Origin of the sequence: Bacillus sp. FSL K6-1003 (genome assembly GCF_037964945.1) — a bacterium.
Classification (GTDB): domain Bacteria; phylum Bacillota; class Bacilli; order Bacillales; family Bacillaceae; genus Bacillus; species Bacillus mojavensis.
The window spans coordinates 1,436,918-1,494,588 of sequence record NZ_CP150176.1; the positions used below are offsets into that span (position 1 = coordinate 1,436,918).

The following is a 57,671-nucleotide window of genomic DNA, read 5'->3' on the forward strand; positions in this document are numbered from 1 at the left end:
GGAACAAATTATTTGTTTGAATATGCGCCGGACGTGCTGGAATCCTTTCCAAATAAACATGTAAACCGTGATTATTTTGTAAAATTCAACTGCCCTGAATTCACATCTTTATGCCCGAAAACAGGACAGCCTGACTTTGCAACAATTTACATCAGCTATATTCCTGATGAAAAAATGGTGGAGAGTAAATCTCTAAAACTGTACTTGTTCAGCTTCAGAAACCATGGAGACTTCCACGAAGATTGCATGAACATCATCATGAACGACTTGATCGAATTAATGGACCCGCGCTACATTGAAGTATGGGGCAAATTCACGCCAAGAGGCGGAATTTCCATTGATCCGTACACAAACTACGGAAAACCTGGCACAAAGTATGAAAAAATGGCCGAGTACCGCATGATGAATCATGACTTGTATCCGGAGACGATTGATAATCGTTAATTTTTCCGTTGTGTGATGCGCAGTGTTCAACGAAGTGAGGTCACAGTAAAATACGAACATTTAGCGTCAGTTTTAGGCGGAAATGTGACCAAGTCACAATTTGGCGGCCCTCTTGTGACCATACCGTGACCGAAAATATATAAATGTGTGACCACGATCCTCGCTTTTTGGCGGGGATTTTTTATTTGATTCGATTTAGTTTTCAACATAATTATATGAGGTGATTTTTAATTATTGTGTAGGTCAGAATCGATATTTACCGAACAATTTGATTCGATAGCGCCTCGGTAGCGTCTTCGTGCGTTAGTTCGTCGTGTTGTTAGTGAATAATTTCGTTCACTGTTTTATGTTCGTTTTTTAGATATAAAAAGAAATTTTTATTTAGTTATATCAATGAAATTTTCGTAAAAAAGACGCCGATTTATTCAGCGTCCTCTTCTTCTGCTTCATCTATTTCGAATAGCTCCTCGATTTCTACTTCCAGCGCCTTCGCAATCGAGTATACGTACCAGTTTTCGTGGCGACTGTTCTTATTGAATCACGATATTGAATCTTGTGTTACGCCGGATGCTTCGGATAGTCTTACTCTCACGTGTAATGTAAAATGAATTATCGAAAGGGTGATTCTATAAAAAAATACATTTTTATCCTCATAATAATAATTATTATAGCAGTTGGAGGTTATAATGAAGAATATTAATGATAAAAATGAACAGGCAGAAGAGGTAAAGATTGCTCAAGAACGCATGGATATCAAAGCGAAATAGATCCAATGGGTGGAATAGAGGTATTTGGCTGTTACAACGATGATACAGCGAATAAATTTGACGGTATTTATGATAAGGCAAAGGACAAGATTATCGGGCACACTATAGATGCTGTGAGAAAGAATGTAGAGATAAAGACTGCGATTATTAATAAGACGCCACGCTGACGTCTTTATTTTTGTATTATATCTTCAATAAACTTCTTAATCCTCCGTGTTCTAGAATTTATTAATACAAAAAAAGACGAGTGAATCCGGGGGGAATGCCACTCGTCACCTTCTAATGAAAGACGGGATGCTGGATGGCAGCTCGTCTGTTTTATTATAAAATATCGAACGTATGTTTGTAAAGGCGTCTTTTTTAAAGAAATGGTTAATCAGAACAGATTCATTGTAAACGTTAGCTGCGTTATGTTAAGATGCATGAACTGATAAGGAGTGATACAAAGTGAAAACATTGCGTTTAAACGATGTCACGTTAGAAATGTCTGCATTTCAAGAAGAGAGCGAGCCCAAGCGGAAAATTGCCTTTACCTTACACGTTACCAGTGAGGCTTATCATGATATCGCTGTGCTGTTATATGAAAAGACATTTAACGTCGAAGTTCCGGAAAGAGATCTTGCCTTCCGCGGTGAAATCACAAATTATTCAACGTCATTGACCAACCTGTACGAAGCGGGAGCCGTGAGTGAATTTTATATTGAAATAACGGAAACAGACGCGAACGCCGATTTATAATTGGTGTTTTTTTGATGAAAAAAGCTGCCGGCCGGCAGCTTTTGAGAAAGCTAATTTGATATGTAAGGTGTTTAATTGTTTGTCTAGCAGTTTTTGCAAATGCGTGTGGATGAAGGAGGATTTAATAGGAGTCTCTGATGATCTTGTAATTTTTATGATTTACAACGGTCAGTGAATCTAGCTCAAGATCCCGATAGTTATCCATAATGGTAACATCTACGATTACAGAATTCTCATTAACTTTTTCAACAACACCGGTTAACCCGTTTTTAAATTCAATGACGTTTCCGACCTTAGCGATTTTCACAAGCTTCCTCTCCTTTAAACATAATAATTCCTTTTGAAAGTATTAAACAGTATTTTCATTGAGAAGTAAAGCGATAAGGAGTTTTATCGTCCTAAGGAATTGTCCTGGCGCAGGAAAAATGATATATTGATTTTCGTTCAAAGATTGAAAAGGGGGAGTTTTGATTGCGTCCCGAAGATATAACAGAACAGATTGAGCAGCTGCGTACCGGTGAAATTAAAGAACTGAGAGTCCAAAAAGAACACTTTCTTGATTTTAGAGCCGTTTTATCGAAACAGGACGATTTTAAGCATTTCCGAGGCATTGCCCAGCAAGGCGGAGATGTGGTGTTTCAATATTTAGAACAGCCAAGAAGCTAAAAGGTTTCTCATTAGTGAGAAGCCTTTTTATCATATATGACAGAACAGTAGTTATTTATTACAAACGTTGTAACATACGTAAATTAAATGTAAAACGGAAAAAGTGGAAAAAAATTCTTTGAATTTACAATATTTATAGAAAATGAGGCTGTTTTTTTGCCATTAATCAGTGCGTCACCCGGTATATTCCATCCTGATACCTGTTTGGGAGAGTTGGAAAATCTTTTTCCGTGAAATTGATTTGATCTCTTGTTAAGGTTATGAAGTGTTTTTTGAGCACTTTAAGGAGGAAACTGTATGACGACAAAATTTACTGCTCTAGCTGTTTTTCTTCTTTGTTTCATGCCTGCTTCGAAAATTGAACATACACAAGCTTCACTACTGAACACAAAGAAGACAAACCATGAAGAAGCTAAGCTGCTTACCCATATAAATCATGACACAGACATATCTTTCTCTTCACTGTCTGCTGATGAGGACAAGAAAAAAATAAAGCCGATCAAGCTTTCAGCGAACACTGAAAAGAAAGAAGAACAATCAGAGAAAACGAATGAGAAGAAAGAAACTTATTCTCAGTCTGAAAAAGAATTGCTTTCCCGACTCGTTCACGCAGAAGCGAAGGGCGAATCCTATGAAGGCAAGGTCGCTGTTGCAAGCGTCGTGCTGAATAGGACGGATAAGAAGGGCTTTCCCGATACAATCAGAGGGGTTATTTATCAGAAAAATGCCTTTGAGCCTGTCGCAAACGGAAGCATTAATCAAGAGCCTGACAAAGAATCAATTGAGGCTGTTGAAGAAGCGATGTCATCTAAGGACAGAGAAACAGAAGCCCTTTTCTTTTATAACCCGAAAACGGCGTCAGATGACTGGATTCGCTCAAGGAAAATCATTGAAAAAATCGGCAGGCATGTCTTTGCCATATAAGCATAGAAGAGACATTCGTCTCAGCTGTGCTTTTTTTATAGAAAGATAAAAATAAAATAATTTTTGAACTTGTCTCATATGATGTTGATAGTACAAGAGACAAGGAGAGACATCATGAATCGATTTGTAAAAGGGATTATTCTTTTATCCATTGCCGCCTTTTTCGCCGAATGCCTTGAATTTGTCGTGAATATGATTTTGGCGCGCGAGCTTGGCGAGCACGGGATGGGGCTTTACATGAGTATTTTGCCTACCATCTTTTTAATTATTGTCATCGCAAGCCTGGAGCTGCCTATATCAATTTCTAAATTTATTGCTGAATCAAATCCAAAGCTCCATGAAAGCATGCTGAGGCACGCCTTTCGAATGACAGCCGTTTTCACAGCCTTTTCCACTGCCGCCGCCAGTATTGCGCTTCCTTTTATTCCGGTGTTTGATACATATCACCCGTTTATCAAAGGAATCGTCATCGGCTTGATTCCTATTGTCGCCTTTACGTCAATTGCCAGAGGCTACTTCATGGGTGTGCAAAAAATGGGGAAGATCGCAATCGCTAATGTACTCAAAAAAATCATTCAGCTGTTGTGCTTGTTCATCTTTTTTCAATGGTACTCGTTTGAGCTGGACATGGCTGTGCTGATTTCGCTGTTTGTCCTTGTCGTGAGCGATGTGATCGTGCTTGTGTACTTGTATTCGCAGTTTATTCTGGCGAGACGTGCGGTATCGGGCCAGCAGCATATCCATTTACGCGGGAAAGATGTTAGAAAAAGACTGCTGGCCGTATCGATTCCGACAACCGGGCTGCGCATTTTTCACGCTGTGGTCAATGCCATTGAGCCCTTTTTAGTAAAAGGAGCGCTTTTGGCCGCGGGCGTTGCCGGGACAACTGCAATCGATCAATACGGCATGCTTGCCGGAGTGGCTGTGACGATAGGGGCGTTTCCTGCTTTTATCGCCCACTCGTTAATGGTCGTCATGATTCCGAGTATTTCTGAAGCTTATTCTCTCTCTCAATATGACATCGTATTAAAAAGGCTGAAGCAGTCGATCTTTATCACGTTTGGATACGGTATACCAGCTGTCTGGATCATGTTCCAGTTTGCGGAGCCCTTGACCCATCTGTTTTTTCACTCTCCAGAAGCACAATATTATTTGCAGCTTTTGTGGCCGTACTTTCTCTTTCATTTATTTGTGATGCCCCTTCAGGCATGTTTAATCGGGATGGGCTTTGTCAAAGAAGCTTTTTATCATAACGTGTGGAGCCATCTCGTTGCGTTGAGTATGATGTATGTGCTGGGTTCAATGGAAAACCTTCAAATGCTCGGTATTATCCTTGGGATGAATACAGGTATGATTTTGCTGACGAGCCTACATTATACAACGATCTGCAAAGCGCTGCGTGTATCTGTTTTTCTGACGGGAGGAAACCGAACGCCGCGGATTGAAGGATGATAAATCTCTAGCGGGGCAAGCTATTTGAAAAGCATGAAAGGAAGATTCCATGTTGGCGAAACGCTTGACCCTCACTACTTGCCTAATCTTATTTGCTATGATTTCATGGCTGCCTCTTTCGGCACAGGCTGCCAATAAACAGCCTGCTGTTCCTGCGGTTTTTCTCATGAAAACGATAGAAGGGGAGGATATCTCCATCCCCAATAAAGGGCAGAAAACGATCCTTCATTTTTGGACTTCATGGTGTCCGCCCTGCAAAAAGGAACTTCCTCAGTTCCAATCATTTTATGAGGCTCATCGATCTGACAGTGTGAAGCTGGTAACGGTCAATTTAGTGAATTCAGAACAAAATCAGCAAGTCGTTGAAGACTTTATCAAAGCAAACCACCTGACCTTTCCGATTGTTCTCGACACAAAAGGGGATTTGATGAAGGAATATCATATTATAACGATTCCTACCTCGTTTTTGCTGAATGAAAAGGGTGAAATTGAGGAAACAAAAGTGGGGCCGATGACGGCAGAACAATTGAAAGAATGGACGAAAGAATAAGCTGAGAGCGTAGCCTTTCAGCTTTTTTGTCATATAATGAAAGGTGAACCGTTGTTAATGATAATTATTATCAAAAAGAAATTAAAATAATTATAATTGAAATTCTCTTTCTGCATGCTATAATTAAGAAAGACATCATGAAATGACCAAACGATGAAGCTGCCTTTTGGGCGGCGATTTTTGTTTTTATAAGAGAAATGAAGATGATTTACGTTCTCAATTAGGGAGGAGAATTCGATATGGATGAACAAGTGATGCTCCAACATGATCAGCATCAGCCTTTAAAGAAAGAACAGCCAGAAAAAAGCTGGACTCAGCATGCGGAACTTATCGCAGCCCTGGTGTCAGGTGCTCTTATTTTAGCAGGCTGGCTCCTTTCCGCACATCAGTTGTTATCGGTAACGCTATATTTGCTGGCCTTTGTCATCGGCGGATTTGCTAAAGCGAAAGAAGGAATCGAAGAAACGCTTGAATCCAAAACGCTGAATGTCGAGCTTTTAATGATTTTTGCAGCCGTGGGTTCCGCATTGATTGGGTACTGGGCAGAGGGTGCCGTTTTAATCTTTATTTTTTCCTTAAGTGGAGCTTTAGAAACATACACGATGAATAAAAGCAGCAGGGATTTAACCTCTTTAATGAAGCTTGAACCTGAAGAAGCAACGCTGATTGTAAACGGCGAAACCAAAAGGGTACCGGTTGCAGATTTAAAGGCCGGTGATAAGATTGTTATCAAACCTGGGGAACGTGTGGCAGCTGACGGGGTTATTGAATCTGGTTCTACAAGCCTTGACGAATCAGCGTTAACGGGCGAATCGATGCCTGTAGAAAAAAACGCCGGCGATGCTGTATATACGGGAACTGTTAACCGCAACGGCTCCCTGACCGTCCGTGTTACAAAAGCAAACGAAGATTCTTTATTCCGAAAGATTATCAAATTGGTGGAATCTGCGCAAAACAGTGTATCACCTGCGCAAGCCTTTATCGAACGGTTTGAAAATGCATATGTAAAAGGCGTTCTGATCGTGGTGGGACTGCTGTTATTTGTCCCACATTTTGCACTTGGCTGGAGCTGGAGTGAAACCTTTTATCGCGCGATGGTATTTATGGTGGTTGCGTCACCTTGCGCACTTGTTGCGTCCATCATGCCGGCAGCGCTGTCCTTAATATCAAATGGCGCCCGCAACGGCATGCTGGTGAAAGGAAGTGTATTTCTTGAACAGCTGGGATCTGTGCAAATGATCGCTTTTGACAAGACCGGGACTGTAACAAAAGGCCAGCCTGCGGTTGAGACGGTCAAAATTGCGGAAGGATACGAAGAAACGGAAGTGCTTGAAGCTGTCTATGCGATTGAGAAGCAGTCCAGCCACCCGCTCGCGCAAGCCATTGCCGGCTACGCTGAAAGCCGCGGCATCAACAAGTCCGGCTACATATCAATTGAAGAAACATCAGGCTTTGGTGTAATGGCTGTAGTGGCGGGTGCCAAATGGAAAGTCGGAAAAGCAGGCTTTATTGGGGAAGAATTGGCAGCTCAATTTTTGAACCAATCTGCATCAGATATCATTCAAAATGGCCAACACACCATTGTGTTTGTGAAAAAGGACGACCACATTGCCGGCTGTATCGCTCTGAAAGACCAAATCAGACCTGAAGCAAAAGAAGTCATGGATGAACTAAGCCGTCTGGGGATTAAAACGGCCATGCTGACGGGAGATCACGAAGACACGGCTCAAGCGATAGCGAAGGAAGCGGGAATGACAACTGTTGCAGCAGAATGTCTGCCTGACCAAAAAGTAAATGAAGTGAAACGATTAAAAGAAGAGTTCGGGACGATTGCAATGGTCGGAGACGGAATCAACGACGCGCCGGCACTAAAAGCGGCGGATGTCGGTATTGCAATGGGCGGCGGAACAGATGTGGCGCTTGAAACTGCTGATATGGTGCTCATGCAAAACGATTTGAAAAAACTCGTAAAAATGTGCCGTTTATCACGGAAAATGAATAGGATTGTAAAGCAGAATATCGTATTTTCTCTCGCAGTCATTTGCCTCCTTATTTGTGCAAACTTTTTACAGTTGATGGAATTGCCGTTTGGCGTTATCGGCCACGAAGGAAGTACAATCTTGGTGATTTTAAACGGCTTAAGGCTTTTAAAATAAAAAACAGCGGTCCAAATGGACAGCTGTTTTTTTATGGATCAAGTTTTACTTTCCTTTGCTTTTTTTCTTGATCTGGCCTTTTCATCACGATGATGAGAGCAAGGATGCAGCAAAGGAAGCCGGCTGCACAGCCTATGATAGAGCTGTAATAATAAAAATCCACCAGCTTCATACCGATAAAAGGAGCGGAAATTCCCACAACTGTTAACAGCACAACTGCCTTACGTCTGAAAAATTTCATCAGCAAACGGAACAACTCCCTGCGTTTCACTCTCCTCTCAGTATACAAGATGACCGGCAGGAAATAAAATGATGGATAAAGGAAAGTCGCCGTGAAAGGCAAACACCCGTAAAACCTGTTACAATATATAAAGAACAACGCATGGCAAAAGGCAGGGAGGAACAAGAAATGAACAGAATACAACGCATATCTTCATGGCTGAAGGAAGCGGGGCATACTGCCGCATTTATTCATACGAAAGAAAATGTATTTTACTTAACCGGTTTTTATACAGAGCCGCATGAACGTGTAATGGGTTTGTTTATCTTTCAAGAGGAGGAGCCATTTTTCGTTTGTCCGGGAATGGAGGCAGATCAGGCCCGAAATGCCGGATGGAATCACGAAATTATTGGCTATGCCGATCACGAAAATCCATGGGAGCTCATTGAAAAAGCTCTCAAAAAACGAAATGTCAGCATACATACGCTTGCCGTGGAAAAGGATTCAATCTCTCTTTCGCGTGCCGAACAACTGAAGCATTCAGCTGGAGGGGCACAATTTGTATCAGCAGAAGAAACCCTTAACCAGTTTCGTCTGATTAAAGACGAGCATGAAATTAAATTGCTGAAAGAGGCGGCAAAGCTTGCCGATTTTGGTGTTGAAGTCGGGACAGCTGCTTTGCGTGAAGGCATTAGTGAGGTGGAAGTTCTCGCTCAGATTGAGTATGAGTTGAAGAAAAAAGGAATTCAGGGCATGTCTTTCTCGACAATGGTGCTATTCGGCAAAAAATCAGGTCAGCCTCACGGAAATCCGGGTACAGCCACATTAAAGAAAGGCGATTTTGTCTTGTTTGACCTGGGTGTTATTATGGATGGCTACTGCTCTGATATCACGCGAACCTTTGCCTACAAAACAATCAATCCGAAGCAGGAAGAAATTTATGAGACGGTGCTTCAAGCGGAAAAAGCCGCGATAGAAGCTAGCAACCCAGGCGTGAGAATCGGAGATCTCGATTTAACTGCCCGCGGAATCATTGAAAAAGCCGGATATGGAGAATATTTCCCTCACCGGCTGGGCCATGGTCTCGGCATTTCAGTGCATGAGTACCCGTCGATGAGCAAAGCCAATGACACGCTGCTGCAAGAAGGAATGGTTTACACAATCGAACCGGGCATTTATGTGCCGGATGTCGGCGGCGTACGTATTGAAGATGACGTTCACGTAACAAAAGAGGGGGCAGTTACGCTGACTCAATATCCGAAGGAATTAACGATATTGCCGTAACAAGGCAGAGATAAAAAAGGACTTTGTTCTCGACATCGTCCTTTTTTATCTGCTTTAAATAAAAAAATCATCAAACGTCCGAAATGGTTTCACTTCATGTTTTTGATTGAGCGGTCTTACAGCCAGGCAGCTTCCGCCCAGAACGGCCAGACATAATCCAATTAAAATGAAGAAACCCATGTAAATCTTCTCCTTTCAGCAAAAACCATCTAATCTGTCGGTACGTTCTTATCGTATTGTATGAAACGCATTCCAGATCAAGGGAAATCAGAAAGAAGGGAATTTATGGCTAATATTAAAGACATTGCAGAAAAAGCCGGTGTCTCCGTTACGACGGTTTCCAGAGTCATAAACAATCATCCTTATGTCAGTGAAGAGAAAAGAAAAAGAGTTCTTGAAGCAATGGAAGTTTTGGAGTACACAAGAAATGTCCACGCTGTGCATCTGTCGAAGGGGTTTTCAAACATGATCGGTGTCGTGATGCCGACGATCAGCCTTCCTTATTTTGCGGAGATGATGGCGGGAATCGCAGACGCTGCCGCAGAGTCGGGCATTCACCTCTCTTTGTTCCAGACAAATTATGACGTGAAGAAAGAAATCTTTGCACTGTCCCAATTAAAACAGCGCCAGGTTGACGGTTTGATTTTCTGTTCGAAGGCACTGTCTGATGACAAGCTTAAGGAGTGGGAAGGCCCGATATTGCTTTGTCAGAATTCAAACAAGGAGGGATTTTCCACAATCAGCATTCCCCATCAAGCCGCATTCCGGGACGGCCTCAACTACTTAATCGCCAAAGGGCATAAAAAAATAGCGATTTGCTTAGCGAGAAAAAAAGGCATGAACAGTCATATTCGCATCAAAGCATATAAAGATGCATTGGAAGAGATCGGAGAAACATTCAAGGAAGAATGGGTGATTGAGAAAGCGATTACAATGAACGACGGAAAAGCGCTTTTTCATAAATGGAACAGCTGGAGGGAAAGGCCGACGGCTATTTTTGTCGCCAATGACCAGGTATCGGCAGGGCTTATATTGGAAGCGAGAGCTCAGCAAGTGTCTGTTCCGGATGAACTTGCGATCTTAAGCTTTGATAACCATGAAATCAGCCAATTGCTTGGGATATCGACCATTGATATTCAAGCGAAGGAAATGGGCAAGCAGGCGTTTGCCATGCTGGAAAAAAGGATTCAGGGCCAGCCGATTGAAAGCAGGGTTCTTGATTACCGTCTCATTGAAAGATTAACTGTTTAGTGAAAGCATGAAAAAAGGTTTGACGCGCATTCCGTTCGTTATGTACGATATGAGGTATTGAATGACAAAGGAGCTGAGGATCGTGAATGGGTCCTTTACAGTGAAAAAGGTACTGAATAATAACGTATTAATTGCTTCTCATCATAAATACAGTGAAGTAGTTTTGATCGGAAAAGGAATTGGTTTCGGAAAAAAACAAGATGATGTGATTGAAGATAAAGGGTACGATAAAATGTTCATTTTAAAGGATGAAAAGGAACAGAAGCAGTTTAAAAAGCTCCTCGACTATGTTGATGAAAAGCTCGTTGATATTTCAAACGACGTCATATATCACATCAGCAATCGGACAAACCGCTCACTAAATGAACATATTCATATTGCACTGACTGACCATATTGCATTTGCAATCAAGAGGCAGCAGCAGGGCTTTGACATGAAAAATCCTTTCTTAATGGAGACGCAGTCACTTTATCCGGATGAATATCAGATAGCCCAAGAAGTCATTGACATTATCAATGAAAAAGCGGGAATCTGCCTTCCGGAAGGGGAGATCGGTTTTATCGCCCTGCACATTCATTCAGCTCTGACGAATCGCCCGCTGTCAGAAGTCAACAAGCACTCACAGCTGATGGCGCAGCTTGTAGAGGTGATTGAAGACTCGTTTCAAATGAAAGTAAATAAAGAAAGCGTCAACTATTTACGGCTTATCCGGCACATCAGATTTACGATAGAAAGAATTAAAAAAGAGGAACCGACTAAAGAACCAGAAAAATTAATGTTGTTATTGAAAAATGAATATCCGCTATGCTACAATACAGCTTGGAAATTGATTAAAATCTTGCAGCAAACATTGAAGAAACCAGTTCATGAGGCGGAAGCGGTTTATCTCACGCTTCATCTGTACCGATTAACCAATAAAATTTCATAAATTCAGTTTATCCTTTAAAAACGTGTTACTGATCCGATCAGGCATGAGTGATTGAGGGGAAAAAACGGGAAGTCCATTCTCGTTCTTTTGCGCACCCTATTTTGCTCATGCCTTTTTTGTTGTGTAAAAGGGCAAATGTAAACGGTTAAACTGGAAGACTTACGCCTGTGAATTCGTTGTCATGATTTTTAGCTGTAAGGTCAGACTAGTAAAAAGAGGAGGTCAATTCTTATGTTTAAAGCATTATTCGGCGTTCTTCAAAAAATTGGGCGTGCGCTTATGCTTCCAGTTGCGATCCTTCCGGCTGCGGGTATTTTGCTTGCGATCGGGAATGCAATGCAAAACAAGGACATGATCCAAGTCCTGCATTTCCTGAGCAATGACAATGTTCAGCTCGTAGCGGGTGTGATGGAAAGCGCTGGACAGATTGTTTTCGATAACCTTCCGCTTCTTTTCGCAGTAGGTGTAGCCATCGGGCTTGCCAACGGAGATGGAGTTGCCGGGATAGCAGCAATTATCGGTTATCTGGTGATGAACGTATCCATGAGTGCGGTTCTTCTTGCAAACGGAACCATTCCTTCCGATTCAATCGAAAGAGCCAAGTTCTTCACGGAAAACCACCCGGCATATGTAAACATGCTCGGCATACCTACCTTGGCGACAGGGGTATTCGGCGGTATTATCGTCGGTGTGCTGGCGGCATTGCTGTTTAACAAATTTTATACAATTGAATTGCCGCAATATCTTGGTTTCTTTGCGGGTAAACGTTTCGTACCGATTATTACGTCAATTTCCGCACTGATTCTGGGTCTTATTATGTTAGTGATCTGGCCTCCGATCCAGCATGGATTGAATGCCTTTTCAACTGGATTAGTGGAAGCGAATCCAACCCTTGCTGCATTTATTTTCGGGGTCATTGAACGTTCACTTATTCCATTTGGTCTGCATCACATTTTCTACTCGCCGTTCTGGTATGAATTCTTCAGCTACAAAAGTGCAGCCGGAGAGATCATCCGCGGGGATCAGCGCATCTTTATGGCGCAGATTAAAGACGGCGTACAGTTAACAGCAGGTACGTTCATGACAGGTAAATATCCATTTATGATGTTTGGTCTTCCTGCTGCGGCACTTGCGATTTATCATGAAGCAAAACCGCAAAACAAAAAACTTGTTGCAGGTATTATGGGTTCAGCAGCACTGACATCCTTCCTGACAGGGATCACAGAGCCACTGGAATTCTCATTCCTATTCGTTGCCCCTGTCCTGTTTGCAATCCACTGTGTGTTTGCAGGGCTCTCATTCATGGTCATGCAGCTGTTGAATGTGAAGATTGGTATGACATTCTCCGGCGGTTTAATTGACTACTTCCTTTTCGGTATTTTACCGAACCGGACGGCATGGTGGCTTGTCATCCCTGTTGGTTTAGGGATTGCCGTTATTTACTACTTCGGATTCCGATTTGCGATCCGCAAATTTAATCTGAAAACACCAGGCCGTGAGGATGCTTCAGCTGAAACAGCAACATCTGGGAAAACAGGAGAAGCAGGCGACCTTCCTTACGAGATTCTGCAGGCAATGGGTGACCAAGAAAACATCAAACATCTTGATGCTTGTATCACTCGTCTGCGCGTAACTGTAAACGATCAGAAAAAGGTTGATAAAGACCGTCTGAAACAGCTTGGCGCCTCCGGGGTTCTGGAAGTGGGCAACAACATTCAGGCGATTTTCGGACCGCGTTCTGACGGTTTAAAAACACAAATGCAGGACATCATCGCGGGACGCAAACCAAGACCTGAACCGAAAACATCCGCTGAGGAAGAAGTAGGGCAGCAGGTTGAGGAAGTCATTGCAGAACCGCTGCAAAATGAAATTGGCGAGGAAGTCTTTGTTTCTCCGATTGCTGGAGAAATTCACCCGATTACTGATGTTCCTGACCAAGTCTTCTCAGGAAAAATGATGGGTGACGGCTTTGCGATCCTTCCTTCTGAAGGCATCGTCGTTTCTCCGGTACGAGGAAAAATACTAAATGTTTTCCCGACAAAACATGCAATCGGCCTGCAATCCGACGGAGGAAAAGAAATTTTGATCCACTTCGGCATTGATACGGTCAGCCTCAAGGGCGAAGGGTTTACGTCTTTCGTATCAGAAGGGGACCGCGTTGAGCCTGGACAAAAGCTTCTTGAAGTTGATTTGGACGCAGTAAAACCGAATGTACCGTCTCTGATGACACCGATCGTATTTACGAACCTTGCTGAAGGAGAAACAGTCAGCATTAAGGCAAGCGGATCAGTTAACAGAGAGCAAGAAGACATTGTGAAGATTGAAAAATAAGGGTATATAGTACGCTGTGCTTGTCAGATGACAAGTACGGCTGTATGATATAATATTGTGAAGTAATAAAGCTTTAAGTTAAAAGGAGAATGATAAAAATGGCACAAAAAACATTCAAAGTAACTGCAGATTCTGGAATTCACGCTCGTCCTGCGACAGTTCTTGTACAAACTGCAAGCAAATACGACGCTGACGTTAATTTGGAATATAACGGCAAAACTGTAAACCTTAAATCAATCATGGGTGTTATGTCTCTTGGAATCGCTAAAGGCGCTGAAATCACAATTTCTGCAGCTGGCGCTGACGAAAACGATGCTCTTAACGCTTTAGAAGAAACAATGAAAAGCGAAGGACTCGGCGAGTAATGCAAGAATTAAAAGGGATTGGTGCTTCAGCCGGCATCGCGATTGCAAAAGCGTACCGGCTTGAAGAGCCAGATTTAACGGTTGAAAAGAAAAACATCTCTGATTCTGAAGCGGAAGTAAGCCGTTTTGAAGAAGCGATTGCACGTTCTAAAGAAGAGCTCGAAAAAATCAAAGAGCATGCTTTGAAAGAACTGGGTCAGGATAAAGCTGATATTTTTTCTGCTCACCTTTTAGTCCTCAGTGACCCTGAGCTTCTGAATCCTGTGAAAGAAAAAATCAGCTCTGATTCTGTGAACGCTGAATTCGCTTTAAAAGAAACGTCTTCTATGTTCGTTACCATGTTTGAATCAATGGACAACGAATATATGAAAGAGCGTGCGGCAGATATCCGCGACGTAACAAAACGCGTAACCGGCCACCTGCTTGGCGTTGAAATTCCAAACCCAAGCATGATTTCAGAAGAGGTTATTATTGTAGCTGAAGACTTAACACCGTCTGACACAGCTCAATTAAACCGTGAGTTCGTTAAAGGATTCACAACTGATATCGGCGGACGCACATCTCACTCTGCCATCATGGCGCGTTCTCTTGAGATTCCAGCAGTTGTTGGAACGAAAGCGGCTACAGGCACGATCCAAAACGGCGTGACTGTTATCGTTGACGGTATTAATGGCGATGTCATTATCGATCCTTCTGCGGAAACTGTAAAAGAGTATGAAGAAAAACATAACGCTTATTTAGCTCAAAAAGCAGAGTGGGCGAAGCTTGTCAATGAACCGACTGTATCAAAAGACGGTCATCATGTAGAGCTTGCAGCGAATATCGGTACTCCAGATGATGTAAAGGGTGTTCTTGAAAACGGCGGAGAAGCAGTTGGTCTTTACCGTACAGAATTCCTTTACATGGGAAGAGATCAGCTGCCTACAGAAGATGAACAGTTTGATGCTTATAAAACGGTTCTTGAGCGTATGGAAGGAAAATCAGTTGTCGTGCGGACACTTGATATCGGCGGAGACAAAGAGCTTCCTTACCTGCAGCTTCCTAAAGAAATGAACCCGTTCTTGGGATACAGAGCAATTCGTCTTTGCCTTGAAGAGCAAGAAATCTTCAGAACACAGCTTCGCGCGCTGCTTCGTGCAAGTACATACGGAAACTTGAAAATCATGTTCCCTATGATTGCGACAGTTAACGAATTCAAAGAAGCGAAAGCGATCCTTCTTGAAGAGAAAGAAAAGCTTGTCAAAGCGGGACAACCTGTATCTGACGATATTGAAGTCGGTATGATGGTTGAGATTCCGTCGACTGCAGTCATCGCTGATCAGTTTGCTAAAGAAGTTGACTTCTTCAGTATCGGAACAAATGATTTGATCCAATACACAATGGCAGCTGACCGTATGAATGAACGTGTAGCTTACCTGTATCAGCCATACAACCCTGCAATCCTTCGCTTAATTACACTCGTAATTGAAGCGGCACATAAAGAAGGAAAATGGGTCGGCATGTGCGGAGAAATGGCAGGAGACGAAATTGCGATTCCGATTCTTCTTGGCTTAGGCTTAGATGAGTTCTCAATGAGCGCAACTTCTATTCTTCCGGCAAGAACTCAAATCAGCAAATTGTCTAAACAAGAAGCTGAGTCATTCAAAGAGAAAATCTTATCTATGAGCACGACAGAAGAAGTTGTCGCGTTCGTAAAAGAAACATTCAAGTAATGCGCAAAAACCAGACGGCCTCCGGCCTGTCTGGTTTTTTTTCATAATCAGGGTTGCAGCGGGGCACAATAACATGGCTAGGAGGGATAGAATGTCAAACGAATTTAACGCAGGAGATACAGTCTACGTGATCTACAGAAATCCGCACGCCGCCAATGTTGCTCATATAAAGGAAGCTGAAATTGTGCATCATCCATACCATGAGGGTGAGCTTTCCCTGTTTATATTTGAAACCTACCATCCGTTTGCCGAGGATGATGCTGTTTTTGCAAGCTATGAAGAAGCAAAAACACTTTACAAAGAATTGTTTGATATCGATCCGTACGAGTAACAAGGAAAACATTACAACTCATATCCTTTCCGTTTTATGAGAAAAGTAACGGTAGAAAAGGAAAAGGAAAAGGATGTGGCACCATGCAGAACCCATTTGTTCCGCAGCTCGTTTATATTGAACCGAGAGCAATGGAATATCCATTGGCACAGGAATTACATGATAAATTTGAAAAAATGGGCATCGAAATCAGAGAAACGACGTCCCATAACCAAGTGCGCAATATTCCTGGTAAAAACCATCTTCAGCAATACCGTAATGCAAAATCAACGTTAGTAGTTGGTGTCCGAAAAACATTGAAGTTTGATTCTTCAAAACCGTCAGCTGAATATGCGATTCCGTTTGCGACAGGCTGTATGGGGCATTGCCATTACTGCTATTTACAAACCACAATGGGAACAAAACCCTATATCAGAACCTATGTAAACGTCGAAGAAATATTGGATCAGGCGGATCAGTATATGAAAGAACGTGCACCGGAGTTTACAAGGTTTGAGGCTTCATGTACCTCTGATATTGTGGGCATCGACCATTTGACACACACGCTCAAGCACGCCATTGAACATTTCGGACAGAGTGAGCTTGGCAAGCTCAGGTTTGTCACAAAGTTTCACCATGTTGACCACCTTTTGGATGCTAAACATAACGGAAAAACAAGATTCAGATTCAGCATAAATGCTGACTATGTGATTAAGAATTTTGAGCCGGGAACCTCTCCTCTCGATAAACGGATTGAAGCGGCTGTAAAAGTAGCGAAAGCAGGCTACCCGCTAGGCTTTATTGTTGCGCCGATATACATTCACGAAGGCTGGGAGGAAGGATACAGACATCTGTTTGAAAAGTTGGATGCTGCTTTGCCGCAGGACGTCAGGCATGATGTTACCTTTGAATTAATTCAGCATCGTTTTACAAAACCGGCCAAACGAGTGATAGAGAAGAATTATCCGAAGACGAAGCTAGAATTAGATGAAGAAAAACGTCGCTATAAATGGGGACGTTACGGAATCGGAAAATATATTTATCAGAAAGATGAAGAACATGTGCTTCGAGAAACACTCGAATCTTATATCGATACGTATTTTCCTAATGCGAAAATTGAATATTTCACGTAAACGGGCTGTCAGTTTTACAGCTCGTTTTTTCATAAAAGGGATTTTTCCACTCCATCAAAACCCCATAATTCAGCGATTCTTCATCGTCTAAATAATTGCTGACGATACAGAGCGGTGAACGGCCGCAATGCAGGAGAAATGACAGTACAGGATCTTTCTTTTTTCCTTCAATTACATCCTCTACATATTGTGAAGCGCTGATCTCGTGGGCGTACTTATGATAAAAAGGAATACGTCCGCCGCCGAGTAACCGTTCCATTCGCTTTTCAACGGCTAATTCATACATCGTATTCATCAGCCATTTTCCTATTCCAAGCTTCCGGTAATGCGGTGAAACCGAAATATCAACTACATATAATGTATTTGCCTGCGGATCATGACATGTAATATAGCCGTTATCTGTTGTCTTCGCCCATGTATGCTCGGGAGCATCGGGATCAAAATGCACGATAAGGGCAGTCATCGAACCGACGATTTCACCATTAACCAGCGCGCATAAAGCCCCTTCCGGAAAGGTGTTGATATGGCTGTCAAGCTGTTCTTCTGACCACAGCAATTCCTGCGGAAATGGAGGGGGAAAACACTCTTTCTGAAGAGAAAGCAATCCCTCAATGTCTGTTCTTGAATAATTTCTGATCGTCAGCCGTTCAAATTTAAAGCCATTATGGACATACATCTGTTTAAAAATGACAATCACTCCCCTCATGCTGTTTATTATATCGTAATCAAACTGCTGAAACACAATTTTCAATGAATATTCTGTGTTTTCAATATCATTTATTTTATGATTATTCATTTTTGGGGTGAAAAGACCGATATAGAAATTAGGAGGGGATTGGTTTGTTTAAAAAACTTCACATGAAAATTGCTGTTTTTGTTTCTATCATGTTAATCGTTACAGTTGTTCTTTTAATGCTTTCTTCTTACCTGACGTTAAAACCGATGATTACAGAGGATGGGAAAAACACGACACAAAACGTAACAAACTCGCTTGAACAAAATATTGAACTGCAATTAAAGAGTTATGACATTTCGCTGTTAAGATTGGCAAATGGAGAGTTAACCCGTGCGTTTGTGACAAACTCAAGTAAAGATGCTGCCAGGCTGTTTAATGATGACATCAAACAAATTAAAGAAAACGATGATTATGTAGCGATGGCCTATATTGGCACCGCAAAAAAAGAAATGTTTACATATCCGAAAGCCGAATTCGCAGAAGATTATGACCCGGCTTCTAGAACATGGTATAAGCGCGCGGCTGAAACACCGGATAAAGTCGTCTGGACTGAACCCTATAAAGATGTCGTGACGGGAGAAATGGTCGTCACAGCCTCAAAAGCAATTCTTGACGGGCAGAAGGTGATAGGGGTTGCCAGTTATGATCTGAAACTTTCTTCCATTCAAGCTATGGTAAATAAGCAAAAGGTGCCATACAATGGCTTTGCTTTTTTAGCTGATGCAAGCGGCAATCTTTTAGCACATCCGTCAAACCAAGGAAAAAATATCTCCAAGGACCAAACATTAAAAACCATTGCATCTGACAAAAACGGGATACAAGATGCAAAGGGAAAAATGATTGTGTATCAAACGGTTGGAGAAACGGGATGGAAAGTCGGAACACAATTTGACACAAATCAATTAATGTGGATTTCAGATAAAATGAATCGGGCGAACCTTTTCATCTCACTCATCGCGCTGGCGGTGACGATTATTCTCAGCTACTTCCTCGCCAAAACAATAACCGGGCCGATCCAGCAGCTGATTGCGAAAACAAAGGCTGTCTCTGCAGGCGATTTGACAGTCCACGCAGAGTCAAAGACTAAGGATGAAGTCGGCATGTTAACAAGAGACTTTAATCAGATGGTTGAAAACATGAAGGAAATGGTGGAACAAGTCAGATATTCCTCAGGAAAAGTGTCTGACACCTCTGAACACCTAACAGCTGTCTCCGCTGAAACCAATGAAACGAGCGGACAAATTGCGAAAGCGATCGAAGAAGTGGCAGCAGGGGCAACAGAACAGGCTTCAGAGGTTGAAACCATTAACGAAAAATCGGAAAACCTATCTGCTAAAATCAGACGAATTGCGGATCAGGCAGGCGGCATGAAAGCACGTTCAAAATCCTCAGAGGATGCAAGCTATAAAGGGCTTGACGCTCTCGGCCAGCTGCTGATGAAATCAAACGAAGCCAATACGGAAACAAAGAAAGTCGAAACGATGCTGCTGGATTTAGAAAATCAAACCAAGAATATTGAAGAAGTGGTTACTGCGATTTCAAATATCTCAGATCAAACCAATTTACTTGCCTTAAACGCCAGTATTGAGGCAGCCAGAGCCGGTGAAAGCGGACGCGGATTTGCAGTCGTGGCTGAAGAGGTGCGGAAGCTTGCCGAGCAATCAGCGCTTTCCACCAAGCATATCAGTGAGACAGTGAAGTTGATCCAGCTTGAAACAAAAGAGGCTTCCCATGCAATGGTTGAAGCAAGTAAAATGAATGATGAACAAAACAGCGCAATCCATGAGACTGGCGAAGTATTAAACACAATCACGTCGGAAATGCAGTCACTTGTACAAGGGATTGATCAAATTTACGAAGACATACAAAGAATGAGTGAAGAACAGCTTGCCATTTCTGAAGCGATTCAAAGCATCTCAGCTATATCACAGGAATCGGCTGCTGCAGCGGAGGAAGTCAACGCCTCAACCGATGAACAGCTGATCACGCTTGAGAAAGTCAAACACTCAACTGATACATTAAAACATGCTAGCCAAGAGCTTATGAACGCTATTGAGAAATTCACATTATAAATATTGGATACCCAGAACTTTTTCAAGTTTTGGGTTTTTTCATTTTCTAGACTCTACTATATGATTACTAGATATGGTAGTCTAGAAAATGATAAATTTTAACTAAATGAAAACAATACGTCTGGGAGGAATCGCCTTGAAAAAAACAGTCGGTTTTATCGGTCTTGGAGTAATGGGAAACAGTATGGCTTCACATATCCTTAATGATGGACATCCTGTATTGGTGTACACCCGCACAAAAGAAAAAGCGGACAGCATACTGGAAAAAGGTGCGGTATGGAAAGGCACCGTAAAAGATCTTTCAAAAGAAGCTGATGTCATTATTACAATGGTAGGCTATCCCAGTGATGTAGAAGAAGTGTATTTCGGCAGCAGCGGAATTATTGAAAATGCTAAAAAAGGCGCGTATCTCATTGATATGACGACTTCTAAACCGTCGTTAGCCAAAAAAATTGCGGAGGCAGCCAAAGAAAAATCATTATGTGCCTTAGACGCACCTGTTTCAGGAGGTGACATCGGCGCGCAAAACGGAACACTGGCGATTATGGTCGGAGGAGAAAAAGAAGCGTTTGAAGCTTGCCTGCCCATCTTCTCTTTAATGGGAGAGAATATTCAATATCAAGGGCCGGCAGGAAGCGGGCAGCACACAAAAATGTGTAATCAAATCGCGATTGCAGCAGGTATGATCGGTGTAGCCGAAGCGATGGCTTATGCCCAAAAATCAGGTCTTCAGCCGGAAAACGTCCTGAAGAGCATTACAACTGGAGCGGCAGGAAGCTGGTCATTGTCAAACCTCGCCCCGCGTATGCTGAAAGGTGATTTCGAACCAGGTTTTTACGTAAAGCATTTTATTAAAGATATGGGAATTGCTTTAGAGGAAGCGGAATTAATGGGGGAAGAAATGCCAGGCTTGTCGCTAGCGAAATCATTATATGACCAACTTGCCGCACAAGGAGAAGAAAACAGCGGAACTCAAAGTATATATAAGCTTTGGGTGAAATAAAAAGAGATTGCCTGTCAAAACAGGCAATCTCTTTTTATTATTTTCCGATGAATTGCTGTGTCCAGTAGCTGCCTGATTCAACATAACCCACACCGATGTGTGTAAAGTTAGGGTTAAGAATGTTTTTTCTGTGGCCCTCACTGTTCATCCAAGCTTTTACTACTTCTTCAGGTGTTTTTTGTCCTTTAGCAATGTTTTCACCAGCTGTTTTGTAGCTGATTCCGAAAGATTTCATCATATCAAACGGTGAGCCGTAAGTTGGGCTTTGGTGATCAAAATAGTTTTTGTCTTTCATATCCTGTGATTTTGCACGTGCAGATTTGCTTAATGTTTCATCAATTTGGAGCGGTTTTAAACCTTGTTTTTGTCTTTCTGCATTTGTCAGCTCAACAACTTTTTTCTCATATGCACTTACAGATGAAGGTGCAGCTGTTGTTGTATTATTGCTGGTTTTTTCAGCAGTAGCCGGTGCTTTAGCAGCAGTGCTTTGATCAGCGGCTTTTTCAGGAGCCTTTTGAGCTGGCTTTACAGCTTCCGGTTTTTGAACATCCTGAATCTTCATGTTGGATTGTTTCGCATGCTTTTGAAGAAGCTGCTCAAGCTCTTTTTCATTCGCCGCGTTTAGTGTTTTTATATTTGTTTTAATATGTAGCTTTTTCACTACATCCTTAAGTGTAAGGTTTTGCACTGTGTTCCCCGTTTTGACCGTTACCACAGGCTGGCAGGAGAGTTCTTTCGCTGATGCTTGCTGTACGCCTCCGAATGTGAATAATCCAACCGCAGCGGCAGCAGATAAAATAAATGCTTTTTTCATTAGTTCGTAACCTCCTAGAGTTGTTTGTTTTCTACAAAAAAATCATAACATAGCTTTTTTGTCATAAAGAATCCATCACTTTCCTTTGACAAATGATGATTGTCATTTTTGTAATCAAAACGCGCTGAACCGCTGATGACAAGCGAGTCATGCGTATGTAGTGACTTTATCTCACAGTTACATAGCTTCCTATTTTTTGAATCGTTAGTTATATTTTAATGTATTTCATTATTGACAACTTTTTTTATCCCTTTTCGCTGTAACAACTATTACAAAGGTGTTACAATTAAAAACAGTATATGTAAATATATTGAATGATTTGAGAGGGGTAACCAGAAGTGACTGAAATAGGACGTGAACCAAAGAAAAAGCGAAAAGGAAGCAGAGCAATCAGAATGAATCTGTATTTCCTAGCGGTCTTTGTTCTATTTACTGCATTAATCTTTAAGCTTGGCGTTGTTCAAATTGTCGAAGGCGAACAGCATGAAGAAAACGCTGAGAAAGCTAATGCGAAAACAGCGTATTATCCAGCGCCTCGGGGGAAGATGTATGACAGAAACGAGAAAGTGGCTGTTGATAACCAGAGCGTGCCGGAAATTGTGTATGTCTCAACATCAAGCACAAAAACAGAGGACAAAATCAAAACAGCTAAACGGCTTGCCGCTTTGATCGATATTGATACCGAATTTTTAAAGGATAGAGATTTACGTGATTACTGGCTCGCTTCTCATCCGAAAAAAGCCGCCCGCCTGTTAAAGGAATCTGAAAGCAATCTGAAGGGGACACAGGCTTACAAGCTTCAAGTGGAACGCGTCCCGGCTAAAGAATTGAAGGCCATTCAGCGGGATGACGAAGCTATGCAAACCGCGGCCATATACACAAGATTTTCAAGCGGGAATGCGTATGAACCTCAGATTGTAAAAGCGATGGACCCAAATAACAGCAATGGCAACGGCAAGAATGGATCATTGCTTGATGAAAAGAAAAACTCCTCGCAAAGACCGAAAAATGATTTAACATATGATGAAATTTCTATTGTGTCTGAGCATTTAGAAGAGCTGCCGGGGATAGATGTCGTAAACGATTGGACACGAAAATACCCTTATGACAAAACACTTTATTCCGTTTTTGGAGGTGTCACAACACCTGATCAAGGGCTGCTCAGCGACCGGAAAGACTTTTATGTTACGAGAGGTTATGCGAGCAATGACAGAGTCGGCAAAAGTTATTTGGAGTATCAATATGAGGACTATTTAAATTCTCATAAAGAAAAAGTGGAATACGTGGAAGACAATAAAGGAAATGTCGTCAGCCAGAAAACAATCGACAAAGGCAGCAGGGGCTATGATCTTCGGCTTTCTTTTGACATGGAGCTTCAGGCAAAGGTAGAAAAGATTGTTGAAGAAGAAGTGAGAAATAGCCGCGCGCGCGGAAACTATATGCTTGACCGGGCCTTTGTTGTGATGATGGATCCGAATAACGGCGATATTTTGTCGATGGCAGGAAAAAAGATAGATTTAGAAACAAATAAGATTCAAGATTATGCGATCGGTGCTTTTACAACCCAATATGAAATGGGATCAGCAGTAAAGGGTGCAACCGTTCTCGCCGGCTATCAAGATGGTATCCCGCATTATAAATATTTCGTTGATACACCTCTGTATTTTGCAGGAAATAATAGGCCTAAGAAATCCTATATGAACATGGGAACCATCAATGAATTAACGGCTTTGCAAAAAAGTTCAAACGTATATATGTTTAATGTTGCTATGCATATAGCTGGGGTAACGTATAAGCCGCATGGACCGCTTCCTGCTGATCAGAAGGATCTGCTCAAAATGAGAAATTACTACAGCCAGTTTGGCCTTGGAGTCAAGACTGGTGTTGACCTGCCGCAGGAATCTGCAGGAATGCAAACGACACCTGATGCCGTAGGGGGACTAATTTTAGACTTGGCCATCGGTCAATATGATACATATACACCGCTTCAGATGGCACAGTACATTTCGGCAATCGCAAATGGCGGATACCGCATACAGCCTAGAATCGTCACAAGTATCCATAAACCCAGCAGTAAAGAGGAGCTTGGAAAAACAATTGAGCAAAGAAAGCCTAACATCCTGAATAAAATCAATAATACGGAAAGTGATATTCAGCAAGTAAAAACTGGAATGAAATTAGTTACAACTTCGGGGACCGCTAAAAATACTTTTACAGAAGACGTGTCTGGAAAAACGGGAACAGCTGAAACATTTTACTATGGCACAAATCAAAATTGGTGGGGAAAAAGGACATACAATCTAACATTTGTCGGCTATTACCCATCGAAAAATCCAAAAGTTGCATTTAGTGTGGTTGTACCTTCAGTAGCAAACGATCACGATCCGATCAATAAGTTAATCGCCAAAAGAGCCATACACGCTTACGCAGAGCTCGAAAAGAAAAATAGCGAAAAATAAAAAACAGGGTGCACATCTGACAGATTGTGTGCCCTTTCTTTTCCTCAAAAATTAGAGATCACTATAAGAATAGAAGGAGAATACTCATTTTCTAGCGAATCATACTAGGTAAAAGTCAATCTGTAAATGTCGAACATGATGATCATGCAAAGGAGGGATTCTGTGGAACAGGATACGCAGTATGTTAAGCCATTTCAAACGAAAACCGATATTCATGCAGTCTTGGCTTCTAATGGACGCATCATTTATATATCAGCCAACTCCAAACTGTATCTGGGTTATCTCCAGGGAGAAATGATCGGATCATTCCTCAAGACATTTCTGCATGAGGAAGACCAATTTTTAGTTGAAAGCTATTTTTATAATGAACATCATCTGATGCCGTGTACCTTTCGTTTCATTAAAAAAGATCATACGATTGTATGGGTGGAGGCTGCAGTAGAAATTGTGACGACGAGAGCTGAGCGGACGGAACGGGAAATCATTTTGAAAATGAAGATTCTCGAAGAAGAGTCCGGGCATCAGCCTCTTACCTGCGAAAAACATGAAATTGAGCCTGCGAACCCGGAATCAACTACATATATAACGGATGATTATGAGCGGCTAGTTGAAAATCTTCCAAGCCCGCTATGCATCAGTGTCAGCGGCAAAATCGTCTATGTGAACAGCGCAATGCTTTCCATGCTGGGAGCAAAAAGCAAGGATGCTGTTATTGGCAAATGGTCCTATGAATTTATTGAGGAAGAGTATCATGATATCGTGAAAAACAGAATTATACGAATGCAAAAAGGAATGGAAGTCGGAATGATTGAACAGACGTGGAAAAGGCTTGATGGCACACCTGTTCATTTAGAAGTGAAAGCGTCCCCGACCGTCTACAAAAACCAGCAGGCTGAACTGCTTCTGCTAATCGATATCTCTTCAAGGAAAAAATTCCAAACCATCCTGCAAAAAAGCCGTGAACGATATCAGCTGCTGATTCAAAATTCAATCGATACTATTGCTGTGATTCATAATGGGAAATGGGTGTTTATGAATGAGTCGGGAATTTCGCTGTTTGAAGCGGCTACCTATGAGGATTTAATCGGCAAAAATATATACGATCAGCTTCACCCTTGCGATCATGAGGATGTGAAAGAGAGAATCCAAAACATTGCCGAGCAAAAAACAGAATCGGAAATCGTTAAGCAATCATGGTTTACCTTTCAGAACAGGGTCATCTACACGGAGATGGTCTGCATTCCGACGACCTTTTTCGGTGAAGCAGCTGTCCAAGTCATTCTGCGTGATATTTCTGAGAGAAAACAAACAGAGGAACTTATGCTTAAATCAGAAAAGTTATCTATCGCAGGACAGCTCGCAGCGGGTATCGCGCATGAGATCCGCAATCCGCTGACAGCGATCAAAGGATTTTTACAGCTGATGAAACCGACGATGGAAGGAAATGAACATTATTTTGACATTGTATTCTCTGAGCTCAGCCGAATTGAATTAATACTCAGTGAACTGCTGATGCTGGCGAAACCCCAGCAGAATGCGGTTAAAAAGCATTTGAACTTGAAAAAACTAATTGGTGAAGTCTCGGCGCTGCTGGAAACTCAGGCGAATTTGAACGGGATTTTCATCAGAACTCGTTATGAGAAAGACAGCATTTATATAAATGGGGACCAAAATCAGCTAAAGCAGGTATTCATTAATTTAATAAAAAATGCCGTAGAATCCATGCCTGACGGAGGCACTGTAGACATTATCGTAACAGAGGATGAGCATTCTGTTCATGTTACCGTCAAGGACGAAGGGGAGGGTATACCTGAAAAGGTGCTCAACCGTATTGGAGAACCATTTTTAACGACAAAAGAAAAGGGAACTGGACTTGGGCTGATGGTAACATTCAATATCATTGAGAATCATCAAGGCGTTATCCATGTAGACAGTCAGCCGGATAAAGGCACAGCGTTTAAGATCTCATTTCCAAAAAAATAAAACAACGGCTTAAACGCCGTTGTTTATATCGTCTGCATCGATTCCCTTTTCTTTAGTACAAATAATTCTAAACGATCTAATCCTTCTCTTAATGTGTCCAGCGAGTATGCAAAAGACAGCCTTACATATCCTTCACCAAACGCTGAGAACGAGCTGCCGGGCACAAGCGCCACACCAGCATCCTCCAAAAGAGCCATACTAAAGTCAAACGAAGACATTCCAAAGGATTTAATAGAAGGAAAAATATAAAATGCGCCAGACGGTTTTACGACATCAAGCCCCATAGACACGAGGCGGTCATACACATAATCGAGCCGTTTTTTGTACTGCTCTCTCATGATCAGGGCGTCGTCAAATCCGTTAGTCACAGCTTCAAGCGCTGCCTTTTGAGAAATAGAGGACGCACATGACACATTGTATTGATGAACCTTTAAAATGTGTTTTGCAATTTCTTTAGGAGCGAATAAAAATCCGATTCTCCATCCCGTCATGCTGTGGGATTTTGACAAGCCGTTAATAACAATCGTTTGATCCCGCAAATGTGTTGCGATCGAATGGTGCGGTCTGTCATATGTTAATTCGCTGTATATTTCGTCTGACAATACGAAGACATTTCTGCCTTTTAATAGAGCCGCAATGCTTTTCAGCTCTTCTTCAGATAACGTGACACCGGTAGGGTTTGACGGATAAGGAAGCACGACACACTTGGTATTCGGAGTCAGAGCTTCTTCAATCAGCCGGGCTGTGAGCTTAAAACCGTGGGACGTCGTGTCAACAATGACAGGTTTAGCACCGCACAAATTGATAATAGGTTCATAACCCGGGTATATCGGACCGGGCATAATGACTTCATCGCCGGGAGACAAAATGGTGCGGAATGCTGCATCAATGGCTTGGCTTGCTCCTGTTGTGATCATTATTTCACTTTCAGCTTCATAGTTGAAATCCGCTTTTTTCTTCATATAAAGCTGAACAGCTTGTCTCAATTCCAGGTAACCGGCATTTGGAGTGTATGATGTAACGTTGTCATCAATGGCTTTTTTTGCGGCAGCTTTTACGTGATGCGGCGTGAAAAAATCAGGCTGGCCGATCGTAAGTGAAATGACATTTTCGTGTTGAGATACAAGATTTGCGAATTTGCGTATTCCTGAAATTTCAATCTCTCTGGCTTTCGGATTCAGCAAATGTTCCATAATTCATCACCTTAATATATATAATGAGTTTATCCTATTTTACCACTAGCTGGCCATTTGTCACCTTTTTAACCGATACATTTCGATTGTATGCGCCTATTTTCTAAACATACCTTCCTTCTCAGAAAAAAAGAAGACAACCAGCGATTTGATTGTCTTTATTGTATCATGTTCTATTATTGTTTATATGTGCCAATTTCATCAATAACCATAGTCAAAATGAAGGTCTTCGTGCCAAATCATGTACGGGGGATGCTCTTGTTGAAGATCAGTAGATTCTTTCTTCATATGAAGATAAGTCTCTTCACTGATATCCTCTAAAACAGTCATTTCATCTTCTTTAAATATTACTAAAGTACCCATTATTTACACCCTTCTTTGGAAAAATCCTTGACTATTTTATCACTGTCAGTCGGAATGTCAATGGACATTAGGAAAAAAGTTTCTTTTTTTGAGATTGTCAGCATAACTATGGCCAGAATAGGATTTTGAAGAGCCTCACCATTCATTTTTTATAATTTGCGCCGATATATACAGTACAATACTGAATGCGAATAGCGAGGGATTGAATTGTCGTTACAACAATACGAAATTTTATTGGATTCTGGTACAAATGAATTAGAAATTGTGAAGTTTGGCGTTGGTGGCAATGCTTTCGGCATTAACGTCATGAAAGTGAGAGAGATTATTCAGCCTGTCGAGGTCACATCAGTGCCTCACTCCCACCAGCATGTAGAAGGAATGATTAAACTAAGAGGAGAAATTCTCCCAGTCATCAGCTTGTTTTCCTTTTTTGGGGTTGAGCCTGAGGGATCAAAAGACGAGAAGTATATCGTAACTGAATTTAACCAGCGAAAAATTGTTTTCCATGTCGGATCTGTTTCTCAAATTCACAGGGTTTCCTGGGAAGCGATTGAAAAGCCGACTTCCTTAAATCAAGGAATGGAGCGACACCTCACAGGGATTATCAAACTGGAAGACATGATGATCTTTTTGCCTGATTATGAAAAAATCATCTATGATATCGAATCAGACTCAGGTGTTGATACGTATAATATGCATACCGAGGGCTTCGATGAAAGAAGAGCTGATAAAAAACTTATCATTGTGGAGGATTCACCGCTTCTGATGCGCCTCTTAAAGGATGAATTAACAGAAGCCGGATACAACAATATTACAGCGTTTGAGAATGGAAAAGACGCATATGACTATATCATGAACCTTGCTGAAAGCGGCAATGATTTAACAGAACAGATCGATATGATCATCAGTGACATTGAAATGCCGAAAATGGACGGGCACAGGCTGACAAAGCTGCTTAAAGACAATCCGAAGAGTTCTGATGTGCCGATTATGATTTTCTCATCATTAATTACAGATGATTTGCGTCACCGGGGAGAAGTGGTCGGTGCCGATGAGCAAATCAGCAAGCCGGAAATCGGCGATCTGATTAAAAAAGTAGATACGTATGTGATCGATTAATAAAAAGACGGATGCCATAAGTGGGTACTGACCCCATAAGATGAGACAAATAAAAAACACCTTCAAGTTTGAAAACGGATTGTTGTTGTCCGAAATAAGACTGGAGGTGTTTTTTGTATGGGAACAAGCCGTATTCAAACGAAACTAAACAGCCAATCACCGATAAGCTATCGGCAATTGGCTGGATAAAAGGTGTTTTGATCCCTGTCTCAAAAACGGGGGTCAGTCCCCCAGTGGCAGCGGCTTTTTTTATTAAAAATAACTCTCGCCGAGTTTCTTAAAGACAGGCTTATGATATGCAGGCTGCTGGCGATTCGCCACAAGCGGTTTTTCTTTCATGCCGACGTATTGTTGCAATAGGTGTTTTGCTTTTGTTAAAGACATTTGAGCTTTAGGATTTCGGTACGACTGATTAAGTGTACCTAAATGCGGAAGATGTTCGAAGTCTTCTTTAGTTGGAGGCATGTGAAAATAGTAGTCTCCGATTGAGATAAGCACGTCCGATTGCTGCTGGCTGAACCTTGGATTTTTTGAAAAATGAAGCCCTATTTTCTTTCCTTTACCTTCTTTGACAAGCTTTTGCAAAGCCCGTTTTTTCAGCAGATATAGGTATTTAGGGTTGGGGGCGGTTTTTGCATGGCGGTTCACAGTGTAAACTGCTTTTGAAAGATTATCTACGGTTGGCTGCAGATCTTTCGAGTATGCATGGTCGTCCATTATTTCTCTCCTTTGCTCTAATCAAATTCTTTATGATTAGATTATACTTTTTTAAGGTTGAAATGCAAATATTGAATGCAAAAATGCGCTTTTTCTGAGGAAAAAAGCGCATTTTTAACTTATATTATACAGATTTTGCTTTCTTTTTCGGCTGAGCCTGAAATGTTTCCTGTACATTCACTTCCACAGCCTGCGCACTGTATTTTGGCAGTGCCACAAAATAGAAAATGAAAACAGCCAGGATGAAAACGCCCATGCCGTAATACAGATAATCAATGTTTGATACGAACTTAGGGAATAACAGCGCCACTAAGCCAAGTGTCAAAGACTGCGCAAACATCATAAAAGGATCTTGCCAGCCGCTTACACGTCCCATCAGCTTCGGATGGACAATCTTAGGCATCCATCCTCCGATGGCGATGTTTACCGGACCGATGCACATCCCCAGTACAAAAGTAGTCGCGTAGTACACCCATAAAACTTTGGTGTAGCCAAGGACAAAAATCAGCAAGCCTGCAATTAAAATCGGCACCGACATTAAAAAGTGAGGCTTCACTTTTCTAGAGATTAACGTGCCAATCACACTTCCTGCCAAAAGCCCAAACCCGATCGCGATCGTAAATACGGATGTATGCCACTCATAACGGTCGGGGGCCAGTCCATACTTCATTGTAAACATCGGCAATACAGCAAATCCTCCGTTCACAAAACCAAAAACAAAGAAACCGAAAATCAGAGAGGCCAGCAGCTTGTTTTTTAAAATGTAGACAATGCCTTCCTTAAAATCGTTTATCGAATCCTTTAAGGAAGCTTGTCTCCAGTTAAATGTACCGTTCGGCTGTCTGGCTTCTTTCGGAATCCGGCAGGTACGGATCAGCAGGCCGGAAATAATAAAGCTGATAAAATCAAGAATAATCGCTCCATGAATTCCGATTGTGTTATACATAAAAGCACCGATTCCAACCCCAAATACCATAAAGATACTAAAAAGCATCTGATTAAGCCCGGCCGCTTTCGCATAATGCTCCTTCGGCAGGATGGCTTGTACTAAACTGTTTTCTGCAGGAAAGAAAAACTTGGTTACAGCGCTTCTGATAAACAAAATACAGAAAACAAGAGGAATATTGCCGGTAAATAAAGTGAAAAAAAGAACGACAGTCAGGGCGGCTCTGATCCAATCACAGTTTTCCGCGACTTTTTTTCTGTCAAACCGGTCCGCCACAACTCCCACAAGTAAAAACACAAATACTGTAGGAAGGGAATACATCAGTTCAGCCAAGGTTGTGTACGAAGGCTGGCTGCTGAAACGGTCCAGCAAGAAAAAAGCAAATGCCATGTTGCCTACTGTCGTGCCCATTTGAGAAGCGAGTGCTGCGAAAAATAGACGAACAAAATTACGATTTTTAAATATATCCATAAAAACGCTCCTTACCCTAAAGGTCCCACTTTATCATATTATAAACCGCCTGTTTTTGAAACAAATAAGAAAACATTACCGGTTAATCATGACTCTTGTTCCGTTTGGCACAATGGAAGCGAGTTCTAGAACATCTTTGTTATGCAGGCGGATACAGCCTTTAGACACAGCCTTGCCAATCGAAGCGGGATTATTCGTGCCGTGTATTCCATAGTGCTGCCTTGAAAGGCTCAGCCAATAAGCGCCAAATGGGCCGCCGGGATTGCGTTGGCGGTTAATAATATAGAACTCGCCAGTCGGTGTTTGTGTCAGTATTTTACCGACGGCGATCGGATATGTTTTTATTACCCGGTTATTTTGGTACAAAGTAAGGGTTTTAGCCCCAATTGAGACTGCAATATGATAGGGGATCGTATTCGGGTCCGGGAGACCGGGGATGACAATGCGCTGTCCGGCGATAACTCCTGATTGCAGCGAAGGGTTGGCCTGAGTTAAAGCAGCGGTGCTGATTCTGAAATCGGCCGCGATGCTGGTGAGTGTATCGCCTTGTTTAATCTGGTACGTGAGCAGTTTCCTCATCCTCCCTTTTTTATTTATAAGTATTGATGAGAAACCCATTCTGCTACATTAATTTGTGCTTTTTAATGTAAAGACTGTGATCTCAGGTTTAGCCAGAAATCGCAAAGGCAGTCTCGTCATCCCAAGGCCCCGGTTCACATAAATATGAGTGTCATCTGTTTGATACATTCCTTCGGTATAGACTTTTCCGTACGGAGGCGTAATAAGCGGTCCGTAGAAGGGCAGCTGAATCTGCCCGCCGTGTGTGTGTCCGGATAGCTGCAGATTGACAGGATATGTTTTTGTATTCAAGGCGGCATCAGGCTCATGGACGAGCAGGATGGAAAAAAGCTTCTCGCTTAGTTTTGATAGGGTGCCTTCATAATCGGGTTTCCCGAGCATTAAATCATCGAGCGCAGCAATCTCAATTTCGCTGCCGTCTGTGAGCGTCAATTTTTGATAGGCGTTGCGGAACACCGTAAAACCTCCTGAAGTCATCAGGCTTTTATAAGCATCGGTTCCATAGCCGCCGTGATCATGATTGCCGTAAACACAAAACTTGCCAAAGGGTGCCTGCAGCTTTCTCAAGAAAGGAATCACTGCCTGATAATTGTGATACGTATCAGGGTTATCGATAATATCACCGGTAAAAACAATTAAATCAGGCTTAGATTCATTGATTGTCAGAATGACAGTTTTGAAGTCATCCAGCGTAAAATAATCGCTTAAATGTGTATCACTGAACTGCACAATTTTAAAACCGTCAAATCCATGGGGAATGAGAGAGTTTTTAATCGTGTGTTTAGTAGTCTCAATCATATGCGGTTCCAGATAGCGGGCATAGCCATATCCGCCGCCAGCCGTTAAAACCCCGGCCGCAAAAACGCCGAACGTTCCTTTTAAAAATTGTCTTCTGGACATCTTTTTCATTTCAAACCAACCTTTAATAGAGTTTTTCTATTATATCACCTGTACCTTTAAAAAATCTCATCTCAGCATGTGCTGACAGAAGATGGTGTATGATGATAGAATAATATTGAATGAATGATCATTCATAATAGGAGGGATCATACAATGGAAAAAAAGGTTGTTATTATTACCGGCGGGTCAAGCGGCATGGGAAAAGCAATGGCAAAGAGACAGGCCGAATTGGGCTGGAACGTCATGATAACAGGGCGGAACCAGGAAGCGCTTGAAGAAACAAAAAAAGAAATTGAAACCTTTGAGGGCCAAGTTGTCTGCTTTCAAATGGATGTCCGTTCTGATTCTTCTGCAGCACAAATGGTTGCGGAAGCGCTAAATGGGTTTGGGCGTCTTGATGCACTTATTAATAATGCGGCCGGCAATTTTATTTGTCCGGCGGAAAAGCTCACGCCCAATGGATGGAAAGCGGTAATTGAAATTGTATTAAATGGTACATTTTTTTGCAGTCAGGCCGCAGCCAGGCACTGGATTGAGCATCAGCAGAAGGGTGTTATTTTAAATATGGCCGCCACTTATGCGTGGGGAGCGGGTGCGGGGGTTGCTCATTCCGCTGCGGCAAAAGCTGGCGTATTATCGCTCACTAGAACTCTTGCCGTAGAGTGGGGCAGTCAATACGGAATCCGTTCCAATGCGATTGCACCCGGTCCAATTGAACGAACAGGCGGTGCAGAGAAGCTTTTTGAATCAGAAAAAGCGATGTCCCGAACGATAAACAGTGTGCCGCTCGGCCGGCTTGGCACACCCGAGGAAATTGCCGCTTTGGCAGCGTTTATGCTTTCTGATGAAGCTTCCTATATGAATGGAGAATGTGTCACTCTGGATGGGGGGCAATGGCTGAATCCCTATCCGTTTTAAAGCATATTAATCTTTGGATTCAATGTGGTATAATTAGACAAAGATAGAGAAGCAGGTGATAACATGTTGGATCCACTTGATATTTTAACGAACATTGATGATGTCCACCCATATTACCAGGCGATTTTCAGTGCCGAGGAGCAGAAAATCGTCGGGTATGAGGTGCTGGGACGTATATTGGCAGATTCAGAAATTCAAAGTCTCGGACCCTTTTTTTTAGATGCGGGGATACCCGAAGAATATAAATTAGAGGTTGATAACAGAATTATCCGCCAGGCTCTTGACCGCTTTTTAGAAGCGGATTCTGATCTGCTGATTTTTATGAATCAGGATGCCAATCTTTTAATGCTTGATCACGGCGAAAGCTTTCTTGAGCTTCTGAAAGAGTATGAAGCGAGAGGGATCGAACTTCATCGTTTCGTGCTTGAAATTACGGAGCACAATTTTGAAGGGGATATTGAGCAGCTTTACCATATGCTTGCCTACTATCGTACATACGGAATTAAAATTGCAGTTGATAATATCGGAAAAGAAAGCAGCAATCTGGACCGAATTGCGCTGCTTTCACCAGATTTGTTAAAAATTGATCTACAGGCGCTGAAAATATCGCAGCCATCTCCGTCTTATGAGCATGTGCTGTACAGCATTTCATTATTAGCAAGAAAAATCGGTGCGGCGCTGCTTTACGAAGATATTGAGGCGAATTTTCAGCTTCAATATGCATGGAGAAACGGAGGCCGCTATTTTCAGGGCTTTTATTTGGTGTCCCCGTCAGAATCGTTTTTAGAGAGAGATGTATTGAAGCGAAGACTTAAGACTGAATTTCACCAATTTATCACACATGAGAAAAAGAAACTAGAAACCGTCTATGAGCACTCTGAACAGTTTTACAAACGGGTGCATCAGGCTGTTACATCATTGCGAAAATATAACCAGTCTCCGGATGATGACGACTTTATTAAAAAGCTGGCGGAAGAGCTGACGGATTGCAGTTTTAGAATTTATATTTGTGATGAAGAAGGCGATCAGCTGACTGGAAATGTTTTTAAACAAGACGGAGAATGGATTTACCAGCCGGAGTATACGGAGAAGAACTGGAGCTGGCGTCCTTATTTTTTAGAGAATATTATGAGAATGAGAAACCTCAGAAAAGGATTTTTCAGTGATTTGTACAGCGATTTGGAAACAGGTGAAATGATTAGAACGTTTTCGTATCCGATGGATGATCATATGTATTTATTTATAGACCTGCCGTATTCTTATTTATATGAGCAGGATGGTTTGATTTAAACGGCTGAAGAGCCGTTTTTTTTTAGGAATTGAAAAAAAATCAAAAAAACGATTGACATTGATACTGAGAATCATTATCATTTAATTATAGAGAGAAGCTACTCTCTGTTCCCCAACCCCTCTATCAGATCAAGATCCGAAAAGCTTGGCGCTACCCCCGCCAAGTTTTTTATTTGTCAACGAATAAGACAAACCATAAAACAATAAACCTTATTAGTGGTAAACAACGCCTCTAGGAGGATAAAACTTGTTCAAAAGGAGCAACAGACTGCGCATTGACCTTTCAACCCCAGAACATCCTGACCCAAATGCTCTAGACGCGGTTCAAGAGCTGTTAGGCGGCAAATTTGGTTGTCCACTCACAATCATTACATGTTCCAATCCTGTAACTTTCGCTGCAAGAAAAAATTAAAACCGTTTTACGACGATCTCGTATCAAGCATTACGGCTGAAGGATTATGTCTTTAATGCTGACAGGTTCGGCATTTAAAGGTGATCCCGATGTTTTACACCGATGAGAGATGCAAAAAATAAACGCAATTTCCAGTATCTTATTGAAACGGCTCAAACGTATCCGTTTGATCGATGGGGAAGTCTGGACTGGTGAAAATGGGTTTAACAGCGGAAACCTGGTGCTGAATTTGCTCATGTGCGGCGGCGTTCACATCAAGCGCTTGAGGTTGCGACTGGCGGAAGTATCGGCAAAATGCATCCAATCCCGAATCCCGTTATTCAAAAGAAGATTTTGACAAAATTGCAAAAAGGCTGTTGGATTCTGCCGGAATATCAAAAAAACTATAATTGTGTGTATGACATTCCAAAAAAAGCCTCAAACTACGTAAAAATAGTTTTTTCACTTTTTTTCTTTTCTTAAATTCAGCAGGGAAAATGCCATCCTGTCCGACTTTATGGTATGATGCTCAATAGAACTTGTATTATAATAAATACTTGTTGATTTGAAGTTGTTTTTTGAAAGGAGTCTTTTTTTAGAATGTCACAATTAATGGGTATCATCACACGGCTGCAAAGTCTGCAAGAAACGGCGGAAGCGGCTAGCGAGCCAATGCAGCGCTACTTCGAAGTAAATGGTGAAAAAATATGCAGTGTTAAATATTTCGAAAAAAATCAAACGTTCGAACTGACGGTTTTCCAAAAAGGTGAAAAGCCGAACACATATCCGTTTGATAATATCGACATGGTTTCAATCGAAATCTTTGAACTTCTGCAGTAAGACTCTTGATATAGGGGAAACAAGCTTTCGCTTTGCAGCATGTAATCGAAATAAACGGTAAGGAGCATACTTGTTTCATGGTTGTAAATCCTTGAAAAGGAGTGTCGTCATGGCCGATTCTTTTCTGTTTTATAATCTTTCAGAAGCACAGATGACCTTTCAAGATGTGATGGAGCGGCTTAAAGCCTTTATCCGAAAGGACCCCCGTTCTTCATATGTGTTATCGATCGGAACCGATTCTCAGGTTTATCGTGATTACACAAAGTTTATTACTGCATTACATTTGCATCGTACAGGCAAGGGAGCTTGGGGCTGCTTGAAAAACCACGCAGTCGACAGACCCATACATAGCCTTCGTGAAAAGATTTCGTTAGAAACGGCGTACAGTCAAGAAACAGCCGCCTATATTCTGGATGGACACTTGATGGATATTACCGATCTGCTCCTGCCTTTTACAGGTGAAGGGGCGGATCTTACATTTGAGGTTCACTTGGATATTGGGAAAAAAGGGCTTACAAAAGAACTGATTCAAGAAATGACAGGGCGTATTACTTCAATGGGGATTGAGGCTAAAATCAAACCGGATTCATACACAGCCTTCAGCTATGCAAATCGTTTCACAAAATAATTCCGGCTCGCAAGCCGAGGGAAATGTCGAATTATGCGGTTGACGATTGTTTTCTGATTACTTATTCTAGCGGTAGAGCTGAAAGTAAGTTTTCTTGCTTTCAGAGGTATTCAGTATAAAACAGGGGGCCTGATTACGAATGAGTCTTATCGGTGAACGATTTACAGAAGAAGAACAAAAACTTCTGCTGAATATCCTGATCAATCATGAGTATGCTATCGAGCTTTTAAGCAGTGAGATCAACGATATAGAGACAGGAACCAAAAACGTTGACGGAACCACCTACAAAAAACTTGTAACGCTATACGACCGATTTCGATTTGAAAATTAATGGAACAATTTATAATTGATACTCCTCCAAAGAGTATCTTTTTTATTGAGGAAACTTTTCGACAAATACTGATAAAGTTTATATTATTGTAGTATAGGGAATGTATGTGTTGATGAAAATGAAAAGGGGTCGAAAACATGATAAGCTTGCAATCAGATCAGCTTCTTGAGGCAACAGTCGGACAATTTATGATTGAGGCGGACAAAGTAGCGCACGTTCAAGTTGGGAACAACCTGGAGCACGCTTTATTAGTGCTGACAAAAACAGGATACACGGCCATCCCGGTGCTGGATGCGTCTTATCGTTTACACGGCTTAATCGGGACAAATATGATCATGAACAGCATTTTTGGTCTTGAAAGAATTGAATTCGAAAAGCTTGACCAGATTACCGTAGAGGAAGTCATGCTGAGTGATATTCCGCGTCTTCATATAAATGATCCGATTATCAAAGGATTCAGCATGGTCATTGATAACGGGTTTGTTTGCGTTGAAAATGATGATCAGGTCTTTGAGGGGATCTTCACGAGAAGAGTGGTTTTGAAGGAATTGAATAAGCATATTCGCTCGTTGAACAAGTAGGCTGCTCGGCCTATTTTTTATTATATTTGCAGAGCAATAAAGAAAGCGCATACATAAATTGGGGTGAAAAGGACTTGAATCATAAACTAAGTTTTTATTAGAATGGGAGATAAGAAAAACTTATTGATAATAAAAAGGAGGATGACATGCAGCTTCAAGAGCTTCATATGCTCGTAGTTTTAGCTGAGGAGTTAAATATGAGAAAGGCGGCTGAACAGCTTTTTGTATCCCAGCCGGCTTTATCTCAGCGTTTACAAACCATTGAAAAGGCGTGGGGGACAAAGATATTTTTAAGATCTCAAAAAGGATTGACGGTAACGCCGGCCGGAGAGAAAATCATTCAGTTTGCGAATGACGTTACGTCAGAGCAGGACAGAATTAGAGAAAATATCGATGAGCTCGAAGGAGAAATTCACGGCACACTGAAGCTCGCTGTCGCCTCTATCATCGGCCAGCATTGGCTTCCTAAAGTTCTGAAAACGTATGTGGAAAAGTATCCGAATGCAAAGGTTTCGCTTATTACCGGATGGAGCAGCGAAATGCTGAAAAGCCTTTATGAGGATCAGGTTCATATTGGCATTATTAGAGGAAACCCCGAGTGGAAAGGCCGCAAAGACTATTTAATGACAGACCATCTGTATTTAGTCGATACTGAAATATCCTGTATAGAAGATATTGCTCATACAGAACGGCCGTTTATCCAATTTAAAAGCGACAGCACTTATTTTCAGGAGATTCAGCATTGGTGGCATCAAAAATTTAAAACGTCGCCAAAACAAACTATATTGGTTGATCAGATTGAAACGTGCAAACAGATGGCGCTGCACGGGATCGGATATGCGATTTTGCCGTCTGTTACCCTTCAGAACGAAGACAAAGTCAATAAAATGCCTCTGTTAGACGGTAAAGGAAACCCTATCGGGCGGGATACGTGGTTATTAGGCTATGAACCTGCTTTTGAACTGAAGCAAGTTCAAGCTTTTGTTTCAGTTGTAAAGGAGATGCTTGATCAAGAACACCCATTTTAAGAGAAAAGACAGCACAAGGCTGTCTTTTTTTATTTACATATTGACAATGAAAATCATTATCATTTAAAGTGGTACATATGATATTGAAAATCATTATCAATTATGAGGTGATAACATGGCAAAAGCCTTGATTACATATGCCAGCATGTCAGGAAATACCGAAGACATTGCAGGAATTATAAAAGATACGCTGCAGGAATATGGTTTAGACATTGATTGCATCGATATAGATGACGCAGAAGCATCGGCTCTGACTTCTTATGATTATGTGCTCATTGGCACCTATACATGGGGGGATGGCGATTTGCCTTACGAAGCAGAGGACTTTTTCGAAGAGGTTCAGCAGCTCGAGCTGAACGGCTTGAAAACAGCTTGCTTTGGCTCGGGTGATTATTCTTATCCAAAATTTTGCGAAGCTGTCAATCTGTTCAGTGACATGCTGCAAGAGGCGGGAGCTGCTGTCTATCAAGAAACACTTAAAATTGAGCTTGCCCCTGAAACGGATGATGACGTGGAAAGCTGCAGAGAATTTGCAAGAGGTTTTCTTGCATGGGCAGACTTTGTGAACAAGGGAAAAAGCCATGTTTCATAAAGGTGCGACAGCTGTTGCGGCATCGGCGTTTTCTGGCTATTTTGTGGCAGTAAAAAGAGAGGGCATTTTTCATTATTCTTTGGAACAAGGCTGGAAGAAGCTTTTTCGTTTAAAAGCGAAAATACACTGCATCAGTTACATCGGTCCCTATTTATTCGGTGTCGGTGAAAAGGGAACGATCATTCGTTCATCTGACGAGGGGAAAACATGGTCGATATCGAGCTTCCCGACAAATGCGACAGTGTGGGCGATTACCGGCAGGAATGATGGTTTTGTTTGCGCCCATGGCAAGCATTGCGTTTATGTATCAGAAGACTTCGGTATTTCGTGGCGGGTTGCCAAACCCTTTGCGGAATTTGAACATCCGCCTGTTATCCGTTCACTGTGTCTGCACGGCGGTAATCTGTATATTGGTACACAAATACACGAATGCTTCGGAGGGATTTGGGCTTACGATTTCACACAAGACGCTGTCCGAATGGTAAAAAAAGAAGACAACCGTATGACGGCATCCATGCTTGTGTTCAATGAAAAATGGCTGGTTGCTGCAATGGGCTCTGTAAAAGGGAAGCGCGGAGCCGTCATTGCACAGCATATTTTAACGGCTGAAGAAGTCACGATACATTCCAGCATGATGAAAAAGGAAGAATCGTTTCTTGATATTTCAGAGGATGATGGCATTATTTATGTCACAACGGCTCAAGATGAAAATGGCTATTCGAGGATTTATCAGGCTGATCTTGAGGCCCGAGAGCTAAGATGGTTTGATACCATTAAAGGTCATGGCTGGAGAGTGGCCAATCAAAGAGAAAATTTCTTTTGTGCAGGTTTGTATGAATGTAAATTTGTCCAGCCGTACGAAGTTTCAGCAATGATTCATTAGAGGAGGAATACGGAATTGGGGAAGATTTTGCTGGTTTACGCAACGATGTCAGGCAACACAGAAGCCATGGCTGATTTGATTGAAAAGGGACTTCAGGAGGCGGAAGCGGAAGTAGACCGTTTTGAAGCGATGGACATTGATGATGCCGAGCTGTTTAATGATTATGAACATATCATCTTAGGAACCTATACATGGGGAGACGGAGATTTGCCTGATGAATTTCTCGACCTTGCCGAAGAAATGGATGCACTTGACTTTACCGGTAAAACCTGCGCCGTTTTCGGTTCCGGTGATACAGCATATGAATTTTTCTGCGGTGCTGTAGATACACTTGAAGAGAAAATAAAAGATCGAGGCGGCGAAATTGTGCTTCCTTCCGTAAAAGTTGAAATGAATCCTGAAGGGGAAGAAGAGGAAGCATTAAAGGAATTCGGCAGACAATTTGCTAGAAAAAGCGGCTGTGCTGTCTGATAGATGCAAAGAGAAATGCCGAGCGCCTGTTTCCTTTTTTTCTTGTCTTTGTATCTTTCCTTTGATACAGTAATGAGGTAGAAAATCAGGAGGAGGACTATACATATGAAAATGATGGACGCAAATGAAATTATTTCATTTATTCAAAATAGTACAAAATCTACACCTGTAAAGGTTTATGTAAAAGGTGAGCTGGAAGGAATCAATTTCGGTGAATCTGCGAAAGCTTTTCTAAACGGAAACACTGGTGTTGTTTTCGGTGAATGGAACGAAATCAAAACAGCAATTGAAGAAAACAAAAACAAAATCGAAGATTACGTGGTTGAAAATGACCGCCGCAACTCTGCGATTCCTATGCTTGATCTTAAAGATGTAAAAGCGCGCATCGAGCCGGGTGCGATCATCCGCGACCAAGTTGAAATCGGCGATAACGCAGTCATCATGATGGGGGCTTCTATCAATATCGGATCAGTTATCGGAGAAGGTACAATGATCGATATGAACGTTGTCCTTGGCGGACGAGCTACTGTCGGTAAAAACTGTCACATCGGTGCAGGTTCTGTGCTTGCGGGCGTTATTGAGCCGCCATCCGCTAAACCGGTTGTCATTGAAGACGACGTTGTGATCGGCGCAAATGCTGTCGTGCTCGAAGGTGTAACAGTTGGTAAAGGAGCTGTTGTTGCTGCGGGTGCGATCGTAGTGAACGATGTTGAGCCATACACAGTTGTTGCAGGAACACCTGCTAAGAAAATTAAAGATATCGATGAGAAAACAAAAGGCAAAACTGAAATCAAGCAGGAATTACGCCAGCTGTAAGGAATGATTTGATCAAAAAGGCGTGGATGATATATCCACGCCTTATTCGTATAGGCAGGAGGACATGAAAATGAAGAAAGAGGAGCTCATTGCAATCCGCAGAGATCTGCACCGTATTCCCGAGCTTGGATTTCAGGAATTCAAAACACAGCAATATTTATTAAACGTCTTGGAGCAATATCCGAAAGACAGAATTGAAATTGAGAAATGGAGAACAGGGCTTTTTGTGAAAGTGAACGGAACAGCGCCGGAAAAAATGCTCGGATACCGAGCGGACATTGATGCGCTATCAATCGAAGAGCAGACAGGGCTGCCATTCGCATCAGAGCATCACGGCAAAATGCACGCCTGCGGACACGATTTGCATATGACGATTGCGCTGGGCATCATCGACCACTTTGTTCATCAACCTGTTAAGCAGGATCTGCTCTTTTTATTCCAGCCGGCAGAGGAAGGTCCAGGCGGAGCGGAACCGATGCTAGAGAGCGACGTTTTGAAAAAGTGGCAGCCTGATCTCATCACTGCGCTTCATATTGCTCCAGAGCTGCCGGTCGGAACCATCGCGACAAAAAGCGGTTTGCTTTTTGCGAATACATCAGAGCTTGTCATTGACCTGGAAGGCAAAGGGGGGCATGCAGCTTATCCGCACTTAGCTGAGGATATGGTTGTAGCGGCAAGCACACTCGTTACTCAACTGCAAACAATCATCTCCAGAAATACGGACCCGCTGGACAGCGCTGTGATTACTATCGGTACGATTACGGGCGGCTCCGCGCAAAATATCATTGCGCAAACAGCTCACCTGGAAGGCACAATCCGCACGCTTTCTGAAGAATCCATGAAGCAGGTAAAGGAACGGATCGAAGATTTAGTGAAAGGAATCGAAATCGGCTTTCGCTGTAAAGGAAAAGTGACGTATCCGTCTGTGTATCACCAAGTTTACAATACAAGCGGGCTCACAGAGGAATTTATGTCTTTTGTTGCTGAGCACAAATTGGCACAAGTAATTGAAGCAAAAGAAGCGATGACCGGAGAGGATTTTGGCTACATGCTAAAAAAATATCCGGGTTTCATGTTCTGGCTCGGCGCTGATTCATCGCACGGACTCCATCACGCGAAGCTGAATCCTGATGAAAATGCGATCGAAACAGCGGTTAACGTGATGACAGGTTATTTTTCTGTTTATGCCAATTAAGTACAATGGAAAGAATAAAATGCCATATGATGAGCACCCTATTTAACGGAGGTGTTCTTTATGACAAAAAAAATTGGAATTGAACAGTCGTTATCAGATGTAGAAGCTGCATTAAGAGAAAAAGGATATGACGTTGTCATGATGAAAAGTCCTGCAGATGCAAAAGGCTGTGACTGCTGTGTCGTAACAGGGCTAGACAACAATGTGCAAGGTATTGCCGATACAGTAACACAAGCACCCGTCATTACAGCTTCCGGGATGACTGCTGAAGAAATTTGCAGCGAAGTTGAAAGCAGAATTCAGTAAAGTAAAAACCGAAGCAAAAGCTTCGGTTCTTTTGTTATTCTGTTTCTTTAGGAAAAGCGCGGTCGAGTGCGGTTTTTATTTCTTTTCTCAGCACGCGTTCGACCCGCCACTGTTCCATATTTTCTGTTTTGGCAATGACTCTGATCACAATTTCAGAGGTTCCCAGCTCTTGGATGCCGATAACATTAGGGCCCTCTTTAATTTGCGGAAGAGCAGCTGCCGTTTCGTCACATACATGTTGTAAGATGTGAATGGTTTCATCAAGGTTTCTTTCAGCAGGGACTTTAATATCAACCAGCGCCTGCATCGTTCCGCGGGAATGGTTGCTTACATTTGTGATGTTCCGATTCGGGATATAATGCAGTGTGCCGTCAAAGCTGCGGATTTGGGTCGTTCTTAAACCGACCTGCTCCACAATTCCATTAAAGGTTGCAACGGTTATATAATCTCCGACATCCAATTGTTTTTCAAGCAGAATAAAAAAACCTGTCACGATGTCGCTGACAAGGCCTTGGGCGCCAAAACCGACCGCCAGACCTACAATTCCCGCACCTGCTAAAAGAGCGCTCGGATCGTAATGAAACAAATCCAGAACCATAACGAAAAAAATAAAAATCAATATGTAAGCAAATACATTAAGTGTCAGGCTTCGGAGCGTGTGAGCCCGTCCAATAGTCAGGTTGTTTTGCGCTTCAAATTTTGCAAATAGATGTTTAATAATTCTCATGCCTACAGATCGAACGATAAAATAGAGGCAAATCATAATGACGAGCTTAATGAGTAAAACACCCGCATTGGTGACAAGACCTGCCCAATCATAGTGTGTAATAAAATCCATGTTGGAGCTTCCTTTCTGAATGTGTTGCAGCATGTTAAAAGTTGTTTCCCTGTTCATGAACATGTTAAACTTTTTATCGTAAAATGTCGAAGGCAAAGACATGTATTCTTTGTTAAAAATTGACTGTGAAAATGCGCTTCGATATAATGGTCATTGTGATGTTATTAACGAAATAAGGGATATTTTCCTTTATTTTCTTATCCGTCTGGCTTTTAAAGCCAAACTATCAATTGGAGGGATACATATGGCAGAACGTATGGTAGGTAAACAAGCTCCTCGTTTTGAAATGGAAGCAGTCCTTGCAAATAAGGAATTTGGCAAAGTTAGTCTTGAAGAAAACATGAAAAACGACAAATGGACGGTTCTTTTCTTCTATCCAATGGACTTTACTTTTGTCTGTCCGACAGAAATTACAGCGATGTCTGACCGTTATGACGAATTCGAAGATCTTGATGCTGAAGTAATCGGCGTTTCAACTGATACAATCCATACCCACTTGGCGTGGATCAACACAGACCGCAAAGAAAATGGTCTAGGTCAGCTGAAATATCCGCTTGCTGCTGATACTAACCATGAAGTATCCCGAGAATATGGCATTTTAATTGAAGAAGAAGGCGTTGCACTTCGCGGATTGTTTATTATCAATCCTGAAGGCGAGCTACAATATCAAACGGTTTTCCATAACAATATCGGCCGTGACGTTGATGAAACGCTTCGAGTGCTGCAAGCACTTCAAACAGGCGGACTATGCCCGGCTAACTGGAAACCAGGTCAAAAAACACTTTAATTCTTTTTGAGAACGAAAGAAAAAGGTCTAACAATTCGTTAGGCCTTTTTGACTCTTACTGCTCACTAGGAGGAAAAAGCGATGAAATTACGTCAGCCAATGCCTGAATTGACAGGAGAAAAAGCTTGGTTCAACGGTGAAGTAACAAAAGAACAACTGATTGGAGAAAAACCGACACTGATTCATTTCTGGTCTATCAGCTGTCACCTGTGCAAAGAAGCAATGCCGCAGGTGAATGAATTCCGTGACAAATATCAAGACAAGCTGAACGTTGTAGCTGTTCATATGCCTCGTTCCGAAGACGACCTGGATCTCGACAAAATCAAGGAAGTAGCTGCTGAACATGACATGACTCAGCCTATTTTCGTTGATAGCGACCACGCTTTAACCGACGCATTTGAAAACGAGTATGTGCCTGCGTACTATGTGTTTGATAAAACCGGCCAGCTTCGTCATTTTCAAGCGGGCGGCAGCGGCATGAAAATGCTTGAAAAACGTGTGAACCGCGTTCTGGCTGAAATAGAACAAGCTGCTGAATAATGTTACGCAAATAAAAAAACCTGATAACCTCAGGTTTTTTTATTTGCGCAAAAAAGGAAAAGAGTAAGAAGCTTATTTTTCCATATTTGGGTATAAGAAAAACCTTTTTTAATGACTTATCTTCTAAAAAAGAGACCTAATTTCTTATGTTTTTCTGCAAATTTAGATATTTTTCATATCTCAGAACGCGAAAATTGTAGATATTACACTAAATTTCATTAAAGAAGTAATTAAAAGATAGATTTTCAACATTATTCCAAATGATTGACATAAGCTTTGAACCCTTGTGGATAAAGAGGTCTGTTGAAAAATAAAACGTTTTCAGAAAATAAGGAATTTTTCATAGAGTAAATATAATAGTAAAATGCTAAAATAATAGTTGATAAAATTACTTTTGTAATCTAATATCTTAATTAAAGATGTTAATTCTGATAGGGGGTACATTGAGGAATGTTTAATGAAAGAGAAGCTTTGCGCTTACGATTAGAACAATTAAATGAAGCTGAAGTGAAAGTCATTCGTGAATATCAAATTGAACGCGATAAAATATACGCAAAATTAAGAGAGCTGGACAGAAATGGAAGCCCTTCCGAAACGAAAAAGGAGTTCCGTTCTGAAAGAAAAACTGACTCTCTGCCAGTTCTCGCCGAGCTTGCAGCTCAGGAAATCAGAAGCTATCAGCCGCCATCACAGCAGCAGTCCGCCCAGCCTCAGCTTCAAACTATTTCCTCTCTTCCTGCCGGTATACCAGATGGAGCGACAAGAAGAAGAAGAGGAACGGCAAGACCGGGGTCAAAAGCAGCTAAACTGCGTGAAGCGGCTATTAAAACATTAAAACGCCACAACGCGGCAATTAAAAGTTCCGAACTTCAAAAAGAGATTGAAAAGGAAAGCGGTCTGGAAATTCCTAATATGACAACGTTTATGCAAAGCTTAATTAAAATGTATCCTGAAGTGAAAAAACCGTATCGCGGCCAGTACATTTTAGAGGGCGAAATCGAATCCGTTGAATCAACTGAATCAGCAACAGAATAAGCACACAGAAAAACTGCTTGAAGAGCTCAAGCAGTTTTTTTATTATTGGGTTTTTTTCGAGGAAGGTTTGTTTTCTTTTTCAAGATTAAGCTTATACACCCATTTTTGATAAGGTTTTTCTTCGGCGGCGCGGCTCTTCAGCTCTTCAATTTTATGATTGATAAGCTGGTCAGATGATTGGGCTCTGGTCAGCTGTTTTTGAAGCTCATTTACTTGTTTTGTGACATCTTCAAGGATGGTCTCTACATGACTTGACAGTGCGTAAACGGTTTGAGCTTCTTCTGCCGTTTTTTCTTTCTGTTTCGCGCCGCCATCAATATCGGCAAAATGAGAAGCAATCCAGGCATCACTTTCATCAAGCTGCCGTTTGTACGAAATAATAGTTTCTTGAAATAGTTTTTCTTTCGTTTTTTCTATTTCAAGCAGCCTTTCTTTCGTTTCTATGATTCGATCTTTCATATGATCTATTTCTATTTTGATATGTTTTAGCTGATATTCTTTTTCTATCATTTGCTCTTTTAAGCGTCCGTTTTCGGCTTTTATCGTTTCGGCTTGCTGCTTTGCTTGAAACAATTCGTGCTGTTCTCGCTGGATAGAGGTATTAAGATGAATGATTTGTTTATGCAAATTTTTATTTTCTTCCTCAATTTTGATTTTTTCGATATGAAGCTTATGTTTTTCTTCAATTTCAGTTTTGCGTTTGTAGGTTTCCGCGGAAAGAAGCTCCTGCAAGGTGACGATTTTATCGAGCAGTTCGGCTCTCATTTGATGCAGTGTATGGCTCGTATGGGAGGCGTGTTTTTCTTTCATTGACATTTGCTTTAACTCAGCAGACAGCTGCTGAAGTTTTTCTTTCATATTGGTATTTTCTTTGAGCAGTTTGTTATTTTTCTGATGGAAGTAGCTTGCCTCAAGCTCGGAAATAAGTTTATGGCACCTTGACAGCTCTGATTTTAAATAAAGGTTCTCCTGTGACACGTCATGGAAAAAAGGACCTGATCTTTTCAAGCGAACCATCTCCCTCATGATGTTAACATTACAATATGCAAATACTGAACAGCTATTCCTCTTTAATAAACAGACAAGCATTGGCGTTGGAGCCTTGCTTTTGCTATGCTTTTGATAACTAGAGGTGAGAGCATGAAACATATAAATGTACTTTTAGCAGGAGGAGCCTCACGCCGATTTGGGGAGCCAAAGGCTTTTGTAAAATGGAAAGGCCACATGTTTTACGAGTGGGCTAAAAAGGCGCTTGGTGAGCAAGCGGTCATCATCAGCCGTCCCGAGTTTATCGATAGATTTCAAGAAAATGGCGAAACCGAAGTATATCAAGACGCGGAGCCGTTCCAGGGAATGGGCCCATTGGCTGGTATCTATACTGCTTTTGAAAAGACAGACGGTGACCTTTATACGATTCTATCCTGTGACACACCGTTAATACGTAGAAGGACGATGGCGGAACTCAGGCGCATGGTGACTGCCGATACGGACGCAGTCATCCCGATATCAGGCGGACGAGAGCAGCCATTGATAGCACTGTATCATAAAAGGATCATGCCTATTCTATATGAACAGCTATCCGAGAAAAAATTAAGAATATCAGATTTGTTAGACCGTATTTCAGTTCGTTACGTACAGGCAGAGGAAATCGCGGCAGTGCCGGAAGAGTTTATGAATATTAATACACGCGATGACTATAGGCGTTTGGAAGAATTCAAAACATTCTCCTGCTGGGACTGACGGGAGAAAAACATGGTATGATTGACATAAAAGATAAGGAGATCAGGTTTGATGGAGGAGCGTTATTCACGGCAAATCAGATTTAAGCAAATTGGAGAAGAGGGCCAGCAAAGACTGGCAGACAGCCGCGTGCTGATCGTAGGAGCAGGAGCGCTCGGAACAGCCGGAGCAGAAGGGCTTTCGAGAGCGGGAGTGGGAACCGTCACCATCATTGACCGTGATTATGTAGAATGGAGCAATCTGCAAAGGCAGCAGCTCTATACAGAAAGCGATGCAGAACTCCGCATGCCGAAAGCTATGGCTGCCAAAGAACATTTATCCGCTATAAACAGCGGCATACATATTGAGGCATATGTTACAGAGGGGACGGCTGAAACACTTGAACCGCTGATTGAAAAAGCGGATATTGTTATCGATGCGACAGATAATTTTGAAACACGTATGCTTATCAACGATCTAGCTCAGAAAACAAAGACACCGTGGATTTATGGCGCATGTGTAAGCAGTCAAGGGATGTTCATGACGATCATACCGGGGGAGACACCTTGTTTGTCTTGTTTGTTTGAACAAATTCCTGTCGGCGGAGCGACGTGCGATACAGCGGGGATTATTCCCCCTGCGGTCCATATGGTTTCAGCCTATCAGCAGGCAGAAGCACTGAAACTGTTAACGGGAAACATAGAAGCGATACAGCGCGGCTTTGTCACGTTTGATGTCTGGAACAATTCACATATGAAAATAAACGTTAGCGATGTACGAGTCGAAGATTGTCCGTCATGTGGCGCACACGCAGTTTATCCTTATCTTCAAGACTGGAACACGCCAAAAGCCGCTGTACTGTGCGGCCGTGATACGGTTCAAGTCAGATCAGAGTCATTAAAAAGAATACCGAAGCAGGAGCTCGTCAGTCGGCTGAAAACAATCGGCAAGGTAGAGGCCAATGCATTTTTGCTTCATATCTATTATGAACATTTTAGAATCGTCATTTTTAATGACGGACGGGCTCTGATTCACGGAACAAGTGATGTGAAAGAAGCCAATTCTGTGTTGGCAAGAGTAATCGGATTGTAACAACAGGAGGGTTCAGAATGCTGGAGAAAAGAACACCGATACCGGTAGATGAAGCTGTTCGGCGTGTTGGCCGATTTCAAAAACGAGGGGAAACAGAATGGGTGGCGCTTGAAAACAGCCTTCACCGATTTTTAGCTGAAGATGTAACGGCAGATCACCATGTGCCTGCATTTGACCGTTCGCCATATGACGGTTTTGCTGTCAGAGCATGCGATACGGCTGAAGCTTCACGCGAACACCCTGTCCGCTTTGAGGTCATTGACCATATCGGAGCAGGGGCTGTATCTGAGAAAGAACTTGCTGCGTTTCAGGCAGTGCGAATCATGACAGGTGCGCAAATTCCAAAAGGCGCGGATGCCGTGGTCATGATTGAGCTGACTCAAACCTTTGAAGAGAATGGTCAGCCGTTTATGTCCTTAAAACGCCGCTTCCACCCAGGGGACAATATTTCAAAAACAGGTGAAGATGCTAGAAAAGGGAGCGTTTTAGTCAGAAAGGGCACTCGAATTACCCCGGGAGTAACAGCTCTTCTGGCAACCTTTGGATACGCTTCTGTGCCTGTCGTGAGAAAGCCTGTTGTTGGGATCATCGCAACCGGCACAGAATTGCTGAATGTCAGTGACCCGCTGGAGCCGGGGAAAATCCGTAACAGCAACGCAAGTATGGTATATGCACAAGTCATTGAAGCGGGCGCTTCACCTCTTTACTTAGGGAAAATTTCCGATGATCTTGATCAAAGCTTTGCTGCGGTCAAAGAAGCAATGGAAAAGGTTGATTTTCTAATCACAACAGGCGGCGTGTCAGTTGGTGACTTTGACTTTTTGCCTGCAATCTATGAAAGACTCGGGGCGGAAGTGCTCTTTAATAAAGTTGCTATGCGTCCAGGAAGTGTAACGACTGTGGCTCATGCAAATGATATGCTGCTGTTTGGGCTGTCAGGTAATCCATCGGCATGCTATGTCGGTTTTGAACTGTTTGTAAAACCGATGATCCGGACATGGCTGCTTCATGATAAACCGCATCCCATTTGCGCAGAAGCTGTTTTGACTAAGGACTTTCCTAAGCCAAATCCTTTTACCCGATTTGTACGTGCTTATGTACACCATCAGGAAGGAAAGCTGTTAGCGGCTCCCGTTGGATTGGATAAGTCAAGCTCTGTCACTTCACTGGCAGAGGCGAATGCGTTTATCATCCTGCCGGGCGGTACGAGAGGTTACGAATCGGGCAGAGCGGTTCACGTGCTGCTGATCAGAGAAGAGAATGGAAGTGAGTGGCCTTGGTCCGTCCTTTCCCAATCATCCAAATTGTAGGGTTCCAAAACAGCGGAAAAACAACGTTGATAGAGCGTATACTTAAAAAAGCCGCACAACAGGGGCTGCATGCAGGCTGCTTGAAGCATCACGGTCATGGCGGCGAACCGGAAGCATTCACTGAAGGAAAAGACACTGACCGTTACCAAGCCGCAGGAGCTGATATAACAGCAGTAGAAGGAGCAGGTGTTTTACAGCTTACGGCCCGCCGTAAATGGGATCTCCCGCAGCTGATCGAGTTATATCGCTTTCTCGATATGGATTGCCTGCTCATAGAAGGCTTTAAAAAAGCTCCTTATCCTAAAGTCGTTATAGTACGAGATAAGGATGATCTGGCCAAACTGCAGGCAGTAAATATAATCGCAATCATGTACAGAGAAAAAGAACAAATTGCTTCGCACCAAGGATTACCCGTTTTTCACGCGGATGATCCAGCAGGAGTTGATTATGTGCTTTCACAGCTGAAGGGGGAATCTGTGTAATGGGTCGATTTGAGATCACGAAAACACCCATCGTTACTGAAGATATCATAAAAAAGGTAGAGAAACGGGAAGCTGGAGCTATTACCACGTTTATCGGGACGGTTCGGGAGTGGACAAACGGAAAAAAAACAATCAGGCTGGAATATGAGGCTTATGAACCGATGGCTGTGCAGATGCTGGCCCAAATCGGGGCTGAAATAGAAGAGAAATGGAAAGGTGCCTCAGCTGCTATCACACACCGGATCGGTGTACTGGATATCGGCGAAGCGGCAGTTGTCATCGCTGTGTCTTCCCCCCATCGAAAAGCTGCTTATGAAGCCAATGAGTATGCAATCGAACGCATTAAACAAATAGTGCCTATTTGGAAAAAAGAAATTTGGGAAGACGGAGAGCAATGGATTGGTGACCAGCTTGAGACAACAGCTTATCCGAATGGAAAACCAGATCTAAGTGAGGGAGAGCAGCATGATTAAAATTCTTTTGTTTGCGGGACTTGCTGAAAAGGCCGGCACGTCAACGCTTGAAATTGATATGGAACAAGCAACAACCGATGATGTAAAAGCAGTATTAAAGGAACAATACGGACTTGAATCAATTGATACGGCTATGATTGCCGTAAATGAAAGCTACGTCAAAGAAAATACTTCTGTATCTTCCGGTGACACGGTGGCTGTTATTCCTCCTGTCAGCGGGGGATGAAAACCGGACGGCGATAAAGCCGTCCGGTTTTTGCGTTAGAAGCCATATCTCTCGTTTTTTGCATATCCTGCTCCTCATCCTGCATACAATGATTTTCTGTAAGCATTTATTTTACATAGTCCCACCATATAAAGTAAGAGACCATCTCCATCATTAGATTGAATTTTGGAAAAATAATAGAAATTTATTTCGGGAATCGATATAGTAAGGGTGAAAAAACTGGAAGGGTGCTGGATATGGAGACATTTAAAAGATTAAAATCATTTTATTGGCCGTACAGAAAGGTGTTTATGTGGTCGCTTCTGGCGATGTTTATGATGACAGCGATAACGGTCGTTTATCCGATCATTCTTCAAATTACGATTGATGAGATCGTACTGGGGAGACAGTATCAGCTTGCAGTATGGGTCAGTCTGGGATTTATTGCGGTAATGGCTGTAAAAGGAACCGCCACTTTTTTTCATCAGTATTTAGGTGATATGTTTGGAATCAAATCTGTTTATCGGCTGAGAAATGGCCTGTATGGAAAACTGCAGAGGCTTTCTTTTTCTTACTATGACAATGCCAAAACAGGTGATTTGATGTCCAGGCTGACAGCCGATGTTGAGGGGCTTAGGTTTTTTTTATCCTATGGGCTTGCTGAGTTTATTCGATTCGGCTTGCTGGTTGCGATCAGCTTATCAGTCATGTTTTACTATTCGGTTCCTCTGACGTTGGTCACAATCGCTGCTTTGCCTTTTCTGGCGATCGCAGTATATCAATTTGACAAAAGAGTACACCCTGCCTTCCGAGGTATCAGAAAATCGTTTGCGAAGCTCAATACAAAGGTGCAGGAAAATATCAGCGGCATCAACACAGTTAAGTCACTATCAAGAGAAGATTTTCAAATTAGCGCCTTTAATAAGGCAAATGCGGCCTACAGAACAACATATTTACAAACGTCATTCATCTGGTCTGCGTATTTTCCGCTGATGGAATTTATCGGCAATATTTGTATTGTGGCTCTTCTTTCATACGGCGGCTATTTGGTCATGCAAAATCAGCTGAATCCGGGTGAGCTTGTCGCTTTCTTCAGTCTTGTCAGTTATATGATGTGGCCGATCATGAACTTAGGTTTTGTGATTAATATGTTTTCTCAGGCAAAAGCCTCAGGAGAGCGTCTGTTAGACATTCTTGATGAAGAGGAAGACATTAAAGACCATGCTCATGCTTTACACCAGCCAAAGTTAACCGGAGATGTCTCATTCAAAGATGTGACTCTCGCATACAAAAATGAGCAAACGAACGCGCTTTCCAATGTAAGCTTTGAAGCCAACAGCGGAAAGATGATCGGACTTTTGGGCCCTACGGGATCTGGAAAAAGCTCAGTCACACAGCTCCTCACTAGATTTTACAGTCCGGCAGGCGGAATCATCACGATTGATCATAAACCTATCACAGATTATTCATTAAAAACCCTTCGCTCAAATATTGGAGTCGTACCTCAAGAATCATTCCTATTTTCATCTACTATTCGATCAAATATTTTATACGGGAAGCCGGATGCTTCGATGGAGGACGTTATAGCTGCGGCAAAAAGGGCTCAGGCTCACGAGTTTATTATGGAACTGCCTGACGGATATGACACCATGCTTGGAGAAAGGGGGATGGGGCTTTCAGGCGGCCAGAAGCAGCGCATTGCTATTGCCAGAGCCATCTGTTTAAACCCAAGCATTTTAATATTAGATGACGCTACAAGTGCAGTAGATATGCAAACGGAGCACAGCATACAGCTTGCGTTAAAAGATGTCATGAAAAACCGCACAACGTTTATCATCGCTCACCGAATTTCATCACTGAAACACGCAGATGAAATTCTCGTCTTCGATAAAGGCAGCATTCGTGAAAGAGGCACTCATCACGAGCTTCTTGCCAAAAACGGCTATTACAAAAAGATATACGATTTGCAATACCGGGATGCCAATATGATAAATGAGCCGCATCAGGTCGGATAGGGAGGAACATATGAAACAAGCAAAAAAACAGGGGATTTTGGAACGTTTCTATTATTCTTCAGATGAAATCATTGAAAAACCGTTTAACTGGGCTCAAATGTGGCGGCTGTTAAGCTATGTCAAACCGTATCGAAAAACAATTCTGCCGCTTTCTTTTCTCACCGTTTTGATTGGGACTGCTGTGAAGCTTGTCATTCCCATTTTGATCGGTGTTTATGTTCTCGATCAAGCCATTACAGCAAAAAATTCGGAATTGCTGATGCAGCTGATGATTTTGATCAGTGTTTTATACGCAGTTAATTATGCAGCCAATATGCTAAGGATCAGATGGATGAACCAGCTTGGCCAGCATGTCATTTACGATTTGCGCCAGCATTTATTTACCCATGTGCAGCGCTTGTCCCATCGATTTTTCGATCAGAGATCGGCAGGGTCTATTCTCGTCAGAATTATGAATGACATTAACTCCCTTCAGGAGCTTTTCACAAGCGGCGTAATTAACTTATTAACAGATTTATTGCTTTTGGCGGGAGTCGTCATCATTTTATTCACGCTAAGTCCTGAACTGACCATAGCCATCATGGTGACTCTGCCGATTATGTTTTTTATTTCAACAAGTCTCAGAAAAAAAATCCGCCGTTCATGGCAAACGGTGCGCCTGAAGCAATCAAAGCTGAACTCCCATTTAAACGAAAGCATCCAAGGTATCCGCGTAACGCAGGCTTTCACGCAGGAACAAGAAAACATGACGTATTTTGACGGAGTCAATCAAGAAAACTACCAATCATGGCGGGAAGCAACAAGAAAAAATGCTGTGTTCCGTCCGCTGGTAGAAATGACAAATGCGATAGGAACAGCCGTATTAATATGGTATGGCGCCACACTCATCATGAACGAAACCATTACGATAGGTGTCTTCGTATCTTTTGCCTTCTATTTAGGCATGTTTTGGGAGCCGATTTCAAGATTAGGCCAGGTTTATAACCAATTGTTAATGGGGATGGCCTCGTCAGAGCGGATTTTTGAATTTTTAGATGAACAGCCGAACGTCAAGGAAAAACCTGAAGCCATTCATAAGAAAAATATAAAAGGCCATATCAGCTTTGAAGAGGTTGAATTTTCTTATGATGAAAAACGAAAGGCTCTTCATTCTGTCTCCTTTTCCATTCCTGCAGGCTCCACACTTGCACTTGTCGGACACACAGGGAGCGGGAAAACAACGATTGCCAATTTAATCAGCCGTTTTTATGATGCAACAGGAGGAACCATTAAAATAGACGGCATTCCGATAACAGACCTATCCCTTGCCAGTTTGCGCTCTCAAATCAGCATTGTGCTTCAAGACACGTTTATTTTCTCCGGAACGATTGTGGAAAATATTCGCTTCGGAAGGCCGGATGCCTCAGACGAAGAAGTAATAAAAGCTGCTCAAGCAGTCGGAGCGGATGAGTTTATTTTTGGTTTAGCAGAAGGATACGAAACAGAGGTGGAAGAAAGGGGAAGCGTATTATCCGCCGGTCAGCGCCAGCTCATTTCCTTCGCAAGAGCGCTGCTCGCAGATCCTGCTATTATCATTCTTGACGAAGCCACGGCAAGCATTGATACAGAGACAGAGGTCAAAATCCAGCAGGCTTTAAAAACATTGCTGAAAGATCGTACAGCCGTCATGATTGCCCATAGACTGTCCACGATCCGCGACGCCGACCATATCATCGTTCTAGATCACGGCAGGAAAATAGAAGAGGGGAATCACGAACAGCTGCTTGGGAAAGGAGGTATTTACGCAGGACTGGTGAAATCGCAGTACAGCATCGCTGCAGAATAAAAGCCTTCAGTTTTAACATCAGGAAGGTCTTTTGTATGATTTGGATATTTTTTAAAAAATATGAAACTTTTTTTAGGTCCTTACGTATTATCAGCTAGATATGTTAAAGGAGGATTTATATATGGAAGCAAATGTAGAAAAAAACGGTGGAGTAACAACTGAAAAGCCATCCCTTTTTGGCGTGATCACAAGTCCTGGAATTCAATTTGAGAGAATAAGAGAAAGGCCAGTTGTATGGGGCCCCCTCTTGATTGTTGCGGCAATCATCATAGTTGGTGCTGTATTGCAGGGGCTCGGAACGGATTATAGCGAGCTTCTTAAAGCGACCGATACTGAAGGTTTATCGCCTGAGCAAATTTCAACTGTCGCAACCATTACCAAATTTGGAGCAATGGCAGGTTCGATTCTTGGCGGAATTGCAGCTTTATTTATTGCGCCTCTCATTTATTGGCTCTGCGTGAAAATATCAGGAGGCGTAACGACGTATAAGAAAATGCTTTCTCTCGGTCTGTTTGTCTCCTTAATCAGCAGCTTAGGATTATTGGTTAATGGCATTGTAGCTTTTACAACTGATGCAAGTTCACTTTACAGCATGACGTCACTTGCTGGAATTATTCATTCAGACATGCCTTTAGCAAACGTATTAAATACATTTGAAATCTTCAGCATTTGGAGCTATGTATTATTAGCGATCGGTCTTCACAAAACGGGAGGCATCTCAAAAAAAGCAGGGTGGATATCCGTTATTATTCTTTTCGTCCTTTTGGTCGCATTTTCGTTTATTTCAGGATCAATAAGCTCTGTGGCAGGTGCATAATTAGATGAAAAAAGTCTGGATCGGAATTGGGATTGCAGCATTAGTCGCTCTTTTTATTGGAATTAATATTTACCGGTCTGCCGCTCCTGCAAGCGGCAGCGCCGGCCAGAAGGTGGAGACGGGAAGCCTCGAAGAAAAAAAGATATCGTCAACGGTTATGGTTCCAGGCACACTTAAATTTTCAGATGAACAATATGTGTTTTATGAAGCGGATAAAGGAACTCTGCACGACATTAAAGTGAAGGAAGGCGACAAAGTCAAAAAGGGTACGCCGTTAGTCACTTATTCGAATGAGCAGCTCAGTCTGGAAAAAGAACAAAATGAATTAACCACTGAATCGAACCGGCTGCAAATCGATCAGATTCTAGAAAAGTTACAAGCGTTGGACAATAAAGAAAAAAAACTGACAAAACAGCTCGGAAAGAAAGAAGCAGAAAAACAAATTGAATCTGAGCGCACAGAGCTTGAAATGCAGGAAAAAACGGCTCAAATTGAATTAAAGCAAACTGAGCTTCAGCGGCAGTCGCTTGCTAATAAAATGTCAGATCTTCAAGTGAAAAGCGAGATCGATGGCACTGTAATTTCAGTCAACAAAGAAGCGGCATCAAAAAAATCAGATATTCAAGAACCTGTCATACATATTGGTAATCCTAAAAACCTTGTTGTTTCAGGGAAATTGTCTGAATACGATACACTTAAAGTCAAAAAAGGCCAAAAGGTCACACTCACTTCAGATGTCATTCAGGATAAAACATGGAGAGGGACAGTTTCCGCTGTCGGGCTGGTGCCGGATCAGCAGGAAAACGCCGCGGCAGCAGCTGGCACAGATCAGGCGGTTCAATACCCGCTTCAAGTTAAAATAAAAGGCGATCTTCCAGAAGGAAAGCCGGGTTTTAAATTCATTATGAACATTGAGACGGATAAGCGGAAAACCAATACGCTTCCTTCTAAGGCAGTTAAAAAAGAAGATGATCAATATTACGTGTATACAGTAAAGGATGGGAAAGCCAAGCGAGTCGATGTCAAAATCGGTGAAGTAACAGACGACGTAACGGAAATCAAAGAAGGAATTTCTAAGGATGACCAAGTCATTTTAAATCCTGCTGATGATTTGGCTGACGGAACGGATGTGAAAGCATAAATGATTCAGCTTTCTAAAGTGCGAAAAAGCTACCAGATCGGCAGAGAAACGTTTGATGTTCTTCATTCGATTGATTTGAACATCAATCAAGGGGAATACGTTTCGATCATGGGGCCGTCAGGATCGGGAAAATCAACGATTATGAATATTATCGGCTGTCTGGATCGTCCGACTTCCGGTATATATAAGCTGGACGGCGAAGACATCTCTTCTTATAAAGACAAAGAACTGGCCGCGGTCCGCAACAAATCCATCGGTTTTGTCTTTCAGCAATTCCAGCTTCTCCCGCGGCTAAACGCTAAAAAAAATGTCGAGCTGCCAATGATTTATTCCGGCATTGGAAAAAAAGAACGCCAAGAGAGAGCTGAAAGAGCCTTAGAAAAGGTCGGATTAGCCGATCGAATGCTTCATATGCCGAATGAGTTATCCGGTGGCCAGAAGCAGCGTGTGGCCATTGCAAGGGCAATTGTCAATGAACCAAAATTAATTTTGGCGGATGAACCGACGGGCGCGTTGGATACAAAAACAAGTGCAGC

General features: G+C 42.2%; 60 protein-coding genes and 1 pseudogene (2 of these 61 running past the window's edge). 48 read left to right on the forward strand and 13 right to left on the reverse strand.

Translation table 11 applies throughout. The features are described 5' to 3' along the window. Together queF and NSU16_RS07470 are read left to right on the forward strand one after the other, a co-directional pair. On the forward strand, positions 1–444 hold the 3' portion of the coding sequence (gene queF, locus NSU16_RS07465) for a preQ(1) synthase (RefSeq protein ID WP_003218613.1). Its footprint begins 54 nt before the window's first position; only the last 444 of its 498 coding nucleotides appear in the window; its start codon lies off the left edge, out of view; it ends in the stop codon at positions 442–444. Between the two features lie 1,214 nt (positions 445–1,658). Next, positions 1,659–1,949 (forward strand): DUF3219 family protein, encoded by a 291-nt coding sequence (locus tag NSU16_RS07470; RefSeq protein ID WP_229148078.1) that lies wholly within the window; start codon positions 1,659–1,661, stop codon positions 1,947–1,949. Positions 1,950–2,070: 121 nt separating this feature from the next. Here NSU16_RS07470 and NSU16_RS07475 read toward each other — a convergent pair whose 3' ends face one another. Continuing rightward, on the reverse strand, positions 2,071–2,256 hold the full coding sequence (locus tag NSU16_RS07475; protein WP_003232446.1) for a YkvS family protein: 186 nt from the start codon (positions 2,254–2,256) through the stop codon (positions 2,071–2,073). Between the two features lie 164 nt (positions 2,257–2,420). Here NSU16_RS07475 and NSU16_RS07480 point away from each other — a divergent pair, with 164 nt between their 5' ends. The 5 genes from NSU16_RS07480 (at position 2,421) to NSU16_RS07500 (ending at position 7,697) form a co-directional block, all read left to right on the forward strand. Then, entirely contained in the window at positions 2,421–2,615 is a 195-nt protein-coding gene (locus tag NSU16_RS07480) for a hypothetical protein (RefSeq protein WP_010334023.1), read from the forward strand. Positions 2,616–2,912: 297 nt separating this feature from the next. Further along, a complete protein-coding gene (locus NSU16_RS07485) occupies positions 2,913–3,539 on the forward strand; it encodes a cell wall hydrolase (RefSeq protein ID WP_168747618.1) in 627 nt (208 codons plus the stop codon). A gap of 114 nt (positions 3,540–3,653) precedes the next feature. Continuing rightward, positions 3,654–4,991 carry a sporulation protein YkvU gene (gene ykvU, locus NSU16_RS07490; protein WP_010334025.1) on the forward strand — a complete coding sequence of 446 codons (1,338 nt, stop codon included), beginning with the start codon at positions 3,654–3,656 and terminating at the stop codon, positions 4,989–4,991. Between the two features lie 49 nt (positions 4,992–5,040). Further along, positions 5,041–5,541, forward strand: a complete 501-nt coding sequence (stoA, locus tag NSU16_RS07495) for an endospore biogenesis thiol-disulfide oxidoreductase StoA (RefSeq protein ID WP_229148080.1) — start codon at positions 5,041–5,043, stop codon at positions 5,539–5,541. Between the two features lie 239 nt (positions 5,542–5,780). Beyond that, a complete protein-coding gene (locus NSU16_RS07500; RefSeq protein ID WP_339192458.1) occupies positions 5,781–7,697 on the forward strand; it encodes a heavy metal translocating P-type ATPase in 1,917 nt (638 codons plus the stop codon). A gap of 31 nt (positions 7,698–7,728) precedes the next feature. Here the strand turns inward: NSU16_RS07500 and NSU16_RS07505 are convergent, their stop codons facing one another. Continuing rightward, positions 7,729–7,944 carry a hypothetical protein gene (locus NSU16_RS07505; RefSeq protein WP_229148087.1) on the reverse strand — a complete coding sequence of 72 codons (216 nt, stop codon included), beginning with the start codon at positions 7,942–7,944 and terminating at the stop codon, positions 7,729–7,731. Between the two features lie 162 nt (positions 7,945–8,106). Between NSU16_RS07505 and NSU16_RS07510 the strand changes: the two genes are divergently transcribed. Continuing rightward, positions 8,107–9,201, forward strand: coding sequence for a Xaa-Pro peptidase family protein (locus NSU16_RS07510; RefSeq protein WP_010334029.1), 1,095 nt, complete (start codon positions 8,107–8,109; stop codon positions 9,199–9,201). Positions 9,202–9,255: 54 nt separating this feature from the next. On the opposite strand, the gene NSU16_RS07515 is transcribed toward NSU16_RS07510, so the two are convergent. Further along, complete coding sequence (locus tag NSU16_RS07515; RefSeq protein WP_010334030.1) at positions 9,256–9,381, reverse strand: hypothetical protein; 126 nt, start codon at positions 9,379–9,381, stop codon at positions 9,256–9,258. Positions 9,382–9,486: 105 nt separating this feature from the next. Here NSU16_RS07515 and NSU16_RS07520 point away from each other — a divergent pair, with 105 nt between their 5' ends. The 7 genes from NSU16_RS07520 to splB all read left to right on the forward strand — a co-directional run bounded on the left by NSU16_RS07520 (position 9,487) and on the right by splB (position 17,231). Then, a complete protein-coding gene (locus NSU16_RS07520; protein WP_339192459.1) occupies positions 9,487–10,452 on the forward strand; it encodes a LacI family DNA-binding transcriptional regulator in 966 nt (321 codons plus the stop codon). 61 nt (positions 10,453–10,513) lie between these two features. After that, positions 10,514–11,380 carry a ptsGHI operon transcription antiterminator GlcT gene (gene glcT / locus NSU16_RS07525; protein ID WP_026014700.1) on the forward strand — a complete coding sequence of 289 codons (867 nt, stop codon included), beginning with the start codon at positions 10,514–10,516 and terminating at the stop codon, positions 11,378–11,380. Between the two features lie 231 nt (positions 11,381–11,611). Further along, the gene (ptsG, locus tag NSU16_RS07530; RefSeq protein ID WP_326332848.1) at positions 11,612–13,711 is read left to right on the forward strand and encodes a PTS glucose transporter subunit IIABC; all 2,100 of its coding nucleotides are present in this window, start codon (positions 11,612–11,614) and stop codon (positions 13,709–13,711) included. A gap of 98 nt (positions 13,712–13,809) precedes the next feature. Then, complete coding sequence (locus NSU16_RS07535; protein WP_010334034.1) at positions 13,810–14,076, forward strand: phosphocarrier protein HPr; 267 nt, start codon at positions 13,810–13,812, stop codon at positions 14,074–14,076. Beyond that, complete coding sequence (ptsP, locus tag NSU16_RS07540; RefSeq protein ID WP_029441228.1) at positions 14,076–15,788, forward strand: phosphoenolpyruvate--protein phosphotransferase; 1,713 nt, start codon at positions 14,076–14,078, stop codon at positions 15,786–15,788. The genes NSU16_RS07535 and ptsP overlap by 1 nt, the downstream gene beginning before the upstream one ends. Positions 15,789–15,879: 91 nt before the next feature. After that, positions 15,880–16,119, forward strand: a complete 240-nt coding sequence (gene splA / locus NSU16_RS07545; protein ID WP_044156104.1) for a splAB operon transcriptional regulator SplA — start codon at positions 15,880–15,882, stop codon at positions 16,117–16,119. Between the two features lie 83 nt (positions 16,120–16,202). After that, complete coding sequence (splB, locus tag NSU16_RS07550; protein ID WP_168747627.1) at positions 16,203–17,231, forward strand: spore photoproduct lyase; 1,029 nt, start codon at positions 16,203–16,205, stop codon at positions 17,229–17,231. Here splB and NSU16_RS07555 read toward each other — a convergent pair. Beyond that, a complete protein-coding gene (locus NSU16_RS07555) occupies positions 17,224–17,925 on the reverse strand; it encodes a GNAT family N-acetyltransferase (protein ID WP_339192665.1) in 702 nt (233 codons plus the stop codon). The two genes, splB and NSU16_RS07555, sit on opposite strands and share 8 nt — an antisense overlap. Positions 17,926–18,071: 146 nt before the next feature. On the opposite strand from NSU16_RS07555, the gene NSU16_RS07560 reads away from it, so the two are divergent. After that, positions 18,072–20,039, forward strand: a complete 1,968-nt coding sequence (locus tag NSU16_RS07560) for a methyl-accepting chemotaxis protein (protein WP_339192460.1) — start codon at positions 18,072–18,074, stop codon at positions 20,037–20,039. A 136-nt stretch (positions 20,040–20,175) separates the two neighbouring features. Next, positions 20,176–21,042: an NAD(P)-dependent oxidoreductase gene (locus tag NSU16_RS07565; protein WP_339181234.1), complete on the forward strand. Its 867-nt coding sequence runs from the start codon at positions 20,176–20,178 to the stop codon at positions 21,040–21,042. 37 nt (positions 21,043–21,079) lie between these two features. Here the strand turns inward: NSU16_RS07565 and NSU16_RS07570 are convergent, their stop codons facing one another. Then, positions 21,080–21,856, reverse strand: coding sequence for a CAP domain-containing protein (locus NSU16_RS07570; protein ID WP_029441230.1), 777 nt, complete (start codon positions 21,854–21,856; stop codon positions 21,080–21,082). A 338-nt stretch (positions 21,857–22,194) separates the two neighbouring features. Between NSU16_RS07570 and NSU16_RS07575 the strand changes: the two genes are divergently transcribed. Both NSU16_RS07575 and kinA read left to right on the forward strand, forming a co-directional pair. Continuing rightward, the gene (locus NSU16_RS07575) at positions 22,195–24,315 is read left to right on the forward strand and encodes a penicillin-binding protein 2 (protein ID WP_339192461.1); all 2,121 of its coding nucleotides are present in this window, start codon (positions 22,195–22,197) and stop codon (positions 24,313–24,315) included. A 162-nt stretch (positions 24,316–24,477) separates the two neighbouring features. After that, entirely contained in the window at positions 24,478–26,298 is a 1,821-nt protein-coding gene (kinA, locus tag NSU16_RS07580; protein WP_168747635.1) for a sporulation histidine kinase KinA, read from the forward strand. Between the two features lie 23 nt (positions 26,299–26,321). On the opposite strand, the gene NSU16_RS07585 is transcribed toward kinA, so the two are convergent. Further along, complete coding sequence (locus tag NSU16_RS07585) at positions 26,322–27,491, reverse strand: aminotransferase A (RefSeq protein ID WP_010334041.1); 1,170 nt, start codon at positions 27,489–27,491, stop codon at positions 26,322–26,324. 201 nt (positions 27,492–27,692) lie between these two features. Beyond that, entirely contained in the window at positions 27,693–27,854 is a 162-nt protein-coding gene (locus NSU16_RS07590) for a hypothetical protein (RefSeq protein ID WP_339192462.1), read from the reverse strand. A 207-nt stretch (positions 27,855–28,061) separates the two neighbouring features. Here NSU16_RS07590 and cheV point away from each other — a divergent pair, with 207 nt between their 5' ends. Continuing rightward, complete coding sequence (gene cheV / locus NSU16_RS07595; RefSeq protein WP_168747638.1) at positions 28,062–28,973, forward strand: chemotaxis protein CheV; 912 nt, start codon at positions 28,062–28,064, stop codon at positions 28,971–28,973. A gap of 252 nt (positions 28,974–29,225) precedes the next feature. Here cheV and NSU16_RS07600 read toward each other — a convergent pair whose 3' ends face one another. The 4 genes from NSU16_RS07600 to NSU16_RS07615 all read right to left on the reverse strand — a co-directional run bounded on the left by NSU16_RS07600 (position 29,226) and on the right by NSU16_RS07615 (position 32,595). Then, positions 29,226–29,690, reverse strand: a complete 465-nt coding sequence (locus NSU16_RS07600; RefSeq protein WP_168747640.1) for a YkyB family protein — start codon at positions 29,688–29,690, stop codon at positions 29,226–29,228. A 124-nt stretch (positions 29,691–29,814) separates the two neighbouring features. Further along, positions 29,815–31,107 (reverse strand): MFS transporter, encoded by a 1,293-nt coding sequence (locus tag NSU16_RS07605; RefSeq protein ID WP_168747642.1) that lies wholly within the window; start codon positions 31,105–31,107, stop codon positions 29,815–29,817. Positions 31,108–31,182: 75 nt separating this feature from the next. Then, positions 31,183–31,677, reverse strand: coding sequence for a L,D-transpeptidase family protein (locus NSU16_RS07610; RefSeq protein WP_268505757.1), 495 nt, complete (start codon positions 31,675–31,677; stop codon positions 31,183–31,185). A 57-nt stretch (positions 31,678–31,734) separates the two neighbouring features. Continuing rightward, on the reverse strand, positions 31,735–32,595 hold the full coding sequence (locus NSU16_RS07615; RefSeq protein ID WP_339181245.1) for a metallophosphoesterase: 861 nt from the start codon (positions 32,593–32,595) through the stop codon (positions 31,735–31,737). Positions 32,596–32,739: 144 nt separating this feature from the next. Here NSU16_RS07615 and fadH point away from each other — a divergent pair, with 144 nt between their 5' ends. From fadH to NSU16_RS07685, 14 genes and pseudogenes are all read left to right on the forward strand, one after another. Continuing rightward, positions 32,740–33,504 (forward strand): 2,4-dienoyl-CoA reductase, encoded by a 765-nt coding sequence (fadH, locus tag NSU16_RS07620; protein ID WP_326330634.1) that lies wholly within the window; start codon positions 32,740–32,742, stop codon positions 33,502–33,504. 63 nt (positions 33,505–33,567) lie between these two features. Further along, complete coding sequence (locus NSU16_RS07625; protein ID WP_010334051.1) at positions 33,568–34,794, forward strand: EAL-associated domain-containing protein; 1,227 nt, start codon at positions 33,568–33,570, stop codon at positions 34,792–34,794. A gap of 247 nt (positions 34,795–35,041) precedes the next feature. Continuing rightward, a pseudogene (locus NSU16_RS07630) lies at positions 35,042–35,518 on the forward strand (manganese catalase family protein); the annotation flags it as partial. Between the two features lie 267 nt (positions 35,519–35,785). Beyond that, a complete protein-coding gene (locus tag NSU16_RS07635) occupies positions 35,786–36,025 on the forward strand; it encodes a DUF1797 family protein (protein ID WP_010334055.1) in 240 nt (79 codons plus the stop codon). A 109-nt stretch (positions 36,026–36,134) separates the two neighbouring features. Continuing rightward, entirely contained in the window at positions 36,135–36,653 is a 519-nt protein-coding gene (locus NSU16_RS07640) for a ribonuclease H-like YkuK family protein (RefSeq protein WP_010334056.1), read from the forward strand. Between the two features lie 139 nt (positions 36,654–36,792). Beyond that, complete coding sequence (gene abbA, locus NSU16_RS07645) at positions 36,793–36,984, forward strand: AbrB antirepressor AbbA (RefSeq protein ID WP_003218673.1); 192 nt, start codon at positions 36,793–36,795, stop codon at positions 36,982–36,984. A gap of 137 nt (positions 36,985–37,121) precedes the next feature. Continuing rightward, the gene (gene cbpB, locus NSU16_RS07650; protein ID WP_010334057.1) at positions 37,122–37,565 is read left to right on the forward strand and encodes a cyclic-di-AMP-binding protein CbpB; all 444 of its coding nucleotides are present in this window, start codon (positions 37,122–37,124) and stop codon (positions 37,563–37,565) included. Positions 37,566–37,711: 146 nt separating this feature from the next. Further along, complete coding sequence (ccpC, locus tag NSU16_RS07655) at positions 37,712–38,593, forward strand: transcriptional regulator CcpC (protein ID WP_339192463.1); 882 nt, start codon at positions 37,712–37,714, stop codon at positions 38,591–38,593. A gap of 115 nt (positions 38,594–38,708) precedes the next feature. Continuing rightward, positions 38,709–39,185 carry a flavodoxin gene (locus NSU16_RS07660; protein WP_339192464.1) on the forward strand — a complete coding sequence of 159 codons (477 nt, stop codon included), beginning with the start codon at positions 38,709–38,711 and terminating at the stop codon, positions 39,183–39,185. Continuing rightward, positions 39,175–40,068: an exo-alpha-sialidase gene (locus tag NSU16_RS07665; protein ID WP_286058605.1), complete on the forward strand. Its 894-nt coding sequence runs from the start codon at positions 39,175–39,177 to the stop codon at positions 40,066–40,068. Before NSU16_RS07660 ends, NSU16_RS07665 begins: the two co-directional genes overlap by 11 nt. Before the next feature lie 15 nt (positions 40,069–40,083). Next, on the forward strand, positions 40,084–40,539 hold the full coding sequence (locus NSU16_RS07670) for a flavodoxin (RefSeq protein WP_229148106.1): 456 nt from the start codon (positions 40,084–40,086) through the stop codon (positions 40,537–40,539). Positions 40,540–40,644: 105 nt separating this feature from the next. Then, positions 40,645–41,355, forward strand: a complete 711-nt coding sequence (gene dapD, locus NSU16_RS07675) for a 2,3,4,5-tetrahydropyridine-2,6-dicarboxylate N-acetyltransferase (protein WP_339192466.1) — start codon at positions 40,645–40,647, stop codon at positions 41,353–41,355. 70 nt (positions 41,356–41,425) lie between these two features. Then, positions 41,426–42,550 (forward strand): N-acetyldiaminopimelate deacetylase, encoded by a 1,125-nt coding sequence (locus NSU16_RS07680; RefSeq protein ID WP_268505548.1) that lies wholly within the window; start codon positions 41,426–41,428, stop codon positions 42,548–42,550. Positions 42,551–42,610: 60 nt separating this feature from the next. Then, on the forward strand, positions 42,611–42,856 hold the full coding sequence (locus NSU16_RS07685) for a YkuS family protein (protein WP_010334064.1): 246 nt from the start codon (positions 42,611–42,613) through the stop codon (positions 42,854–42,856). Between the two features lie 34 nt (positions 42,857–42,890). On the opposite strand, the gene NSU16_RS07690 is transcribed toward NSU16_RS07685, so the two are convergent. Beyond that, a complete protein-coding gene (locus NSU16_RS07690; protein ID WP_010334065.1) occupies positions 42,891–43,694 on the reverse strand; it encodes a mechanosensitive ion channel family protein in 804 nt (267 codons plus the stop codon). Positions 43,695–43,938: 244 nt separating this feature from the next. Here NSU16_RS07690 and ahpA point away from each other — a divergent pair, with 244 nt between their 5' ends. The 3 genes from ahpA to rok all read left to right on the forward strand — a co-directional run bounded on the left by ahpA (position 43,939) and on the right by rok (position 46,056). Beyond that, positions 43,939–44,481, forward strand: a complete 543-nt coding sequence (gene ahpA, locus NSU16_RS07695; RefSeq protein WP_339192467.1) for a biofilm-specific peroxidase AhpA — start codon at positions 43,939–43,941, stop codon at positions 44,479–44,481. Between the two features lie 81 nt (positions 44,482–44,562). Then, positions 44,563–45,021 carry a thiol-disulfide oxidoreductase YkuV gene (gene ykuV / locus NSU16_RS07700; protein ID WP_339192468.1) on the forward strand — a complete coding sequence of 153 codons (459 nt, stop codon included), beginning with the start codon at positions 44,563–44,565 and terminating at the stop codon, positions 45,019–45,021. A 450-nt stretch (positions 45,022–45,471) separates the two neighbouring features. Then, positions 45,472–46,056 carry a transcriptional regulator Rok gene (gene rok / locus NSU16_RS07705; protein WP_010334068.1) on the forward strand — a complete coding sequence of 195 codons (585 nt, stop codon included), beginning with the start codon at positions 45,472–45,474 and terminating at the stop codon, positions 46,054–46,056. Positions 46,057–46,098: 42 nt separating this feature from the next. On the opposite strand, the gene NSU16_RS07710 is transcribed toward rok, so the two are convergent. After that, positions 46,099–47,064 (reverse strand): sporulation protein, encoded by a 966-nt coding sequence (locus NSU16_RS07710; RefSeq protein WP_339192469.1) that lies wholly within the window; start codon positions 47,062–47,064, stop codon positions 46,099–46,101. A gap of 132 nt (positions 47,065–47,196) precedes the next feature. On the opposite strand from NSU16_RS07710, the gene NSU16_RS07715 reads away from it, so the two are divergent. The 11 genes from NSU16_RS07715 to NSU16_RS07765 form a co-directional block, all read left to right on the forward strand. Continuing rightward, a complete protein-coding gene (locus tag NSU16_RS07715; protein WP_168747654.1) occupies positions 47,197–47,796 on the forward strand; it encodes a molybdenum cofactor guanylyltransferase in 600 nt (199 codons plus the stop codon). Positions 47,797–47,847: 51 nt separating this feature from the next. Continuing rightward, positions 47,848–48,867 carry a MoeB/ThiF family adenylyltransferase gene (locus tag NSU16_RS07720; RefSeq protein ID WP_095714704.1) on the forward strand — a complete coding sequence of 340 codons (1,020 nt, stop codon included), beginning with the start codon at positions 47,848–47,850 and terminating at the stop codon, positions 48,865–48,867. 17 nt (positions 48,868–48,884) lie between these two features. Next, positions 48,885–50,177, forward strand: a complete 1,293-nt coding sequence (gene glp / locus NSU16_RS07725) for a gephyrin-like molybdotransferase Glp (RefSeq protein WP_010334072.1) — start codon at positions 48,885–48,887, stop codon at positions 50,175–50,177. Further along, positions 50,138–50,659 carry a molybdopterin-guanine dinucleotide biosynthesis protein B gene (gene mobB / locus NSU16_RS07730; protein ID WP_339192470.1) on the forward strand — a complete coding sequence of 174 codons (522 nt, stop codon included), beginning with the start codon at positions 50,138–50,140 and terminating at the stop codon, positions 50,657–50,659. The genes glp and mobB overlap by 40 nt, the downstream gene beginning before the upstream one ends. Further along, a complete protein-coding gene (locus NSU16_RS07735) occupies positions 50,659–51,132 on the forward strand; it encodes a molybdenum cofactor biosynthesis protein MoaE (RefSeq protein WP_095714706.1) in 474 nt (157 codons plus the stop codon). The genes mobB and NSU16_RS07735 overlap by 1 nt, the downstream gene beginning before the upstream one ends. Continuing rightward, on the forward strand, positions 51,125–51,358 hold the full coding sequence (gene moaD / locus NSU16_RS07740; protein ID WP_010334075.1) for a molybdopterin converting factor subunit 1: 234 nt from the start codon (positions 51,125–51,127) through the stop codon (positions 51,356–51,358). The genes NSU16_RS07735 and moaD overlap by 8 nt, the downstream gene beginning before the upstream one ends. Positions 51,359–51,594: 236 nt before the next feature. After that, positions 51,595–53,352, forward strand: a complete 1,758-nt coding sequence (locus NSU16_RS07745) for an ABC transporter ATP-binding protein (RefSeq protein WP_339192471.1) — start codon at positions 51,595–51,597, stop codon at positions 53,350–53,352. Between the two features lie 10 nt (positions 53,353–53,362). Next, on the forward strand, positions 53,363–55,177 hold the full coding sequence (locus NSU16_RS07750; protein WP_326217366.1) for an ABC transporter ATP-binding protein: 1,815 nt from the start codon (positions 53,363–53,365) through the stop codon (positions 55,175–55,177). A 121-nt stretch (positions 55,178–55,298) separates the two neighbouring features. Continuing rightward, positions 55,299–55,994 (forward strand): toxin SDP protection protein YknW, encoded by a 696-nt coding sequence (yknW, locus tag NSU16_RS07755; protein WP_326192097.1) that lies wholly within the window; start codon positions 55,299–55,301, stop codon positions 55,992–55,994. Between the two features lie 4 nt (positions 55,995–55,998). Further along, a complete protein-coding gene (locus tag NSU16_RS07760) occupies positions 55,999–57,135 on the forward strand; it encodes an efflux RND transporter periplasmic adaptor subunit (RefSeq protein ID WP_339192472.1) in 1,137 nt (378 codons plus the stop codon). Continuing rightward, on the forward strand, positions 57,136–57,671 hold the 5' portion of the coding sequence (locus NSU16_RS07765; RefSeq protein ID WP_286058598.1) for an ABC transporter ATP-binding protein. It continues 157 nt past the right edge of the window; 536 of the gene's 693 nt are visible here — the first part of the coding sequence; the start codon lies at positions 57,136–57,138; its stop codon lies beyond the right edge, outside the window.

Coding starts and splice junctions, on each gene's coding strand:
- NSU16_RS07485 (WP_168747618.1), top strand. CDS start 2,913: ATGACGACAAAATTTACTGCTCTAGCTGTTTTTCTTCTTTGTTTCATG.
- ykvU (WP_010334025.1), top strand. CDS start 3,654: ATGAATCGATTTGTAAAAGGGATTATTCTTTTATCCATTGCCGCCTTT.
- stoA (WP_229148080.1), top strand. CDS start 5,041: ATGTTGGCGAAACGCTTGACCCTCACTACTTGCCTAATCTTATTTGCT.
- NSU16_RS07500 (WP_339192458.1), top strand. CDS start 5,781: ATGGATGAACAAGTGATGCTCCAACATGATCAGCATCAGCCTTTAAAG.
- NSU16_RS07510 (WP_010334029.1), top strand. CDS start 8,107: ATGAACAGAATACAACGCATATCTTCATGGCTGAAGGAAGCGGGGCAT.
- NSU16_RS07515 (WP_010334030.1), bottom strand. CDS start 9,381: ATGGGTTTCTTCATTTTAATTGGATTATGTCTGGCCGTTCTGGGCGGA.
- NSU16_RS07520 (WP_339192459.1), top strand. CDS start 9,487: ATGGCTAATATTAAAGACATTGCAGAAAAAGCCGGTGTCTCCGTTACG.
- glcT (WP_026014700.1), top strand. CDS start 10,514: ATGACAAAGGAGCTGAGGATCGTGAATGGGTCCTTTACAGTGAAAAAG.
- ptsG (WP_326332848.1), top strand. CDS start 11,612: ATGTTTAAAGCATTATTCGGCGTTCTTCAAAAAATTGGGCGTGCGCTT.
- NSU16_RS07535 (WP_010334034.1), top strand. CDS start 13,810: ATGGCACAAAAAACATTCAAAGTAACTGCAGATTCTGGAATTCACGCT.
- ptsP (WP_029441228.1), top strand. CDS start 14,076: ATGCAAGAATTAAAAGGGATTGGTGCTTCAGCCGGCATCGCGATTGCA.
- splA (WP_044156104.1), top strand. CDS start 15,880: ATGTCAAACGAATTTAACGCAGGAGATACAGTCTACGTGATCTACAGA.
- splB (WP_168747627.1), top strand. CDS start 16,203: ATGCAGAACCCATTTGTTCCGCAGCTCGTTTATATTGAACCGAGAGCA.
- NSU16_RS07570 (WP_029441230.1), bottom strand. CDS start 21,856: ATGAAAAAAGCATTTATTTTATCTGCTGCCGCTGCGGTTGGATTATTC.
- NSU16_RS07585 (WP_010334041.1), bottom strand. CDS start 27,491: ATGGAACATTTGCTGAATCCGAAAGCCAGAGAGATTGAAATTTCAGGA.
- NSU16_RS07590 (WP_339192462.1), bottom strand. CDS start 27,854: ATGGGTACTTTAGTAATATTTAAAGAAGATGAAATGACTGTTTTAGAG.
- NSU16_RS07600 (WP_168747640.1), bottom strand. CDS start 29,690: ATGGACGACCATGCATACTCGAAAGATCTGCAGCCAACCGTAGATAAT.
- NSU16_RS07605 (WP_168747642.1), bottom strand. CDS start 31,107: ATGGATATATTTAAAAATCGTAATTTTGTTCGTCTATTTTTCGCAGCA.
- NSU16_RS07615 (WP_339181245.1), bottom strand. CDS start 32,595: ATGAAAAAGATGTCCAGAAGACAATTTTTAAAAGGAACGTTCGGCGTT.
- fadH (WP_326330634.1), top strand. CDS start 32,740: ATGGAAAAAAAGGTTGTTATTATTACCGGCGGGTCAAGCGGCATGGGA.
- NSU16_RS07625 (WP_010334051.1), top strand. CDS start 33,568: ATGTTGGATCCACTTGATATTTTAACGAACATTGATGATGTCCACCCA.
- NSU16_RS07635 (WP_010334055.1), top strand. CDS start 35,786: ATGTCACAATTAATGGGTATCATCACACGGCTGCAAAGTCTGCAAGAA.
- NSU16_RS07640 (WP_010334056.1), top strand. CDS start 36,135: ATGGCCGATTCTTTTCTGTTTTATAATCTTTCAGAAGCACAGATGACC.
- abbA (WP_003218673.1), top strand. CDS start 36,793: ATGAGTCTTATCGGTGAACGATTTACAGAAGAAGAACAAAAACTTCTG.
- cbpB (WP_010334057.1), top strand. CDS start 37,122: ATGATAAGCTTGCAATCAGATCAGCTTCTTGAGGCAACAGTCGGACAA.
- ccpC (WP_339192463.1), top strand. CDS start 37,712: ATGCAGCTTCAAGAGCTTCATATGCTCGTAGTTTTAGCTGAGGAGTTA.
- NSU16_RS07660 (WP_339192464.1), top strand. CDS start 38,709: ATGGCAAAAGCCTTGATTACATATGCCAGCATGTCAGGAAATACCGAA.
- NSU16_RS07665 (WP_286058605.1), top strand. CDS start 39,175: ATGTTTCATAAAGGTGCGACAGCTGTTGCGGCATCGGCGTTTTCTGGC.
- dapD (WP_339192466.1), top strand. CDS start 40,645: ATGAAAATGATGGACGCAAATGAAATTATTTCATTTATTCAAAATAGT.
- NSU16_RS07680 (WP_268505548.1), top strand. CDS start 41,426: ATGAAGAAAGAGGAGCTCATTGCAATCCGCAGAGATCTGCACCGTATT.
- NSU16_RS07685 (WP_010334064.1), top strand. CDS start 42,611: ATGACAAAAAAAATTGGAATTGAACAGTCGTTATCAGATGTAGAAGCT.
- NSU16_RS07690 (WP_010334065.1), bottom strand. CDS start 43,694: ATGGATTTTATTACACACTATGATTGGGCAGGTCTTGTCACCAATGCG.
- ahpA (WP_339192467.1), top strand. CDS start 43,939: ATGGCAGAACGTATGGTAGGTAAACAAGCTCCTCGTTTTGAAATGGAA.
- ykuV (WP_339192468.1), top strand. CDS start 44,563: ATGAAATTACGTCAGCCAATGCCTGAATTGACAGGAGAAAAAGCTTGG.
- rok (WP_010334068.1), top strand. CDS start 45,472: ATGTTTAATGAAAGAGAAGCTTTGCGCTTACGATTAGAACAATTAAAT.
- NSU16_RS07715 (WP_168747654.1), top strand. CDS start 47,197: ATGAAACATATAAATGTACTTTTAGCAGGAGGAGCCTCACGCCGATTT.
- NSU16_RS07720 (WP_095714704.1), top strand. CDS start 47,848: ATGGAGGAGCGTTATTCACGGCAAATCAGATTTAAGCAAATTGGAGAA.
- glp (WP_010334072.1), top strand. CDS start 48,885: ATGCTGGAGAAAAGAACACCGATACCGGTAGATGAAGCTGTTCGGCGT.
- NSU16_RS07735 (WP_095714706.1), top strand. CDS start 50,659: ATGGGTCGATTTGAGATCACGAAAACACCCATCGTTACTGAAGATATC.
- moaD (WP_010334075.1), top strand. CDS start 51,125: ATGATTAAAATTCTTTTGTTTGCGGGACTTGCTGAAAAGGCCGGCACG.
- NSU16_RS07745 (WP_339192471.1), top strand. CDS start 51,595: ATGGAGACATTTAAAAGATTAAAATCATTTTATTGGCCGTACAGAAAG.
- NSU16_RS07750 (WP_326217366.1), top strand. CDS start 53,363: ATGAAACAAGCAAAAAAACAGGGGATTTTGGAACGTTTCTATTATTCT.
- yknW (WP_326192097.1), top strand. CDS start 55,299: ATGGAAGCAAATGTAGAAAAAAACGGTGGAGTAACAACTGAAAAGCCA.
- NSU16_RS07760 (WP_339192472.1), top strand. CDS start 55,999: ATGAAAAAAGTCTGGATCGGAATTGGGATTGCAGCATTAGTCGCTCTT.